Below are 54,612 nucleotides of genomic sequence, written 5' to 3'. Positions count from 1 at the left end.
TCTTCATCGGCGCACTGGCTGCGGCTGGAGCACTGGTTCTGAGCATTCTGCTGATGCTGCGTTTTCCGCCGTTGCTGATCGCCGTAGTCCTGGCGTGCTGGATCTTGAGCCGTCTGCTCAAACTGCTGCACACGCTCCGCTCAAATCCCCCCACGTCAGATTCCGCGTCGCAGCGGTGACCTCAACAACCTTCATAAGCGGCCTGCCAAGGCGTGGCCGCATTCACTCATAGGGAGAAGGACCCATGCTCAGACAGTGTTTGATCTGCGAGTCCAGAGCCGTCCTGACGCAGGAGGCAGCCATGGGTATCGCTCTGTTGGTCGGTCTAGCCAATGGCGCGTTACACGGAGCTCAAAATGCGCAGCCGGACGGGCAAGACCGTCTCGGATACAGCGCGCTGCTGAGCGGGCTGGCAGCCATCAGCCCAACCTACCCAACAGCGTTGCGGGCAGCTGAAGATGTGGCCAAGTATCACTTCGCGGGGTTCGACTGCATCTGCCTGCGATACGGGGCTCTGTTCAATGCAGATGCTGAGGAAGCGACCGAGCAAGCACATCGGCAGCCGTGAAATGGCGACTCACTCGCGGCCAAGCCGAACGACAAGACGCTCCACCACATCGACTACGAGTGCGCGGTCATCCGCATCCAACGCGGACAGCAATTCGTAGAGCCTGCGCGCCTGATCCTCAGGGCGTGAACTCCCCTCGGTCAACAAGTCGGCTGCATCGCAGTTAAAAATCGCTGCCAGCTCCACCAAACGCTCGACGTTGGGCATCACGATCCCCCGTTCAATGCGCGACACCGCTTCACTGCCAATCTCAAGCATCTCGGCGACCTGCTCCTGGCTCAGGCCGCAGCGAACGCGCTGTCTCGCAATCGCCTGGCCAACGCGTGTCGCCAACTGCTTCGAATCGATTTTTGGCATTCCGCCCTCCAAGTCAACTCAAATGGTCGAGCACCACCCTGTTGACATGAAGGACTTGACGAACCGAAACTCACCTTAAAAGGTTGATACGCAGCCTGAAATCCATTTCAGTTCCCCTGGTGATGAAGTGCAGATGACGAACAGTGCGTCAGCGTAAGTGCCAATACAAAAGGAAAACTCAAAATGAAGGAGATGCCCTCAACCACAACAACCGAGAATATGTGGTTCTACGAGGAAAATGGCCAACGCCTATAACAGTACCGCCAAGCCAAACAATAAGGCTGGGGTGCATCCCCCAAGCCATACATGGCACACCCATACAAGCACCATAAAAAACCCATATCAATAATTACGCACACACGAGCGCATCATGAAAAAATTAATAATACTTCTGTTGGCAGCAACTGCACTAGTAGGGTGCAAAACTGAAATAGACGACGCAGAGGTTGTCGTAAGAAACGGCCTAATTTATAAATACGGCGAGAAAGATCCTTTTAGCGGCGCTGTACTAAACATTCCATCAGACCAACGAGGCATTGATGGCTTATGCAACGTACAGATTAAAAAAGGGCGACTCAACGGAAAAAAAGAATGTTTCCAGGCGGATCAAAAAATATACGAGGTCGAATTCTTGGCAGGAAACAAGGACGGGAAAGAAATCATATTCGATGCAAACTCTGGAAAAGAGATATCCATTAAAACCTGGAAAGACAATCTCCTTAACGGACTTTCTCAGGAATACATTGCCGGAATAATGACAAGCCAAAAAGAATATAAAAATGGCAAACTCGACGGAAAGGAGCTTCGCTGGTCAGACGACGGTAAAACGATCCTAACCGAGCTTATCTGGAGCAACAACACCAAGCAAACCGGATTTGAAACAACGCCACAAGGTGAATATAAATACTTAAACGGCCAACTGCATGGTGAACAAATAACTTACAGCAAAACCAACAGTGGAAAACAATACATATACCTCGTCAAGAACTACACAAACGGCAAACTTGACGGCACATTTAAAGAATATACCACCCTCAGAAACACAGATACCCCTCAGCAGAAACTAGAAATTCTTTACAAGAATAACGACCCTGTCTCCGGCTGGTTCAATCTTTATAAAGTAGACGGAAGCCTTATTCAGAAAATCAATCTTGTTCGAGCACCGAATGATGAGGGAAAAGGCTTTTACGACGACTACCCAGGCACTCTAGTACCAGACGGTCTTGTTAAGAAATACGACAAATATCTTGATTCATTTAAAGGCGAAGAGTTCTGGATTGACGGAGTAAAAGTAAAGCAATATTTTCAGCACTACGAAAACGAGGAGCCAGACTTTCAAATACAAGACATCAACAACCAATTCACTGGATACAGCTCAGTATCCAGGGACCAGTATCTTGCCTACAAAACGGCCCAAACGTTCAGCCCCGCAAATAATCAATTAACAGCCTCCAACACACAGGCCCCCTCGGCTGAAAACTGCCTCGACGCTTGGATTAGCGCCTTCCGCGAAGAGATGGGGGAGGATGCGATGATCGTGGGTGAGCAGCTCGATGAGTGGAAAGACTGGTGTAACGAAGGGAAGCAACCGTAACAGGCATTCTTAAGCGGATATGCGCTCTACCATCCAATGAGGGCAGCCCAAAGCTGCCCTCATTGGTTAATGGCTTTTCTTTTCCCTACATGTTCAAAGCACTAGAGCCGACAACATCCGGATTTATGCCTGCCATCACCATATACCTTGGTCGCGGCCGTACAGAGATAACTCGCCCTGTAGAAGATTTTGCTAAAAGCGTCAGCATTATCAGGATTAAAGAAATGGCGCGACTCAGAACTCAAACGATAAGTAGCCTTCTTGGGCACCTCAACCAGGCCAAATACTTCATAATCCGGCACAACCTCAAGGTAATGGCCCAAGCCTCGCGCAAGCGTCACCCAGCGAAGAAACCTCTACGAAACGAAATGCAAGTCCGATAAAAACCAGCATGACTGAGGCTACCACAGTCAGTTTTAATCTCTCCGCAGTGCAATTCTATCTGCGATGTACCTGCAGGCACTTGGATGATCAAACAAACCAGACAGCTAGCCAACCCTTCTGACCAAAATCGACGAATGAATTACCACGTGCAACTCTAAATTTTACCTCTGAACGGCTCAACTAACTGATCTACATATCCGGTGGGGTAACGCCGATCACGCAGGCCGACATCATTGCTACCTGGTTGATTGACACTGTCGTAGAAGGTTTTGAAGAGCAGATCCCACACCAGCAGGAACTCACCGAAATTGACCTGGGCATCCTCGAAATCGCGCTTGTGATGCCAACGATGTGTTTCAGCTACGCCGATAATGCGCCGCAACCATCCTAGCGAGTAGTCCACATTGGAATGCTGGAAGGCCAAGTGCACTGTCAGTATCCCGAACCAAGTTGCCACCAATTCTGATGGAGTGCCCATCGCGAAAAGTACGAGCAATCCAGGGCCGGCCATGATTGCGGCATGAAGGGGATGCCGACGCTCCCCGTTCATCCAGTAGAGCCGCTCCGCACTGTGGTGAGGCTCGTGTAAATACCACAGCCAAGGGATGTGGTGACTGAGGCGGTGCATGGCATACAAACTCAGGTCTAAGATGGCTGCAACAATGAGCAGTTGTAACCAAAGAGGCAACTCGGTGGGGAACCCGCTCAGTTCAGCAGGCACTAGGTCCCCCAGGCGCGATAGTACGGTGGCAGTGAACTGGATGACCGACAAATTCACTACAAGGTGAATCAGGTCCGTCAGGGTATCGTCATGGTCGTCGAGCCAGTCCTGCCGATACGGCTGAAATCGCTCCAAGCCAGCTACGCAGCCGACTCCCAAGGCCGCTAATATGGCTGTACTCGGCCAGTAAGGAATGCCTTGGTAGAGCAGCCAGACCATACCGGCCGATACGCCACCGAAAATGGCTGGATAACTAAACCAGCGAAGTAAAAACCTCGAAGTGTTGCCCATTGTGAACCCTCCATGCAGTAGGTTTCACTCTGAACTATCCGGCCGCTACACGCTTGAACGAAGGAGCTGATCACTTGGGCTGCAGATATGCAAACCGCATCGGAGGAAGCATCTCAGTCGAAGTGAATATCAGCTTGTTAGTTTCACGTGACCGAGTGCGGAAGAGGGATCAAGCCCGAACAACGCTCGAAAAGAGCGTGAAAAATGGGCGGCATCGGCAAATCCAGCAGCATGGGCGGCGGCTGTCAGGTTATGGCCAATAGACACGAACCGTAGCGCTACAACCAGCCGATTCCATTTGCGATAGCTACGCAGCGGAAGACCAGTTTGCTCAACGAACCAATGAGAAAACCGAGTGGGCGACAGATGCACAAGCTCGGCCAGTCGTGCCCGATCATCGTGTCGCTCATCAAGCGCCTGAAGCACAGCCCGCATACGCGGATCAGCAGCCTGCGGCATTTTCAGACCCAACAACCGCCTGACCTCCTCACGAACCAGCTGAGCAGATACCTCCGGCGCTTCAAGTAGCTGCTCGATGGCAGACGTATTGCCGACAGGGATCGAGACCAACTGGGCGGCCGATATACAGCTCATGCCACGGGCCTCTTCCGACAGCGCATCAAGGTATATCGAAAGCACTTCAGTGCCTTCAATCTGATGCAGTGTGCCGGCCTTTATGCAGATGGCCGGTGCAGTAAGCGCCTGACTCGGCCTTCGCACCGTTACTTGACCGCTAAGGCCAATGGTCACTTGGTGCGCCATATGTCGATGCAGGTCATGGCTGCCAGCGTGCCCCAAGAAGATCCCCAGCCCTGGCGATACCCAGGCTTTTCCACGCCAGCAGACACCCTCGGGAATGGCCATTTAAGCGCCTCAGGCCTTTGTGTCGTGCTGATGTTCGATTTTGCGGAGTTCGGCCTGAAAAGCCTCATCGAGCAGGCTCGGCTTCTTGCGCCATGGCTGGCGGTCAGGTTTGCGCTGAGCGGCGTACAACACGACTTCACCGCCTGTGGTAGCAACAAAGCTTTGTGCTTGTCGCTCAAGTTCGGCTCTTAACTCGTCTTTGGTCATGACGACCCTATGATGGTTGCTGGGGAAATTCCATGTGGAAGGCGGTGATGCCATTGCCGGAGGTGCACCAGATCTTTCCTTTGTGGGACTCAACGATTGATCGAGTAATGGCCAAGCCAAGCCCGGCATTGCTCGGACTGCCTTCACGGCGAGCCGGGTCTACTCGATAGAAACGGTCGAACAGTTTATCCAGGTGCTCCGGTTTGATGGTTTCGCCTGGGTTCTCGACGATGAGCGTGATAGCACTTGCAGTCGACTTGATCATTACCGAGATCGTCTTCCCGGCAGGTGTATAGCGCAGTGCATTCGACAACAGATTCGAGATCGCCCGATCCAGCATCAGCTTGTCACCCAGCACGCGGCCTGAACCGGTCACAACCAACTGGATGCCATGCTCATCCGCTATTAGGTGGTAGTACTCAAATAGCTTGGTGACTACCTCGCTGAACTCAATGCGCGTCTGCTCGGGAATGATCAAGCCGTTGTCCGATTTAGCTAGGAACAGCATGTCATCGATCATGCGCGACATGCGTTTCAGATCTTCTAGATTCGAGTAGAGGTTCTCTTCATAGGCTTCGAGGTTGCGTTTTTGGGTGAGTACCACCTCGGTGTGCGTCATCAGGTTGCTGAGAGGTGTGCGTAACTCATGAGCGATATCGGCAGAGAAATTTGAGAGTCGAATAAATGCGTCGTCGAGCCTGGCAAGCATCGCATTAAACGAAGTAACCAGCTGCTGAAGCTCAAGGGGTACGGGCTCCAGTGGGATACGCTCTTTCAGTGACCTCGCCGACATTGACGTAGCAACCAGGGTCACCTGCCTCAGGGGTCTCAACCCACTACGCGCTACAACCCAACCCAACGCAGCGCTGACCAGTGCGCTAATGACCAAGCCAATCCAGAACCACCGCTGCAGCGTTTCAAAGAAATGAAGATGGTTAGTCACGTCAAGGATCAACAAGGCTGTTAGGAACGCGGGCTGATCAGGGGTCGATACCTGCGCAGTCATCCCTCTGTACATGTGCCCGCTCTGCTCCCACTCCCACATACCGTGATCAGAGTTGAGGCGGTACTTTTCGGGAACATTAAACGCTTGTGGCTCGGCAAAAAGTACAGTGCCGTCATTTGCAAGGATGACCGCCGCCAGATCGTTGTGAGCCCCTAACAGCGCTTTTAGCTGAGGCAACACTCCTTCAAGGTCTGCATCGCTCCGTGTATTACTCAGAATCTGCTGAGTCGATTCGAGTTTCTCAACCAGTGTCTGCTGGTCGAGCATCATGAAGTGATGTCGACTGAGCTCATTGAAGCTCAGGCCTGCCACTGTGAGGACTGCAATCACCGCAAGCATGAACATCAAACTCATGCGCGCGGTCAGTGACAGGTGCTTCATTCCGACTCCGGAGCATCAAGCATGTAACCCATACCGCGAGCGGTATGAATCAGTTTCAGCTCGAATTCATCGTCAATTTTCGCCCGTAAGCGCCGGACGGCTACTTCGATAACATTGGTATCGCTGTCGAAATTCATGTCCCAGACCTGGGAAGCGATCAACGATTTCGGAAGGACTTCGCCGCGCCGGCGCAGCAGTAGTTCGAGCAACGCGAACTCCTTCGCCGTCAGATCAATTCGCTTGCCACTGCGCACGGCACGTCGCTTCAGCAGATCAACTTCAAGGTCGGCTATTTTCATGGTGGTCTGCGTGGGCGAACTATTGCCGCGGCGGAGCAATGTCCTGACACGGGCTAACAACTCAGAAAAGGCGAATGGCTTGACCAGGTAGTCGTCCGCCCCCAGCTCTAGACCTTTCACACGATCCTCGACACCGTCACGCGCCGTCAGAAATAACACCGGAACCTCCTTCCCGGCCGCCCGAATCATTCGCAGCACTTCCCACCCATCCAGGCCCGGCATCATCACGTCCAAAATCAACAGGTCATAGGCTTCGCTCAGTGCATGCTGAAGCGCATCCGTTCCCGTCATAACGCGGTCGACATTGAATCCAGCCTCAGTGAGGCCCTGTTGCAGGTAAGTGCCTGTTTTTGGCTCGTCTTCAGCGACCAGAAGTTTCATGCGGGCTGTTCCCAAATTTTGAGTGGCCTGAGTGTGCAGTCAAATCCCCCTCCCAACCAGAAGCTTACGCAAATGTAATCCTAGCCTCAGCTCTCTGTCAGGGAGCCTTGTCTAGGGTGCAGGCATGAGCACTAGGTTGTGCTCTTGGCCCTCGAATGAATAACAACCAGAGGTGCCCAGCCACAGCGTCAACTGAGGAGACTGCCCTATGAAACTGCTTAAACCCTTATTTCTGGCTGGTTCGCTCCTGCTTTCTTCAGCCGTTCTGGCAGAGGGTGGGAGCGACCGCATCTTCGAGCGCATCGAGAGCATGCGCGACAAAGCCGAAGCGGTACTGATTCAGGCGGAAAAGGCTCCCGCCAGCGAGCGCCATGTGCACATGAAGGAGCACATGAAGATGCTCGACGAGATGATGAACCAGCTGCACAACGAGCATCCAGCTCCCGGCATGTCTACGGAAGAACATCTCGCATGGATGGAGCGTCACGACAAATTGGTTGATGACGTCCTCGCGCAGATGATGCGTGAGCACAAGCTGATGATGGCTGATAAAGAGTGCCACCCATAAAAATTCCCATCTTCAAGGCCTTCATGATTGCTCCTTTGGCCTAGCGGCACCTTGACGGTGCCGCATTTTTTTCAAGCTGACTAATTTGTAGTTTTGGGGTAAGCCCCCCGGCAGGATGCGGGGAATAGCATGAGGTTTCCAATCACCTCAGTGAGGTCTCATCATGAAACGTTCACGTCCACAACTGTTGGTCACAGCACTTCTCTTCGCAGCTGTAGCTCAAGCCTCTGCGCAAACTTCCAGCAGCGCACCCAGCATTGGCCAGCAGGCCCAAGCGACCCCCGCTACGCGTACCGTTTTCATCAAGATGGATGACATCAGCTACGGCCAGAAATCTATCGATGTGAAACCTGGCGAAACTGTCCGCTTCGTGTTGAAGAATGAAGGCGCGCTGATGCACGAATTCAATGTCGGTAAAGCCCTATCGCAACTGGAACATCAACGCGAAATGGCTGCCTTGTTCAAAGACGGCACACTGACGCCAACTGGCAAAGCAACGTCCATTGTCTGGCGTGAACGATCAGGCTTGGGGGACTCCAATCCACCGGGCATTCCTGAAGTCGTTGAAGCGATACATGATGATCCCAACGCCATCCTTGTTGAGCCCGGAACTACCAAGGAATTTGTCTGGACCTTCCACGACACGGCCAACCTCAACTTCGCCTGCACCCTCCCTGGACATTATCAGGCAGGGATGGTCGGTGAGTTCGTAATGCGTTGAATCAAAAGCCGGTGCCCCGACAAATGCCGGGCCGCACCTGGTTTTAGTGCGTCTTTCAGATATGTAATTTTCGCGTAAGCCAGTCGATAGCTCAGCCTAGTTAGCAGGCATTGGTGACACCCCAAAAATCGCTGTTCCTGAGGTTCATTATGAAAGCCAAACTCGCTTCTTTGTTTATTACCACAACCCTGATTTTTTCCGCCTCTGTAGCCATGGCTAGTCCGAGCCATAGTAAAAGCGATATCGGTCAGCCTGGGGGCTCCGCCAAAGCGGATCGAACCATCGAAATCAGGATGGGCGATATCTTTTTTGAGCCGAAGAGTATTGATATCAAAGCAGGCGAAACCGTCCGCTTCGTACTCAAGAATGAGGGCTCGCTGCTGCATGAGTTCAACTTGGGCATGGCAGCCGCACATGCAGCCCATCAAAAAGAAATGGCCGCAATGTTTCAGAACGGCACGCTTTCTCCAATGGGAGCACAGGACATGAGCAACATGGATCACGCCATGGGCGGGATGAAGATGGTCGGCATGAAACACGACGATCCAAACAGCGTCTTGATCGAACCGGGGGCCACTGAAGAACTGGTATGGACCTTTACCCAAGCAACGGGGCTTGAGTTCGCCTGCAACATCCCAGGCCATTATCAATCGGGAATGGTCGGCAAAGTGAACGTACGCTAATCATTGAGTTCGGATTGATATACGTCAATCGCTCGGGCGCAGTAGAGACTATTGTCATGTCTGCTCCACCAATACGGCCTCAACTCAAACGAGGATCGAGCCATGGACCACTCCCACCAGCCATGCTCTGAATTGCCATTCTGGAAAAGCAAAACTGGCATTGCGCTGATCATGCTGGCTGTCATCGGCGTTTTTTATGTGGCCCGCGAGCATTTTGGCCACATCTCCCAGGCACTGCCTTACTTGATTCTGCTGCTGTGCCCGCTGATGCACATGTTCGGCCACAACCACGGTGGGCATTCCCATCGCAGCGAGACCGATACTCCCAAGGACGACAACAGGAATTAAGCTCAATGCACACCACCCAGTGCCATCTCGACCATGAACATTCCAAGCATCAGGAACACCAGCATGGAAGTCAGCACGATCCGGTGTGCGGCATGGCCGTCAAGCCAGACAGCCAATTCACTGAAAGCCACGAAGGCCAGGCATACCTTTTGTGTAGCGCCAAATGCCAGGAGAAGTTTCGCGCAGCCCCTACCCGCTATGTGAGCCGTCCCCAGCATGATGGACATATACATCATGAAACACCGCTTACCGCACCTGGAGCCTCTGGATCTGCGGAGTACACCTGTCCGATGCATCCGGAAATACGTCAGCCACAACCTGGCAACTGCCCCATCTGCGGCATGACCCTGGAGGCAGTGATCCCGGAATTGGAGGAAGAGGAGAATTCAGAACTCAAGGATTTCTCCCGGCGCTTCTGGTGGACGCTCCCTCTCACGATCATCGTGACTGTCTTGGCTATGGCCGGCCACTCGTTAACGCTATTCCATGGCGCAACGCAGAACTGGGTGGAGCTTGCCTTGGCAACGCCTGTGACACTCTGGGGTGGCTGGGTATTCTTTGCCCGAGGCATCGACTCGATCCGTAATCGCAGCCCGAATATGTGGACACTGATTGGCCTGGGTACAGCGGCAGCCTATCTTTACAGCGTTGCCGCGACCCTGGCCCCACAGCTGTTCCCCCAAGCCTTCTTCCAGGACGGGCGCATTGGTGTCTACTTCGAGGCTGCGGCGGTAATCATCTCCCTGACGTTATTGGGCCAGATGCTCGAACTCAAGGCTCGCTCACAAACCTCAGCCGCTATCAAATCGCTCTTGGGCCTGGCACCCAAAACCGCGCGGCGCATCAAGCCTGACGGCCAGGAAGAAGATATTCCGTTGACCCATGTGCACCTGGGCGACCATCTGCGAGTACGCCCCGGCGAGAAAGTCCCAGTGGACGGTACTGTTCTCGAAGGCGAAAGCGCCGTCGATGAAGCCATGCTGACCGGCGAACCGCTACCGGTGACCAAGCGCGTTGGCGATACGCTGATTGGCGCGACCATGAATACCCACGGCAGCCTGGTCATGCAAGCGCAGAAGGTGGGTGCCGATACCATGCTGTCCCAGATCGTGCAGATGGTCGCCAGAGCACAACGCTCCAAGGCACCCATGCAGCGTATGGCCGATGCCGTAGCGGGTTACTTCGTGCTTGGCGTGATCGCCATCGCGATCCTCACGTTCTTCGGCTGGGGCTTGTTCGGCCCGGAGTCGGGCTGGGTATTTGGTCTGATCAACGCGGTTGCCGTACTGATCATCGCCTGTCCCTGTGCACTGGGCCTGGCGACCCCTATGTCGGTGATGGTTTCGACTGGCAAGGCTGCAACCAGTGGTGTCTTGTTCCGCGATGCCAGTGCCATCGAGAACCTGTGCAAGATCGATACGCTGATCGTCGACAAGACCGGCACGCTGACCGAGGGACGGCCTGTATTCCACAGCGCAGAAGGTGCCGGCCGATTCGAGCCGAACGAGGTGCTGCGATTGGCTGCAAGCCTTGATCAAGGCAGTGAGCATCCGCTGGCCCATGCGATCGTTGATTACGCCCGCGCTCAGGGTATTGAGTTGGCCAAGCCGGACTCTTTCGAGTCGGGCTCCGGCATCGGTGTGCGCGGCCAAGTGGAAGGTCGGCAGCTGCAATTGGGTAATACGGCATTGATGGCAGACGCCGGAGTAGATGCCGCCCCCCTGAGTAACCGGGCAGAGCAGCTCCGCCTGGAGGGCATCAGCATTGTCTTCTTGGCGGTGGATGGCGTTCTGGCAGGACTTCTGGCGGTCTCAGATCCGATCAAACCAACCTCCAAACAAGCAGTCACCAGGCTTCAAGAGGTCGATGTGAAAGTCATCATGGCCACTGGCGATGGGCTTACAACCGCAAGGGCTGTAGCCAGGGAGTTGGGTATCGAAGAAGTCCATGGCGAGGTTAAACCCCAGGACAAGGAAAAGTTGGTTGCCGATCTGCAGAGCTATGGTCGCCGAGTAGCCATGGCTGGCGATGGCATCAACGACGCTCCTGCGCTGGCTCGTGCCGATGTGGGTATCGCGATGGGAACCGGTACAGATGTGGCGATGAACAGTGCTCAGGTGACCTTGGTCAAAGGGGATCTGATGGGCATCTTACGGGCAAGAACATTGTCCGTGGCCACAGTAAAAAACATGCGGCAGAACCTAGCCTTTGCCTTCATCTATAACGCCATGGGAATTCCACTCGCAGCAGGGGTGCTTTACCCCCTGACTGGCCACTTGCTGTCACCCATGATTGCGGCATTGGCTATGAGCGTCAGTTCAGCATCGGTTGTATTCAACGCATTGAGGCTGCGGAAAATCCACATCGACTGAAATGAACATGAATCTAAAGCCAGTCGTCAGGTATTAGTAATTCCATCAACGTCCTAAAAACATCTGCCAGCGCTAAAAAACAAGCTTGACCTTACCATCGCGTCAAGGTCGATGCTCAGGTTACGGCATCTATACCGCCTAACCAACGAGGTGATTTATGTTCGCTCTACAGGTATCAGGAATGGGTTGTGGCAGTTGCGTCAGCAAAATCAAAAAGGCAATTCAGGCGGTAGATGAAACCGCAAAAGTGGAGATTGACCGTGCTGCCGGTAAGGTATCGGTAGACAGCCAAGAACCCGCGGAATCTATCCGCAAGGTGATTCAGGATCTGGGCTATACCGCGCAGGTCAGCCCGTAAGAGCCGACTGAGTTGTGATCGACTCCTTTGACACCCTCAATCCGAGCTTTTGCGAGCAATGAGGTCATGGCTTCAGGGCCATGACCTCATTTGAAACCCTTGATATCAGACCAGTACCACTGTCTGTGCCTCGATCAGAGTTTCCACTGCCGCATAGAGGTCAACGTCCGTTTGCTGAGTTTTGATCGAGACCACCAGGCTGTACCTTACGGTGTCGTCATATCGCTGCTGCTTAACAAGCGTTTTCCACCACCCCAGTGCGGGATAGATACCAAGCATTCCCCGTCCAGCCAGTTCGGCTGCCGTGCCCCGCCAGATGTCCGAGTGGAGGGAGCCTCGACTCAGTGTCTGGGTACCGAGCAACCAATTCGGATCGGAGCCGCCACCCTGGTAACGACCTTCCTCTTCATCCCGTGCACGCTTGTTGATGCGCTGGCGGAACTGGTCACGATCTTCGTTTGGGCGGCTGACATCGAAGCGTAAGCCATGCGACTCGTAGCGATAGCGCCCCTTGATACCGCGCTCGGCTATGCCGGGGTTTGGCTCTACGAAGTAGGAAAGTGTCACTCGCATTTCCACCTCGATGCTGCCTAGGTTGAGCAGTTCCTGCTGCGGCCAGGGAAGCAGATGAAGATGCATACCCCGCGCGGTGGGCGGCTTGGTGCCCTGCCTCATGAATGGCCTCAGATAGTCCTCGACAATCATGGTCAAGGAGTCCCCGGCACTCCACAGGGCACGAGTCAGATCGCGCCCTCACCGAGCGCAGTTCAAGCAGCGAGTACCAGCATCATCGGGGAAGCACCAACGCTGCTTGACTCTGGAGTTGGCTCCAAGGTTTATCCTGATCTTGTGACAGGGCGGCAGTCTCCAGACCGGTCCTGTGTCACCAACCTGAAAAGGAGCTTGAACATGACTGCCAAACGCAAAATCGAAGTGTTCAGCGCCGGTTGCCCGGCCTGTGATGAGGTGGTTGCCCTAGTGCAAGGGTTGGCCTGCCCGTCGTGCGCGGTCGATGTCCTCGACATGCGCAACATTGAGGTGGCAAAGCGCGCCAAGGCGCTCGGGGTACGCTCGGTGCCGGCCGTGGCGATCAATGGTAAACTGGCCGGCTGCTGCGCGGGACGTGGCGTAGACGAGGCCACGCTACGCGCAGCTGGCCTCGGCCAGCCGTAATCACTGCGCCGTGTTAACCATTGGCAAGTTAGCCCTAGCCGGCAATATCAGCGCGGACGCGCTGCGCTACTACGAACGCGAGGGGCTGATAGCCCCCACCTCGAAGACCGACAGCGGCTACCGCCTCTATGGCGAGGACGCGGTGCGCCGCGTCCGCTTCATTCAACACGCCCAAGCCTGTGGTTTCACCCTGGCGGAAATCCGCGAGCTGCTGCTCCTGCGCCAAAGCGACAGCGCCTGTTGCAACGATGTGCGGCAGCGCGCCATCGAGAAGAAGCTCCAGCTCGCCGCCAAGATTCGCGCCATGCAGACCATGTCTGCCGCACTCGACCGGCTGATCGTGGAATGCGCGGACGGGGCGCAGCCAGTCGATGAGTGTCCTATCCTGGCCGCCTTGGAACAGGTTGATGTCGACACGGAGCGCACACCATGAAGATCGAGCTGTTCTATGCCCCTGGCTGCGAGCGTTGCGCGCCAGTGAAGGCTGAGCTGCAGGCGGCCGCTGCCATGATTGGCGACGTCGAGTGGTACGAGGTCAACGTCCTCGATTCGCTCGACCGTGCCGTCGAACTGGGCGTGCTGACGCTGCCGACACTGGCGATTGACGGCGAGTTGGTCTTCGCTGCGCTGCCCACACCGGTTCAGTTGCGCCAGGCATTGCTGAAAAGGATTGGACATGATTGAGCTGACACCCGAGGCGCTGCGCCAGGCCGTCGAAGCCATGGGTTACGGTGCGGTCGGAATCGGTTTCCTGGCAGGCCTGGCGTTCAGCGTCAACCCTGTCGCCGTGGCCGCCATTCCGGTTGCACTCGCTTACGTCACGAAGGCGCGCGAACGGCGCGAGGCGCTGCGTCTGGGCGGTCTGTTTGTCGCTGGTATGCTCGCCACCCATCTCCTGCTCGGACTGATCGCCGGACTGGGTGGGCGCTGGGTCGCCGACTTGATGGGGCGCGGTTGGGGTTTGGTGCTCGGCCCGCTACTGATTGGGCTGGGTCTGATCTGGGGCGGCTGGGTCAAGCTGCCATTGCCTGCACTGGTAAGGCGCGCCAAAAGGCCAACGGGCGCATGGGGTGCCTTTGCGTTGGGGGTGCCGTTCTCGGTGGCGGTTTGTCCAGTGTGCACGCCGACCTTGCTCGCGCTGCTCGGGGTTGTCGCGGTACTGGGTTCCCCCTGGCTCGGAGCGGCTGTCTTGCTAGCTTTTGCGCTGGGCCGTGCGGTCCCGATCGTGCTGGGAGCCTGGGCGATCGGCTGGCTCGAAGCGCTGCGCGCATTGAACCGATTCCGCCGTGCGTTCGATCTGGTGGCAGCACTTACCTTGGTCGCGACTGGTTTGTACCTGCTGAATGCCTATTTCGTCGTGATTCCAGCCCTGGCCGCGTAAGAGAAGGACATGCAGATGATTACGAACACTGGAAACCGCTCGTTGGTCGCGGGCGTACTGGCTGCCATCGGCGCGTCGGTGTGCTGTGTCGGGCCGCTCGTGCTGTTGGCACTCGGTATCGGCGGCACGTGGGTGGGAAATCTGACAGTGATGGAGCCCTACCGTCCCTTTTTCATTGGTCTGACGCTGCTGTTCCTGGGACTGGCCTTTCGCAAGCTCTACCTGGTGCCGCAGGTCTGCGCGCCTGGAACAGCCTGTGCCGATCCGCGCACGCTCACGCGCCAGCGGCTCGTGTTCTGGATCGTCGCCGGGTTGCTGCTTGGCCTACTGGCCGTGCCGTGGTTTGCGCCGCTGTTCTATTGAAGGAGATTAACCATGCGCCAACTGCTGATCGCCGCATTCGTTGCCTTGCCCCTCGCGTCGCTGGCGGCTCCCCCGAAGACCGTCACGCTCGACGTGCAGAACATGACCTGCCCGGTCTGTCCGATCACGGTCAGGAAGTCGCTGGAGAAGGTATCCGGCGTGAGTGACGTCCAGGTCGATTTCAACCAGAAAACAGCCACCGTCACCTACGACCCCGATAAGGCCCAGCCCGAGGCATTGACCGAAGCGACCTCGAATGCGGGCTACCCGTCCACGGTACAGAAGTGACGCCACGATGAGCACCGTCATCCTCGAATCCGTGCTGACTTGCCCGCACTGCGGCTTTGCCAAATCGGAAACCATGCCCACGGACGCCTGCCAGTTCTATTACGAGTGCAGCAACTGCAAGGCGCTGCTGCGCCCCAACCCAGGGGATTGCTGCGTTTTCTGTTCGTTCGGCTCGGTGAAGTGCCCGCCGATCCAACAGCAGCGAGGCTGAAATCGAACTCACTTGGAACAGCGGACAGGCCGAGTACAGCCACGGCAGTTGTTACTGTCAGGTCGCGTTCGTCGTCGACGATCTGGGCCTGCATTTCAAACAGCTTTGCAACCTCGGTTTAAAGCCTGCACCCATCAAGAATTTAAAAGAGGAGACGAGCTGCTGGCCCGCTCCTTTTTTATTCAGGACCCCGACGGCTACAAAATCAAAGTTCTCCAGCGAGGCGGGCACTACCAGTAAAACCAAATACCAGCAGTCCTACGCCAGTAACGAAGGCGGCAAGGAACAGACCGAAATAACCGATAAGCTCTCACATCAGGCTAGGCGTTCAGACCGATCCAGCCATGGACGCCTACATAAATCCCCACACCGATTATCAGCAGACTGGAGAAGTAAGGAGCGCGACGCGCCACAACACCGAGCCAGGGCCAACGATTGGATACCTGGCGTGCGCCGATAGCGGCGGCAGCACCAACGGTAACAAGAGTTATGGCCAGACCGATGCTGAAACACAGCACCAGGACGGCCCCCAGCGCGACTTCCTTCACTTGTAGGCAGAGCAGCAGCACGGTGATCGCTGCCGGGCAGGGAATCAGTCCGCCAGTCAGACCGAACAGGATGATCTGGCCGGTGGTGACGTTGCGGTTGCTGAAGCGCTTGCGGATGTCGTTGGCATGCGCTCGTTCATGGGCATCCTGGTAGCCCTCCAGCGACAGTTCCAGTCCCTCCAGCTCGGAATGATCATGCTCATGACCGTGGCTGTGCTCGCGGAACTCCAGGTCATAGTCGTGGGAGTGACCGGCATGGCCGAGGCTCAGGCGCGCAGTGAATTCATGGGGCTCGGGAATCTCGTCCAGTGACTCCAGGTAGTCACCCCGGTCTACGAAGCGAAACTGCTGGGCCGGGCCATCATGGCGAGTCGTCAGCAGACTCACTTCAGCAGCCGGCCAGGCATGGCCACTCAAGGTCTTCAGTCGCCAGCGCGGTGGGACGTCTTCTTCGAAGATCGACAGCTCGATACGCCCGTGTCCGGTATCGATGCGCTGCGTTTCATCGTGGTGCTCGTGTTGATGCTCATCACCTTCCTCGAAGCGCCACATCTGCTCGCCACGCCAGGTGCGCCAGAGCATCCACAGGGCGATGGTGATAATGATGACGGCGGACGCGAGCTGGAAATACGGCTCGGTGGTTTCGGCATTCAGGTTTTGGCCCAGGTACATGCCGGCCATGGCTATCAGCCAGACCACGGCAGTGTGCGAAAGCGTTGCGGCAAGCCCCAGCAGAATGGCCTGCTTCACAGTGCCACGGATGGCCACGACAAATGCCGCCATCATGGTTTTCGAATGCCCAGGCTCCAGGCCGTGCAGGGCACCCAGCAGGATGGCGCTGGGGAAGTACAGCCAGGCCTGCGAGGCCCCCTGTTGCAGCAGTTCGGCGAAACTCGACATGGGAGGGGCCTAGAGGTACTTGGTGATTTGCTTGAAATCTTCGAGTGATGCGCGCTCGCCTATCGCAAGCGCTTCGACCGTGTGCTCCAGACAGTGGTCGATATGGTCTTGGATAAGCACACGCTTGGCCTGGCAGACGGCTTTTTCCACGGCATGCAGCTGCTGAGCGATGTCGACGCAGGCCCGACTGTCTTCGATCATGCTGACGATGCTGCGCAGGTGACCCTCCGCACGCTTCAACCTTTTGATGATATCGCTATGACTTTGGTGCTGATGGCCGTGTTCGTGATCGCTCATGCCTTGAGTCTCGTGCATCGATGAATTACGCTCGCATGCTATCCCCCTGGGGGGGATATGGCAAACCTGTCGCGCCGACAGAAAATTCAGCCGTTTAAACATTGAAAGAAGCACGACTTGCTCAGCAATCCCATCAGCACCAAGGTGATTTTTGTCCTTGCCCTCGCCATCCTGATGGCCTGGGCCGGGCATACCTCTGCGCTGTTTATGGGTTCGAGTCAGCCAGCCGGGAGTGGCAACGATGGCGCTCATTCGCATACCCATGGTGACGAGCCACTGGCCTGTGCGGCATACGGGGATCACTGCCACTCGCCGCTGACCGCCGACCATCTGCATGAAACACCGCACCTGACCACGCTGCTCAGCATCAGCACACAACCAGAGCGTGCGCAGCCGATACAAGCCCCGCGCTATTCCATTCCGCCCAGCCCGATCTTCCTGATCGAGCGGCCACCGCGCGCCATATTCGTGCTCTGACACAGGCCGCTATACGGCCCAAGCTCCCTTTAATTCAGGACTCAACCATGCATTCGCTATCTATGGGCACAATGGACGCATCTGTCGTGCGCTCGAATCGCTCGCTACTCCTGCTGATGTTGTTCACGGCGCTGCTGTTTCTCGGCATGCCTGACGCGCTTGCCCACGCTGTCGCCGAGGGCGACAAGGGTTTTATCCAGGAAAGCTCCGGGGTGATGGTGCTGCCGTTTATCTACATGGGCGCAAAGCACATGATCACCGGTTACGACCACCTGCTGTTCCTGTTCGGGGTGATCTTCTTTCTCTACCGCCTGAAGGATGTGGGGCTCTACGTCACCCTGTTCGCCGTGGGGCATAGCGTGACGCTGCTGCTCGGCGTACTGGCGGAAATCAACTTCAGCTCCTATGTGATCGACGCCATCATTGGTTTCTCGGTGGTGTACAAGGCGCTCGATAACCTGGGCGCATTCCAGCGCTGGTTCGGCCACCAGCCGAACACCAAAGCGGCCACGCTGATTTTCGGCCTGCTGCATGGCTTTGGTCTGGCGACCAAGATCCAGGAATACGAGATCTCGGCAGACGGCCTGATCACCAACCTAATCGCCTTTAATGTCGGCGTCGAAATCGGCCAACTCCTGGCCCTGAGCGCCATCCTGATTGTCATGGGCTACTGGCGACGCACCGCCAGCTTCTGGCGCCATGCCTACACCGCCAACGTCGCCATGATGAGCGCCGGTTTCCTCTTGATGGGTTACCAGCTCACCGGCCTGATCGTCTCTCAGTAAGGAATTTTCAGCATGTTCAATAGCAAACTTCCAACTCAAAGCGAATTGCCGACCAGCCGCCAACTGCTGCGCTCCACTGTGATCGCCGTGGGTGTTGCCGCAGCCTTGCTGGTCACCGTGGTGATGCCTTCGGAGTACGCCATCGACCCAACGGGCGTTGGCCGCGTACTCGGCCTGACCCAGATGGGTGAAATGAAGAAAACCCTGGCCGAAGAAGCGGCAGCGGATGCAGCGGTTCAGCCCGCTGCGGCTCCGGTCGTGCAAGCCCCCGTACCTACTCAGCCGGTAGTTCAAGAGCCTGTTGCAGCAGCACCTGTGGCCGAACCCGTAGCTGAGCCTGAGCCAGCCGTGAAGTCGGATGAAGTGACCGTCACGCTGAAGCCGGGCGAGGCCAGTGAAATCAAGCTGGAGATGCTGGACAAGGCCACGGTCAGCTACGAGTGGACGACCAATGGCGTACCGGTCAACCACGACACCCATGGCGAGCCTTACAACGGCCCCAAGGGCTACTACCACAGCTACAGCAAGGCCAAGCAGATCACGGGAGACAAAGGCGAGTTCACCGCCATCTTCGACGGCACCCATGGTTGGTTCTGGCGCAACCGCAGCAACAAAGACGTGACCATCACGCTGAAGACCAAGGGCGAGTACCTGAGCGTCAAACGCGTTATTTAAGGCTTTTGCCTCTTTCGTCAACTGGCGGAAGAGGCAACTCTCGGCCAATGACACCACGCCCCCGTACATCCACGGCACTATCTACCTAGGCTCTAGTAGCCCCTCACCGACCCACTGCTTCAGCCAGATGGCCGCTTGCATGGGAGCCTGCTCGCCATGCATTCCCACTAGGTCCTGGCACAGCGAAGCGAACGAGCCTCCATCAGTAAGTAAGCGCAAAGCAGAAGCTTCACCCGGCTCCAGAGTACGGTACTGGCATACCAACTCATGCCGCCAAACCAAGCAATCCAGAGGAGCGGACAGCGCAATGACAGCAGGAATATCGGCATCGGCCTTGGCTGCCACCCACATGCCCACCGTGTTGTGCTGCAGCTGCAACCAACGAACCGAGGGCGTGAGGCATACCCGCAGATTGACCCAGTCATCAGCTGAAAAACGACTCATCACATCCAGCGACAGTGGCTCTGTATCAGGTGCGTCGAAGGCCAGGGTAAAGGCCCATTCAAGCGTGGCGAGTTCTATCATCGGGGAGCGTTGCGGCTCGGCAATATAGCCGCGGATGAACTGCGGTAGCTTCTCGCCTAACCAGCGCAAACTGAAATGTCGCGATGGCCACGCGCTGATATAAGCGGTGGCCAACTGTGCAAATGACTCATCCCCCAGCCAGCGATGCAACGCTGGGAAGTCTTCCCGCATGACGCCAAGAAGCCTGGCGCGATAAGCGTTGTGGTAAATCATCAGGCCATCTGCGGCAGGCAGCGTATTGCTACCTTGAATCTGCTCCAACAGCTCAGGCGGGATAACGCTATCGCCGGTGGCCAGGTAACGCTCCAGCGCTTGCTGCTGAGCACTCAGACGCATGGTGCGGCAGCCCTTAGAGCATTGGCGGAGATAGAGCGCGCCTTGGACAGCTCCGCTAATAGCTCGTCAAAGGGCGGGAAATGGTCATCTCGCTCAATCAAGGTGGCAGTATCACCCAGATAGCTCAACGTTTTGCTGTACAGAGCCCAAACCGGATCGGCAATCGGCTGATCATGGGTATCAATGAGGTAGTGGCCGTAGTCGCTATGGCCGGCCAGGTGGATCTGGCGAACCCGCTCACGGGGCAACTCCATGATGAACTGCCAAGGATCGAACCCCTGGTTTTTCGAACTGACGTAGACGTTGTTTACATCGAGCAGTAGCTCGCAGCCGGTAAGGCGGCTCAGTTCGGCCAGAAACTGAGACTCGCTCATGCAGGACGTTTTCCACTGCACGTAGGCCGACACGTTCTCAAGCACCAAGGGCCGCTGCAATACATCCTGAACCAGCCGAACCCTTGATGCCACATGCAGCAGGCTCTCCTGGGTGAATGGCAGTGGAAGTAGATCATGCAACTGGTGAGCACTACCCCGGCTCCAACACAGATGGTCAGCTACCCAGCGGGGCTGAACTCGGTCGGCTAGATTTTTCAATTGGCGCAAGTAATCAGCGTCGATCTCATGAGGACCGCCAATCGACAGGGAAACCCCGTGCATGACCAGCGGATATTGCTCTTTGATCGCATCGAGGAAGTAGAGGGCTTTTCCCCCGCCGACCATGTAGTTCTCGGAAATGATCTCGAACCAGTCGACTGCGGGGCGTTGCTCCAGAATCTGCTGGTAGTACTCGCTACGCAAGCCCAGGCCAAAGCCCAGCATGTTGCTTTTACTCATTAGGACTCCGAGTCAAGGGAGTGACTTGCACTCCCTTGGATGGGCTTACTCGCTGGTTTTACCGCCGGCCTCATCGCATTTTTCTTGGGTCATCAAGTTGAAGCCCTGACCTTTACATTCTCCCTGGCCTTTGCAGGCGTTCTTGGCAGTCATGCAATCGTTTTGACCTTTGCAGCCATTCACACCAAAGCATTTTACTTCGGCAGTTTTTGCATCCTGAGCCGCTTGTGCAGGCAGGGTGGCAAATAGGCTGGCGGCAACGAGTGCCAATGCAGCACCGGTAGCAACGGTATTTTTGGTCGACATAGTGGCAATCTCTCTTGAGCGTTATGTGGAGGTCAGGACTATTTAGTGCCACTGACCCGAAGAAGCTTAGGCATCGCTGCCAGGCATGCCATAAAACGAATCCGCACAGGCTTCATTAGCGGGCATGAACAGACACTACAGAGCCCTGCAGAGTCTCCACAAGAAAGAAGTAGCAACCTGACAGAACTGTAATGTTCAGCTCAGGTTTATGACAGGGCACTCTGGTTAAGGTTACTTCGAGCCTGAAGCTCAATGCCTGATGGCGACCCACTCAGGGTCACTAGGCTAACTGAACTAAATCGAGGACTTTCCAGATGAAATCAATCAAAACCCTGTTCGTGGTTATCGCTCTTACCGCGTCTTCGTTGGCAATGGCAGAAGGCGGTGCTGACCGTACTTTTGCGCGCATGGAACAGGCCAGCAAGATCTCGATGGAAGCCTACCAACTGGCCCAACAACAGAAAAAAGAGTCGCCGGTAGCTGGTACTAAAGCCAAAACAGCCGATCACGCCAACTGCTAATTCGCGGTCAACCTGACAGAAATGTAATCACTTAGCCGGTTGAGATATGGCAATTTCTCAAGCTCGCTGTCGGAACGATTTGAAAAGCCACGACAGTGGGCAAGGCTGGTAGGGAAAACCTCCCAGGATGAAGCTGAAAATAACCCAATGTCATGGTTGTTCCGCCCTGACTCCTCTGACTGATTGGACATAACGGCATGCACTGCAAAACCTCAAGACGAACCTTCGTTAAAGGCCTGGCCGCTACCGGCATTCTCGGAGGCCTTGGCTTGTGGCGCACACCCGTTTGGGCGGTGACCAGTCCCGGACAACCCAACGTATTAACGGGCACTGATTTCGACCTATTCATTGGTGAAACGCCCGTGAATATAACCGGTACCGCCCGGACTGCGATGGCGATTAACGGGTCCATTCCAGGACCAATTTTGCGCTGGCGAGAAGGCGATACCGTCACGCTGCGCGTGAAAAACCGCCTAACCGAAGACACTTCGACCCACTGGCACGGCATCATTTTGCCCGCAAACATGGATGGTGTGCCTGGCTTGAGCTTCCACGGCATCGCGCCCGATGGCATGTACGAATACAAATTCAAGGTCAATCAGAATGGCACCTACTGGTACCACAGCCACTCTGGTTTGCAGGAGCAGATCGGCGTTTACGGTGCCCTGGTCATCGATGCCAAAGAGCCCGAGCCGTTCAGCTATGACCGTGACTACGTGGTAATGCTGACTGATTGGACTGATGAAGACCCAACCCGGTTATTGGCCAAGCTCAAGAAGCAGTCGGACTACTACAACCAGCACAAGCGCACCGTTGGCGACTTCATCAATGACGTGAGCGAGCAAGGTTGGTCGGCAGCGGTTGCCGACCGCAAGATGTGGGCCGAGATGAAGATGAGCCCCACCGATCTTGCCGACGTCAGCGCCTATACCTACACCTACCTGATGAATGGCCAAGCTCCAAATGGCAACTGGACAGGCATCTTCAAGCCGGGCGAAAAACTCCGTTTACGGTTCATCAACGGCTCGGCCATGACCTACTTCGATGTGCGTATTCCGGGTCTGAAGATGACGGTGGTTGCGGCCGATGGGCTGCACGTCAAGCCAGTCAGCGTCGATGAGCTCCGCATCGCCGTGGCAGAGACCTACGACGTGATTGTCGAGCTCGCGGACCAAGAGGCTTACACGATTTTCGCCCAGTCCATGGATCGCACCGGCTATGCCCGCGGCACTCTGGCGACGCGTGAAGGTTTGAGCGCGCCAGTACCAGAAACTGATCCTCGCCCCCTGATCGCCATGGGCGACATGGGTATGGATCACGGCAGCATGGCAGGTATGGACCACGGCAGCATGCAAGGTGGCATGGACGGCATGGATCACAGCACGATGGCCGGGATGCAAGGCGATATGGCGGGTATGGATCACAGCAAAATGGCCGGCATGGACCATTCAGGCATGGCTGGCATGGGTGGTATGGGTGCAGCAATGCAATCGCACCCAGCCTCTGAAACCAATAACCCGCTGGTCGACATGCAAACCATGACACCGACCCACAAACTGGACGATCCAGGTATTGGCCTACGCGCTAATGGTCGTCGTGTACTGACCTATTCCGACTTGAAAAGCACCTTCCCCGACCCGGATGGCCGCGAACCCAGCAGAACGATCGAGCTGCACCTTACCGGACACATGGAGAAGTTCTCCTGGTCCTTCGACGGCATCAAGTTCTCTGATGCCGAGCCTCTGCGCCTCAAGTACGGCGAGCGTGTCCGTATCACGCTGGTAAACGACACCATGATGACTCACCCCATCCACCTTCACGGCATGTGGAGTGATCTGGAGGATGCGAACGGCAAATTCATGGTTCGTAAACACACCATCGACATGCCGCCAGGTTCCAAGCGCAGTTATCGAGTGACTGCCGATGCATTGGGTCGCTGGGCTTACCACTGCCACCTACTACTCCACATGGAAATGGGCATGTTCCGTGAAGTTCGTGTGGATGAGTAAAGGAGATATCTGATGAGTACTTTTATGAAGCGGAAGGCCCTGGTTGGCAGCGCTACCGTGTTGAGCCTTTTGGCTGCCCTGCATGCTCCGGTGTTGTTGGCCGGCGAAGGTCACAGTGAGCACGAACAACATGCTACTGAGACACAGGCTCCTAAATCCGTACCGGACAAAAAGGCCGCACAAGCGAAGGAAAAGGCTGCTAGTCAGCAGATGGATCACGGGGACATGAACCATGGCGGCATGGACCACGAGAGCATGATGGATAAGCATGGCGGCACCGAAGCCGAAGCAGGTTCGAACCATGACCACTAGGTTTTTACGTCCGTCCCTAACAGCACTGGCAGTGTCGCTGAGCATGCTTGGCAGCGGGCTCACCTTCGCTGCGGAAGAAATGGATCACTCGGCAATGGGCCACGGCTCCATGCCGATGGACCATAGCAAAATGAACCACGGTTCTGCCAAAGAGCCGATGGAGGGCATGGATCATAGCCAGATGGGCCAGAGCCAGAGCCAAGAAAAGGCTCCGGCTATGGACCACAGCAAGATGGGTCACGGCGCTATGCAGGGGCAGATGGGCGGCATGGATCATTCAAAGATGAACCATGGTTCCGCTGAAGCCCCGAGAACTACCAGTCGCACGCCTATCCCGGTGCTGACAGATGCGGATCGTGAAGCAGCGTTCCCGCCTTTGCCAGGCCACAAGGTTCACGACAGCGCCATCAACAGCTTTTTCCTGCTCGACCAACTCGAATACCAGGATGCCGATGAAGGCAGCACCTTGGCTTGGGATGCGTCCGGCTGGATTGGCGGAGACATCAATCGTCTCTGGCTTCGCTCCGAAGGTGAGCGCACCAATGGCGTCACTGAGGATGCTGAATTGCAGGCCTTGTATGGGCGCTCGATTGGTCCTTGGTGGGATGTAGTCGCGGGTGTTCGCCAAGACTTCAAGCCAGAGTCGCCACAGACTTGGGCCGCATTCGGCATCCAGGGTATGGCGCTGTATGCCTTTGAGGCGGAGGCCACGGCCTTTGTCGGCGAGAACGGCCAGACGGCTGCGCGCTTAGAGGGCGAGTACGACATCCTGCTGACCAATCGCCTAATCCTTCAGCCGACCGCTGAAGTGAATTTCTACGGCAAGAACGATCCCGAGCGAGGCATCGGCTCCGGCCTGGCCAATGCCGAGGTCGGTCTGCGACTGCGTTACGAGATCATTCGCCAGTTCGCACCCTACATCGGCGTTTCCTGGAGTCGCTCCTTCGGCAACACGGCCGACTTGGTGCGAGATGAGGGTGAGGATGTTGAGGAGGCACGCTTCGTTGCCGGTATTCGGATGTGGTTTTGAGAGCCTGACATGAAAAGAGCAATTAAAACCTTAGTGGCAGCGGGTGTCGTCGGAAGCGCTGCATTAGTTGGCGGTGCCTACTTGGGCTTGGTCAACGTGGGTGCCGATGACCCTCACTTCCCGGCAGTACATGCTTTCCTGACAATGGCCAGAGACCGCTCTATCGAAGTGCGGTCCAAAGATATAGAAGTGCCCAACCTCAATGATGACGCGCTCATCAAAGCCGGGGCTGGCAACTACAACTCTATGTGCATCGGCTGTCATTTGGCACCGGGTGTTGCTGAAACAGAACTTAGCCAATCGCTGTATCCCGCTCCGCCGAACCTGACCAAGGTTGGCATCGATGGCAATCCAGCCGCTGCATTTTGGGTGATCAAGCACGGTATCAAGGCCACAGGCATGCCGGCCTGGGGTAAGAGCATGGGTGATCAGTACATCTGGGGCATGGTCGCGTTCCTCGATCAACTGCCGAAAATGGATGCCGGGCAGTATCAAGCCCTAGTTGCATCGAGCGGCGGTCACGATCATGGCGGCGGTGAGACCCAGATGCATAACCACGAAGGTCAACATGGAAGCGCCAAGGCGGATCATCACGCCGAGCCTGAGGCTGCGACAGATCATCATGCTTCTGATAGTTCAAAGGCGAACGCAGGTGCCGATCATCACGGTGATTCGTCGAGCAGTGCAGATCATCACGCAGCAGATATGACGCCATCAGGCAGCGGCGCAGACCACCATGCGACGGATGGCCAAACGGCGGAAGGTGCTGCTGGTCATCACGAAACAGAGCCAGCTCAAAAGGAGCAGACCCCGGCCGCTGCTCCCAACACTCACACCCATGCCGATGGCAAAGAGCACCTTCATGACAGCTAAATGTAAAGGAGCGCGGGTGGCGATGCTGGCCGCCTTGTTTATGACCTCGGCAGTTCAATCAGCAGATGCCCTGACAATCGACGTGCACCGTGATGCAAATTGTGGTTGCTGCAAGAAGTGGATCTCACACTTGGAAGCGAACGGCTTCAAAGTCATCGACCATGTCGAGGGCGATATGACCTCGGTGAAGCAACGACTCGGTGTTGCACCACGACTGGCGTCCTGCCACACCGCCGTGATCGACGGCAAATTCGTCGAAGGTCACGTACCAGCAGCGCAAATCATCGAACTATCCAAACGTGATGTTCTGGCTGGTATCGCCGTTCCCGGCATGCCGGCAGGCTCACCTGGTATGGAAGTTGGTGGTACGCAGCATGCCTATCAGGTTATCGGGTTGACCAAGGCGGGTACTGACCAAGTTATTGCCGACTACCCCGCGAAGTAACTCCCGCTAAAACCGAGCACTCACTCTTTAAAAGAGTGAGTGCTCGGAATCATCACTGCGCCCTCTTTCAAACCCAAATAAAGTACGACTGGCCAAGCAATTAGCCGCTGTATATCCATATGAAAATGGGTAATTGCGCTGAGTTGACCAATATTTCTCGCGCCTACGGGTGGCCGAATTTCCTCTTCTGCTGGGCATGGCACTAAGCTATTGTTCAGTCAGACCTACATCCGTGTGTTGCAAAGGGACTGACCAATGGAAGGATTACGACATGGCTAGATGCACAGCACCAACAAGAGGACATCGCTCAGCGAGCGCGGCAGCGGACTGCCCCGCATGTAGCAGCCGCTATAGCAGTTACAGGTCAAACTCATATTCGCCCTCATCCTACTCCTCGTCGGGTATCAGCGGAGGTAGCTTTGGCAACAATGGTGGTGGTGGCAGGTCCAGCAGCAGTTCAAGGCCGCGCTGGTCGAGAGCGGGGTCGTCCGTGTCGTACACGCCTACCCAGGTGCAGTCACTCACACCAATCCGCGAAACCGTTGAGGCGCGAGCAGCGGCGCAGCCTGATCTTCGTGACGTCTTCCTGTGCCACGCTTGGGACGACCGGCAGGGGCCGGCCAAAGAGCTGCACGAGTTGCTCGTGGCGGCTGGTGTCAAAGTTTGGTTCAGTGAGAAGGACCTTGGCCTCGGCGTTCCGATGATGCGCGCCATCGACAAGGGCTTAGCAAATTCGCGAATTGGACTTGTGCTGGTGACCCCTGCGCTGCTTGCCCGCCTCCCCAAAGAGAGCGTCGCCGACAAAGAGCTTTCGGCACTCCTGGCGGGTAATCAGCTCGTTCCCATCGTGCATAACACGACGTATGAAGCTCTCCGCAATGTCAGCCCCTTGCTCGCCTCCCGAAGTGGTCTGGACACTGAGGAAGACTCAATGGCAGTGGTCGCGGCAAAAATCGCCGAGCTGGTCGCTCTCTAGCGCTATTGCCCACAGATGTTCGCCATTCAGATGCGCTGTTCGGAAAAATGCGCTCCAACCTCTCGGTCAACCAGCTCCGCCTCCGGCAGACTAAGGTAATGTCCGCTTTTGCCCCTGTTCGCCCTCTGTGCAAGGCAGATTAGGGCGGGTATGAGCCCCTAGCTTCGACTTATGGTCGACCAAACTCTCTGCCATCGGTGGTCAAACCCAATACAAATGACCGCTCGGGTCGCGTGGAAGTGTATGGTCAAACGCGTTGCAATTGCGCCAAAAAAGGGCACCCGAGGGTGCCGAAGGCTACCTCCAAACCAAAGGAGCACTGAGGAGGCAGCAGCCGAGCAAGGCGAGTGCCCGCAGGCACTCGCCGACAACGCGTCAAAGCACTTCGAGCGGATATTCGACTATGAGGCGAACCTCATCCAGGTCCGACTCGAAATCGGTTGCACGGGTCGTTGCCTGGCGAATGCGGAAGGACATGTCTTTCAGTGATCCGGCTTGCACGACGTACTTGGCTTCGATGTCGCGCTCCCATCGCTTCTGATCGGTCAGCGGATTACCATCATCGTCGCGCCGCATGTAAACCTCGTTGGCGTTGGTGTAGTCAGCATCCCAGCCCTGCGCGTAGCGGGTCATGAAGCTCAGGCCGGGCACACCAAAAGGTTCCATGTCCAAGTCATAGCGCACCTGCCAGGACTTTTCCTTGGGCGAGTTGAAGTCGCTGTACTGGATGGAGTTATCCAGGTAGATCGAGTCGGACTGACGCAGGTAATCGAAATCGTCATCGCCGTTATTGCGCTGAATGCCAACCATGACGGTATGGGCACCAAATTGCACTCCAGCCTTACCGCTCCAGATGTTGTTATCGAAGCTGCCCAGATGTTGTTTTCCCTCATCGACAGCTTTGTAGTAATTAAGTCCACCGATCAAGGCAACATCGTCGGAAAGCGGATAGCTCAACGTGGTGCCAGCGTAGTACTGGTTCCAAGCATCTTTGAGACGGCTGGTATAGAGGCTGATGCCGACGTTGTCGTTGACCGAGTAATCACCACCAAAATAGGCAATCCAGGGGGCGTCGACGGAGCCCGCATAGAACGTTGCGAAGCCATCGCGCATGCTGCTTGAGTTGGGCTCGCTCATTGAATGCAGGCGGCCACCTTGCAGGGCCAAGCCGTCAATACTGTTGTTGGCCACGGTGATACCGCGGAAGCTTTCGGGCAGGAGTCGCGAGTCGCCGTATTGAACGACGGGGCTGACAGGGAAAACATCGCCAGCTTTGATAACTGTACCCATGAACCTGGCTTTAACCGCACCTCCCACCTTGGAGTAGTCATCCTCGGGTTGCCCTGCACTGTTGTAAGGCATCACATCAACGGAGCCACCTGCGCCGGATCGCCCATCACCAGAGTCGAGTTTCAGGCCCAGCATCGCAAACGCGTCGATACCAAAGCCAACGGTACCCTCGGTGAATCCAGACTCAAACTGCCCGATGATTCCATGGGCCCACTCTTCCGAGTAACCATTACCTGTGCCGCTCGACTGACCCTTACGAAAGTCGCGATTGAAATAGAGGTTACGATTCAGAATAGTGAGGCTGCTGCCCTCGACGAAGCCTTCGGCCTTTTCTTCGGCGGCAATTGCAGCCTGTCCGGTGCCGATACTCAGAGCTATCAGCGATAAGCAAAAAAGGGGGTTATTCATGTGACACTCCTAAATTATTTGGCAGTTTTATCTCGGTGAGATTTCTTGTAGTAGTTGCCGTAGCGCGCCAAGCATCGCCCGTGCGCGCTCACGCCATACTTCCACACGCCAAATAACGCCAGGGTGACTTGAAAATTACTTTTAAGTCAGTGACCTGTAAGCTCCTATGTAGCTCAGTTTTGATTCCGGCAGGCTGTACCCATTGCCCGATATTCAATAGTCTGCAAATCGCCGCTGGAGTCCTCATAGGTCATCTGAGCCGGCATTACCTCGCAACCAGAGCCTGTAGGACTCGTATGTACAACCTTCGCGATGTCCAGCTTCATGCCGTAGCGATAGTGAGTCACCTCGGGCGGAGTCTTGCCACGAGCAGCAGCGTATTCCTGCATCGCTCTTTCATTATCCTGAATCATTCGACCATAGACGCGGTCACCGCCGCCTTCGGCCATAACCAGGGACGATGCAGAAAGAATAGATACCGCCAAGACAGCTTTAAGAATGTTCACGTTTAATTCCTCTACTTAGGTTGTAGTGAAAATATAAACGCAGGCACCTGTCATCAAAGTGAAGCGAAAATTACATCTTCGTAATTGCAGTATTAGGGGGCTTTTTAGTAGCTCAAAAATATTAAATGACTCTCCTGCCACTGTATCGATTTGAGGCCCCTGCTCTCAGCCGCAATGCTGCGACCTCGGCCATCCTCGATGGTATGTGCATATTAGAAACCCAGAATTGGCGCTCAGTGACAGCAGCAGCCGGAACCACTGGTTGGGACCAGCAGAAATGCTTGGCGTGCGTAAATGAGCTGGGGAACCCGCCTCTCGCAGAGCGGCAATCAGCAGGGCGCTGCGGTGTCGCCTCTGACAGTGACTTGGTCAGAGGGTAGGTCAACAGTTACCTCGTTGACGCCCGCAATAGGCCGCAGCACTGCGTTGATATGTTTGACGCAGGAGCTGCAGCTCATGCCTTGGACTTTTAGTTCGATTCTGCTCATTGCGTAATCCCCTTTGGCTGTTTCAGGCGACAGTGCCAGCCGGCTAGGGCTAAGCAACACATGCTTAGCATTGGGGATATTCTCGACCTTGCCTCCGTCGCAAGGTCGAGCGTTATCTCTCAATCGGTCGAGCCCTGCTTATCATCCTCTACAGCACGCGTGAACAGCCTGCTGGCGCTGCAACAGTTGCTGTTTAAATTACGACTCCGCTGCACCCATGCGTATGACGTATACGAGTGCGAGCTCAGCATCGCTGAGAATTTCAGCAGGCACCGCGCCCTGCTAGCACCAAATCCACGCAGACGATCACCGAAGGACTTCCTACCGGCCTGTGCAAGGTCGCTAGGAAACCTGACGTTTCAGACACCTTCACCCTCGGCGGTGTTTCAATAGCCCCGTCCGCAGGCATCGAGCTCCTTCCGGCTTCAGGCGCAGGTGCTGACCATCCTTGACCAGGTACTTCATAGCCCTGTGGGTATGAGGCCGAATAGCCTGATCACTTCTCTGGATATGGCCGATGCCACACTTGTCGCCATATTGACCCTTGTCATGGTTGCAGCTGTGCGCATAACCCTGGCCACGCGTGATGTCCTCCCATAACGCCCCGATCTCAATCGCCTTCCAGACATCCCGGCAGACTAGGTTGCCATTGAAGAAGTAGGCCGCATGAATGTGGAAGCCCCTCCCATCATTGCGATCCCCCTGCTCCACCGAGTAGATGTAGCCGATAAGGTGCTCGAAGGTCGAATGACGACGATGCTTGGCGATCAAGGCGTCGAGATCATTAAGGACATGCTCGACTCGGAGCCTGGCTTGAGCTTCAGGGCGATAGTGAAAGTCAAGTCTGATTATCGTGGTGCGGGAGTAAAGACTCATTACAGCATCCGTGTACTCCACGATCTCCCTCTCCTGCTTACGGGCCTCAAACCGACGATCCCCACACCTACGCTGATACCTCTGCTTACGGGTCAATTGACGAATCCGTGCTGTCAGTACATTCATGCTGTGGTGGTGATCCAGGTAAGCCGTACCCAGTTCATTCGGACAGACAGGACCGTCAAGACGACGCTCAAGGCCTATGTCCTGACAAGCCGCCTTGAATGCTTGCAGCTGCTCGCTGTAGCTGTACTCCACCCGATCATCGAACAAGTCGACCATTTGTTTGATGTGGGTGAAGTAGCGGGAGAGTCTGGTCTCTTCGAGACGCTCATAGCCTGATCGGCTTTGCGTGATTCGGAATGCTGGTGTGTCGGACTTCTCGATGGCTTGTACCAGTGACTCAATCTGCAGGGCTATGTCAGATTGGGAGAGGTGGGTGTAGGTCTTACGATTGCTCATGGTGGGTACCTGGTTGGTTGATTCATACCAAGTACGTGATGTGTATTTTTTGACCGTTCTCCTTTTCCTCTGCTGGTAGTCCATGCCGAGTAGAATTAGCGTTGATTGCTATTGAATGGCCACAATAGATAGATGATAGCTATATCAATAGATGCAGTTCTGCCCACTGCCAACTATCCCGGCGAGACAAGACAATGGGGAACAACATCGCCTGGTCTGCCGAGAGATTTTTCGTATTTCGTCTTGGGAGAGTTAGCTGAGAACTGCCCCCCTCAAAGGAATAAGCGGCATGACCAGTCGAAGCTAGTCATGGCGAAGGTGACTAGTTCTATCTGGCAATGCTCAGGCATAGGAAGCAGCGATCTTCAGCTTCGAGCCCGGCTTGAGTACACCTCTGAGGTAATCACCAAGTAGAGTGTTGATGAAGTCGATGTGTTAAATGCCTATTGCCCTTCATGTGGCCTGAGCTCCGAGGACTCGTGATCACAAGAACTAAAACTCAGTAACCGGCTTCTTTCTGATGCCGAAAGGCCAGTATATAAACAGCGTCATCCGCACGCTCATGCCGGTAGAGTGCAACATAACCCGAATCACCGAACTCGATGATCAGCTCACGCAGCTCCGGCAGCTCTGGAAATGGGCGACCTACTTCCGGGCCTTCCTCTAACCGAGCGAACTGTCGCTCAATCGCCTGAGCGGCTCGCCGGGCTACCAGCGAGCCTTTCTCAGTAAGAAACTGACGACAGCGCTCCAATCCTTGCGCAGCACCTTCGGTGATAATCAATCGTGGCACTTGGGAAGCTCCGCCTCAGCCTCAGTACCCCAGGTATTGAGCCAGGCCCGAGTCTCTCGACCGGTCAAATGCCGACCAGTTTCCTGATACGCTGCCCACGACGCCAAAGCTTCCTGTTTGAAGCTCTCGCGGGCTTCCTCGCGCTCGACGTACTGCGCTATTGCTTCGCACATAATCCAGTGGGACGAACGTTGACGCAGTCCCGCCAGATGCTGAATGCGGCCTTTCAACTCGTCATCAATCTTGATAGAAGTGGCCATAGCCGAACCCTCGTTATCTAAAGGTATTACCTTTTAGTAAGATATCAGCGACCCAGCGCATCTGTCCATGCACCCAGAGAACGGATAATGTCACGCAGCGCTGGCATGGGGGGACAAGTGGGGGGACAGATAGCTTTATAAAAAATAAACTTAATAAAATCAATATATTATATATTCAAAAATGCCGCCCACAAGCCGGTTTTTTTTATGCCCGAAATAATCTAATTCCCTTGCCCATCAGTGCCACTAAACCCCTTCGCAATTCCGAGCTTTTTGGGCGGGTTATGGCTGATGGATTGAGCATTATCTGTCTGGTTGACCGACACAATTTGAATTTTCAAGGGTGCAAGCCCACATAAAAGTTGTACATAAATTAATTCCTGTATAAATATTTGAGAGCTGCGCATCGATTTTTGGCCGCTACGTCGAGGTCATGAGTATTCCAACCTCGTATCTCTGCGGATTTCTCCAGGATTGCTTAATGACTTCACTTCGCCGGCTATGCCTTGTTTTGGGCGACCAATTGTCTTTCGACCTTCCTTCGCTGCAGGGGCTCGACGTAGACCGCGACAGGGTGCTCATGGTTGAGGTTATGGAGGAAGCCCGCCACGTGCCTCACCACCCGCAGAAGATCGCCCTGATTTTTAGTGCCATGCGTCACTTCGCCGAAGCGCTAAAGCAGCGTGGAACTCAGGTGCACTACGTCACCCTCGATGACCCTCAGAACACAGGGTCTGTGCCGAGCGAATTACGACGATGGCAGTCGCTGATAAAACCAGATGAGCTGCACATAACCGACTGCGGCGATTGGCGTCTGGAGCAATCCTTACGCATTTGCGGCTTAGCCATCCACTGGCACAGCGATAGCCGCTTTCTCTGCACGCGTGCCGAATTCGCTGACTGGGCAGCCGAGAAAAAACAACTTCGCATGGAGTTTTTCTATCGAGAAATGCGCAGAAAAAGTGGGCTGTTACTCAATGGCGACGGCACCCCCGTAGGCGGCGCATGGAACTTCGATGCAGACAACCGCAAGCAGTTGCCCAAGGGAGCAAGACCGCCTTCACCCGCCCGCTTCACGCCAGACGTCATCACCGCAGATGTGCTTGCGCTGGTGGCTGAACACTTCTCAGGCCACTACGGGACGCTCGATACGTTCGACTACCCGGTAACTCACGCCGACGCTCAAGCCTTGTGGGAGTACTTCCTTGATTGGGGGCTGGCCGCGTTTGGCGACTATCAAGACGCCATGGCAACGGATGAGCCCTTTCTGTTCCATGCCCGCATAAGCGCTGCGCTCAATATCGGCCTACTGGATGTTCGAAAACTGTGCAGTGATGTGGAGGCGGCTTACTGGTCCGGTGGCATTGCGTTGAATGCCGCCGAAGGTTTTATCCGCCAGCTAATCGGTTGGCGCGAATACGTGCGCGGCGTCTACTGGCTGAAGATGCCGGACTACGCCACCGGCAACGCGTTAGGTAACACGCGCTCGCTTCCGGAGTTTTACTGGACCGGCGAGACGAAGATGAACTGCATGCATCAGGCCATTAGTCAGAGCCTGGAGCATGCCTATGCGCATCACATCCAAAGGCTGATGGTGACCGGTAATTTTGCCCTGCTAGCCGGTATCGCACCGCCGCAGATATGTGAGTGGTACCTGGCCATCTACATGGATGCATTCGACTGGGTGGAGCTGCCGAACACACTGGGCATGGTGATGCACGCCGATGGTGGATATTTAGGTTCTAAGCCGTATTGCGCCAGCGGCCAGTACATCAAACGCATGTCTGACTACTGCAAAGGCTGCGCCTACAAGGTCAGCGAAAGCACCACAGAAGATGCCTGCCCCTTTAACGCCCTCTACTGGCATTTTCTTATGCGCCACGACGAGCTTTTGCGTGGGAATCAACGTATGGGCATGGTCTATAAAAACTTAGACCGCATGGCTGACACTAAGCAGCGTGCGCTATGGCAGCGCGGGGAGATGTTGCTAGCTCGGCTGGACGCGGGTGGGTCACTTTGAAAAAGGGCAACCTGCCGGTCAAAACTTGCGTGACCTGTGAACGTCCATTTACTTGGCGAAAGAAGTGGGCCAGATGCTGGAATGACGTGCGCTATTGCTCTGAGCGCTGCCGGCGCAACAAGCCTATCAATCAGTAAGTTGTTTTCTAGAGCGCTTCAATTGGGTAGAACCCTTGGGTCCGTGGCCTGTAACCCGTTTGGACGATAAACAGGCTGGCCACAAGCCCTTGATCTTAGGCCTTGTCCATGAGCCTGGCAGGTTGTCGTTCGGCATTTTCCTGGGCGGCAGCAAAGCGGCTGACCGCTTCCACGGCGCCGCTGGCGCCATCGCGAATCTGCACGATCACGGCGCCGGCCTGATCGGCCAGTTCCACGCCGTGGTTGGCCACTTCCTGGGTCAGGTCCATGCTGGCCACTGCTTCCCGGGTCTCCTGCAGGATCTGCCCGATCAACTGGGCGATCTCGGCGGTGGAGCCACTGGTGCGGCCGGCCAGGCTGCGCACTTCATCGGCCACCACGGCAAAGCCGCGACCTTGCTCGCCGGCCCGTGCTGCTTCGATGGCGGCGTTCAGCGCCAGCAGGTTGGTCTGGTCGGCGATGCCGCGAATGGTGTTGACGATGGCGGTGATCTGTTCGGAACGCGCGCCCAACTGCGCCACCAGGAGTGCCGAGGCGCCGATGTTGTCGGCGATCTGGCGCATTTCGCGGGCGGTTTGCTGGATGACGTCGGTGCCGTGTTCCGCTGCCTTCTCGGTTTCGGCAGAGATATGGTAGGCACGCGCCGCGCTGTCGGCGTCTTGCTCCTGTTTCTCCACGCGCTCGGTGATATCGCGGGCAAATTTCACCACTTTGCACAGTTTGCCGTCGGCGTCGTACACGGGGTTGTAGGTGGCCTCCAGCCAGACCACGCGGCCGTGCTTGGCCAGGCGCTTGAATTGGCCGCCGCGGATTTCGCCACGGTTAAGCCCACGCCATAGCTCGGCGTATTCAGCGCTGTTCACCAACGCAGGTTCGCAGAACATTCGGTGCGGTTTGCCGATGATTTCGTTCAGACCGTAGCCCATGGCGTGCACGAAGTTGTCATTGGCGCCGAGGATGTTGCCCTCGAGGTCGAATTCGATAATCGCCATGGCCCGGTCCACAGCCTCCAGACGAGCACGGATGTCGCTATCGCGCATCACCTTGGCGGTGACGTCCATGGCGTACTTCATCACCTTGATCACCTTGCCGGTGCCATCGAGCACCGGGTTGTAACTGGCCTCAAGCCATACCTTGCGGCCGTGGGCGTCTACCCGCTGAAACGTGCCGGATACGAATTTGCCTGCCCGCAGGCTGGCCCACAGTTCGTTGTATTCGCGGCTATTGGCGTGGCTGGCGGTGCAGAAGTCGCGATGGGGTTTGCCGACCACCTGCTCGGCACGGTAGCCCAGGGTGTCGAGAAAGTTCTGGTTGGCCCGCTGCACGCGGCCTTCCAGGTTGAATTCGACCACGGCCATGGAGCGTTCCAGCGCGGCCATCATTCCTTTGAATCCTTCCACTTCGGCCGTCCTGGCTGCCAGCTCTAGCTTAAGACTCTTGGAAAACATGGTGTTACCTCGCTTGTGGAACCCTGACCCTGGCGCGATGGTGAAACGCGACAGAAAACATGGCCGACTGCCATCAAACGACACTACCAAAAAATTGTACAAGACCGATAGTGTTGTACAAGTATTTCTGCAACTTGTGATGAACGGTTATGGCAACCCTCCGCTGCGCAACCCGACCTGCCAACCAGCGGGCCCGCGAGCGGGGCAACTTTTTCCTAGGCAGCGACTACATAAATCATATTTTCGCTATTGGCGGCGGCTGAACAGAATGCGCCCATCGCTTCTCCGAATTCTCGCTCGTGCGTGAAACCGCCGTTAAGAAGGACGCCGCTGTGACCGTTGAAAAAACCAGTATCGACACCCTCGTGATTGGCGCAGGCCAGGCCGGTATCGCCATGAGCGAACACCTTTCCAACCTTGACGTACCGCACCTGGTGCTTGAGCGCAGCCGTGTTGCCGAGGCTTGGCGCTCGGGGCGCTGGGATTCGCTGGTGGCCAACGGCCCGGTGTGGCACGACCGCTTTCCCGGCCTGGAATTCGATGGCATGCAGCCCGATGACTTCGCCGGCAAAGAGCAGGTAGCCGACTACTTCGTGCGCTATGCGGAAAAATTCAAGGCGCCTATTCGCACCGGTGTCGAGGTGCAAAAAGTCACCCGCAACGCCGACCGCCCAGGCTTTACCGTGCAAACCTCGCAAGGCGTGTTCGAGGCCAACCGCGTGGTGGCCGCCACCGGCCCGTTCCAGAAGCCGGTGATTCCGCCGATTGCGCCGACGCTCAGTGGCATCAACCAGCTTCACTCGGCCGACTACCGCAACCCCGAGCAATTGCCGCAGGGCGCAGTGCTGGTGGTGGGTGCGGGGTCTTCGGGGGTGCAGATTGCCGATGAATTGCAGCGGGCCGGCAGGCAGGTGTATTTGTCCGTCGGCGCCCATGACCGCCCGCCGCGTTCCTACCGGAACCGTGATTTCTGCTGGTGGCTGGGCGTGCTTGGCGAGTGGGATGCGCCGGCCAGCAAGCCGGGCAAGGAGCACGTGACCATCGCCGTCAGCGGCGCCCGTGGCGGCCATACCGTGGATTTTCGTGCCCTGGCCAAACTGGGCATCACCCTGGTGGGCCTGACCGATTCGTTCGATGGCAATGTGGTGAAGTTCAAGGCCGACCTGGCGCAGAACCTCGCTGCCGGCGATCAGAACTACCTGTCATTGCTGGATGCGGCCGATGCCTATATCGCCCGCAACGGCCTGGACTTGCCGTTGGAACCGCAAGCACGTGTGTTTCTGCCAGAACCCGATTGCGTGGCGCACCCACTGCTGGAGCTGGACCTGGCGGCAGCGGGCGTGACGTCGATCATCTGGGCCACCGGCTATGCCGTGGACTACAGCTGGCTGCAGGTAAATGCCTTCGACGCCAACGGCAAACCCCAGCACCAGCGCGGGGTGTCCAGCGAACCGGGGGTGTATTTCCTTGGCCTGCCGTGGCTGCTGCGTCGGGGCTCGACCTTTATCTGGGGCGTGTGGCATGACGCCAAGATCATCGCCGACCATATCGCTACCCAGCGCAAATACCTGGCGTATCGCGACGCGGGCCAACGCAAGCACGGCAGTGAGGCCTGAAGCCTGGGTTGAGTGGATGCATCAGCGGTCACGGTGATCGGGGCTGCTGAGCAAACCGTGCAAGGCGGCCAGCAGCAACAACACAAAGCCCAGCAACAACGCCAGCTTGCCGCCCCCCTCGTAGGCGAACGCTGCCTCCTGGCATTTGCCGTTGAGCAATTCAACGCAGACGGCCAGGTTGTCATGCACCACCAGCAGCACCATCGCCAAGGCCACCAGCAATAAACCCGCCCACACCAGACATGCTTCTACCCGCCTCATCACTTACCTCCTGCTCGCCCCGCGAAATGCGGAAAAAAACCCACGGAACGACGTTACGCCGGCAGACCTTTCAGCGATTTACGACGTCTTTTACCGCGCGGTAGGCTGCGTCCCATATCTAGGGGAAGCGATGCCACGACGTTTGCAGTAGCATCGCCAGCCAGAAACGAGCAGCTGCGCAAGGGAGTAATGGCATGCAGGGAATGGTGGTGTGGGCTGCAATTGCAGGGGCGTTGCTAGTGGTGGCCGGCGTTATCTGGGGCTACAACCGCCTGGTGTTCAACCGCGTGCGGGTGGCCGCGGCCTGGAGTGATATCGACGTGCAGCTCAAGCGTCGCTCCAGCCTGATTCCGCAACTGGTCGACTGCCTGAAAGCCTATATGGCCCACGAAAGTGCCACCCTCACGGCGCTCACCGAGCAACGCAGCCGGGCGCAACGCGTCGAAGGCAGCGCGGCACCCGAACGCGGCGCTGCGGAAGGCCAGGTGTCGGCCACGCTCAAACAGGTAATGGCCCGCGCCGAAGCCTACCCCGACCTCAAAGCCGACGCCGTATTTCTGGACCTGCAGCGCACCTTGAGCGAGGTCGAAGACCAGATCCAGATGGCCCGCCGTTACTACAACGGCGCGGTACGCGAGCTGAATATTCTGGTGGAATCGGTGCCGACCAACCTGCTGGCCAAAGCCTTTGGTTTCAGCGGCGCGGCGTATTTTGCCCTCGACGACGCCGGCCAGGCCCAGTCGCCAACCATGGAGTTCTAAGCATGTCAGGAGGACTGTTGCGCGCCGCGCTGTTGTGCTGCGCTCTGCTGCCGGCGCTGACGCTGGCCGAGGAGCGAATCGACCACTTCGCTATCAGCCTCAAGGTTCAACCCGACGGTGAGCTGCTGATTACCGAGCGCATTCAGGTGACGGCCGAGGGCGACCAGATCCGCCACGGCATCTACCGCGACATTCCTACTACCTACAGCCTGCCCGGCGGGCTGCGCCGCCATACGCCGATTGACGTGCTCAGCGTGCAGCGCGACGGCAACCCGGAGCCGTACAAGAAGGAAAGCACCCAGTGGGGCGTGCGCTATTACCTGGGCTCACCGGAGGAATTCGTCGAACCAGGCCAGCATGTCTATGAACTGCAGTACCGCATGGATGCGCAGCTGCATTTCAGCGCAAGCAAAGACGAGCTGTATTGGAACCTGACCGGCAACCAGTGGCAGTTTCCGATCCATGCGGTCACCGCCCGCATCGAATTGCCTGACGGCGCGCGCATCGACCAGATGACCGGCTACACCGGCTATACCGGCCGGACTGACGGCCGCGCTTACACAGTAGTGAGCCAGCGCGACAACGTCGTGGAGCTTGCCACCACCGAACCCCTGGCCGCCGAAGAAGGCTTTACCGTGGCCCTCGATTGGCAGGCCGGCCTGGTTAAACGCCCCAACGCCTTGGTGCACGCGCTGCGCCTGGTGTGGGACAACCTGTCGGTGCTGGTCGCCGTGCTCGCCGTGCTGGGCCTGTTTGCCTACTACATGCACGGGTGGCGCAAGGTGGGCCGCGACCCGGCCAAGGGCGTGATCATTCCCCGCTACCAGGCACCCAAAGACGTCAGCCCGGCGCGTGCCGGCTATGTCTGGAATGAAGGCTTCGGTCAGCAATTCAGCGACCTGGAGGCGATGACCATCACGGTCACCGACCTCGCCCGGCGCAAGGCGCTGAGCATCGCCGACGCACCGAAGAGCACCGCGTTTATCCTCAGCAAAGGGGAGCTGGACGCCAGCGCCCAGCCCCACGAGCAGGCGCTGTACCAGGAGCTGTTTGCCAACGCCAAAAGCGAGATCCGGGTTGGCAACAAATACGTCAAAGCCCTGAGCGAAGCCCTGTCGGCCCACAGCCAAAAACTCAGCGAATGGGGTGACCGCCTGTTCAGCAAAAACCGTAAAACCTGGTATTTGGGGATACTCGGCGCCTTGCTGGCGTTTGTGGCCATGGGCTTGTTGGGCGACCCGGTGATGCTGTTCGCCTTGTTCCCGATTATTTTCGTCGCCGTGGGCATGGGCCTTATGGCGTTTGGCTGGCAAACCCTCACCGGCGGTGGGCCGTCCAATCTGGTGGGCATCGTGCCCATGCTGTTCGGCCTGCCGTTCGCCTTGGGCGGGCTAGGTACGGCGGTGGCCATGCTCTACAGCACCTCGCCCTATGTAGCGGCCAGCGTGGTGCTGATTGTGCTGATGGTCTGGCTGTTCCGGCGCTGGCTGGAAGCGCCGACCGTGGAAGGCCGCGCCACCCTCGACGCGCTGGAAGGCTACCGCGACTACCTGCAACTGGCCGAAAGCGACACCCTGGCTCGTGCCGCCGATGCGCCGGCCATGACCATTGCCCTGTACGAGCAGCACCTGCCCTACGCCATGGCCTTGGGCGTGGAACAGCAATGGACCGCGCGCCTGAGCGCGGCCATTGCCAGTGGTGTGGTGCAGTGGAGCGAGCCGACGTACCAGCCCGAGTGGTACCGCAACAGCAGCCGCTTCAGCACGCCGAGTGCAATGAGCGGCGCCTTGCTGGCAGCGACGGCCAGCGCCTCGACACCACCGCCAAGCCCCTCCTCCGGTTCCAGTTCGAGCTCGGGCAGTAGCAGTTCGTCCGGCGGTGGTTCGTCAGGCGGGGGCGGTGGTGGTGGGGGTGGCGGCGGTTGGTAACCGACGCTTGCAGAAGATTTTTTGATCCCCGCCATCCACAGATCAAGATCGAGCGAGCTAGAGCGAGGCAAGGCGAGGCAAAAACGGTTTTTGAAGCGCAGTTGGCTGTAGCCAATGAGCATTCAAAAGCCGTTTTTAACGCCGCATCGCCGACGCGCAGCCGATCGGTTAGTTACACGCGAAAACGCTGCACCAGGCTCTGCAGGTGACCACCTAAACGCGCCAGTTCAACGCTCGAAGCCGCTGTCTCTTCACTCGCTGCGGCCGTCTGCTCGGACACATCGCGCACGTTCAACACGCTGCGGTTGATCTCTTCGGCCACCGCGGTCTGCTCCTCGGCAGCCGTGGCGATCTGCTGGTTCATGGCCTGAATCGCCGACACGGTACGGGTAATGCTGCCCAGCGACTCACCGGCGCGGCGGGTCAGTTCCACGCTGCTGTCGGTCAGGTCGCGGCTGCTTTCCAGGGTGGTTGCCACTTGCTGGGTGCCGCTTTGCAGGCCGCTGATCAGCTCTTCGATTTCTTCGGTGGACTGCTGGGTGCGCTGCGCCAGGCTGCGCACCTCGTCGGCTACTACCGCAAAGCCACGGCCGGCTTCGCCGGCACGCGCGGCCTCAATGGCGGCGTTTAGCGCCAGCAGGTTGGTTTGCTGGGCCACGGATTTGATCACGTCCAGCACGCTGCCAATCTTGTCGCTTTCACGCTTGAGGTCGTTCATGGCGTTGGTGGAACTGCCCACCGCCACGGCCAGCCGCTCGATCTGCGCCACCGCCTCGCCCACCACCCGATCACCGTCGCGGGCTTGCAGGTCAGCGGCCTTGGCAGCTTCGGAGGCCTCTTCGGCGTTGCGCGCCACTTCCTGCACGGTAGCGGTCATTTCGTGCATGGCGGTGGCCACCTGATCGGTTTCCACTTTCTGGCTATTCACGCCGGCGCTGGTCTGCTCGGTGACGGCCGACAGCTGTTCGGCCGCGCTGGCAATCTGGGTGACGCCATCGCGAATGCCGCCGATCAAGTCGCGCAGGCCCAGGGTCATGTTCTGCATGCTGCTCTGCAGTTGGCCCAACTCGTCGCCGCGACGGGTTTCGATGTCGTGGCTCAGATCGCCCGAGGCGATGCGCTCAACCCGGCGCAGTACGGTTTTCAGCGGGCCGACAATCTGCCGGGTGATAAACAGGGCGGCGATCAGGCCCAGAACGATGGCCACCAGCGAGGCCACCAGCAAGATCACGCGGGCCTCGTTTTCTTCGGCATCGCGTTTGGCGTTCTGGCTGATGGTGAGCTTGGAGCAGGCATCGAAAATCTGTGCGATCTGGGTATCGAGCACGGCCTGCGCCGCACTGATCGTGGCCAGTGCACCGGCAAACTGGTCGACGGTGGCGCGGTAGCGGGTCAAGGCGTCGGCCACTTTCTGCAACCCCGCCGCCTGCTCGCTCGACAGCTTCTCACCCAGGGGTTTGAGATTGCTCAGGGCGTGATCGATAGCCGCCAGTGCCGGCTGCTGCAGCTCGGCTTTACCGCTGTAGGTGAAACCGCGCAGTTCAAAGCGTGCATTCTGGATCAGCGCCCCCTGGGCGATCAGCGCATCAACGGCCTGCTGATGCTGCTCTGCATTTTCCTCGGTGACCACTTCGCCACGCAGCGCCGTGCTGACATTACCCAACTCGGCCACCGCCGCATCGGCGTATTTGCCAAACTGGCTGCGCAGCCCTTCGCGGGTGGCAATGCCCTGTGTCATCTGATTGAACGCCTGACGGTACAGGGCGCTGGCATCACCGGCCTGCTTGAGCAGCGCCAGGTCGCTGGGCTGTTTCATTGTGTGGTTGCCGTTCTGGATACCGGCATCGAGCTTGTCGAGGTTTTCCAGCACCGTGGTGCTGTGGGCGCTATCGCTGGCCTGCATATAGCTCAGGCGAGCAATGCGCACATCGCGCGCCGTAGCGCTCAGTTTGGAAATGGCGGCCAGCTTGTCGCCGCGCTCCAGCACTGAACTCAGGCTCACCCAACCGGCGAAGGTGATGAACAGCGTCAACAACAGCACCAAACCAAAACCGAGGGCCAGTTTTGCGCCGACGCTGATATTGCTCAGCGCCTGAGTAAGCCATCCAAACATGGGGAGTGTTCTCCAAGGGAACTGCGAGGCAGATAGGGTCAGCTCTTGTCGGCTGAGCCGCAGGCAATATATCGACTTCCCCTACACAACCTTAAGCGCGATTTGACGACCTAATAGGCGGCGATAAGCAAGGTCCTCCTTGGCTGGTTCATTCGGCTCACGTAGGGCGAATACCGCCCCCGGCGGTATCCGCCGTCTCCCCACGGCAATTACCCACACGCCTCGATGCCCTACACAAAACCGGTCGATTATCGAACGGCGCATCATCCAGCCATTGACCGAATTAACTGGTTAGTACATTTTCTCCCCAAGCGTTTGCGGCTATCGCCAGCAAACCGACAATAACAATGGAGAATTGCCGCATGCCTCGTACCCTGCTGGTACTCAACGGCCCCAATCTGAATATGCTCGGCACCCGCGAGCCGGCCACTTACGGCCACGAAACCCTGGCCGATATCGCCGACCTCTGCCGCCGCACCGGCAGTGCGCTGGACCTTGAGGTGGAGTTTCAGCAAACCAACCACGAAGGCCAATTGATCGACTGGATTCACCAGAGCCGTGGCCGCTGCGCGGGCATTGTGATCAACCCCGGCGCCTGGACTCACACCTCGGTCGCCATCCGCGACGCGCTGGTCGCCAGCGAACTGCCGGTGATCGAAGTGCACCTGTCCAACGTGCACAAGCGCGAAGAATTCCGTCACCACTCGTACGTGTCCGGCGTTGCCGTGGCCGTGCTGGCCGGTTTTGGCAGCAACGGTTACCGCATGGCCGTCGAACACTTCGCCCATTTGTTGAAGGCCTGACCATGTCCAGTCCCCATAGCATCCTGGCCGGGCTGATCGGCTCCGGCATCCAGGCTTCACGCACCCCGGCGCTGCACGAACACGAAGGCGATGCCCAGGGCATGCGCTACCTGTACCGGCTTATTGATCTGGACACCTTGAAGCTCGGCCTTGACGACCTGGCCAGCCTGCTCAGCGCCACCGAGCGCAGCGGCTTCACCGGTTTGAACATCACCTTTCCTTGCAAGCAGGCGGTCATTCCGTTGCTTGATGAACTGTCGCCAGAGGCGCGCGGCATCGGCGCCGTCAACACCGTGGTGTTTAAAGACGGCAAACGCATCGGCCACAACACCGACTGCCTGGGCTTTGCCGAAGGCTTTCGCCGTGGCCTCAATGACGTGGCCCGTGAGCGCGTGGTGCAAATGGGCGCGGGCGGCGCCGGCGCGGCGGTGGCCCATGCCCTGCTGATTGAAGGCGTGCAGCAGCTCAGCATTTTCGATGTGGATGCCAGCCGTGCCCAGGCACTGGCCGACAACCTCAACCAGCACTTCCCCGGCAACCGCGCCCAGGCCGGCAGCGACCTTGCCGCCGCGATGGCCAACGCCGACGGCCTGGTCAACACCACGCCCATGGGCATGGCCAAGTTGCCCGGCATGCCGGTGCCCAAAGAACTGCTACGTGCCGCCCTGTGGGTAGCCGAGATTGTGTATTTCCCACTGGAAACCGAACTGCTGCGCGAAGCCCGTGCCCTGGGTTGCCGCACCCTGGACGGCGGCACCATGGCGGTGTTTCAGGCGGTGAAAGCGTTTGAGCTGTTCAGCGGTGTGGCTGCCGATGCGCAGCGTATGCAAGCGCACTTCAAAGGGATGACCGCGTAACCGATAACCGCTACTCCACAATAAAAATGGCGCCCGCGGCCTACCCTGCGGTCAGCCTTACGAGATCAACAACAATGACAAAAATTATCGATCTGTACTTCCGCTTGCTGAAATTGATCGTCGTGCTGTGCATGCTCGGCATGGTGGTGATGGTGTTTGGCAACGTGGTGATGCGTTACGCCTTCAACTCCGGCCTCACCGTTTCCGAAGAGCTGTCGCGCTGGTTGTTTGTGCTGATGGTGTTTCTCGGCTCACTGATTGCCATGCGCGAACGCGGCCACCTGGGCCTGGATCTGCTGATCAAGAAACTGCCCGCACGCGGACGCAACCTGTGCCTGGCCATCGGCCAACTGATGATGCTGTACATCGCCTGGCTGATCCTGAGCGGCAGTTGGCAGCAAGCGGTCATCAACCTGGACGTGGCGGCCCCCGCCTCCGGTTTGTCCATGGCCTGGTTCTACGGCATTGGCGTGGTCTTTGGCGTCACGGCCATCCCGATCATCATTGGCGAGCTGATTCTGGCCCTGCAGGGCCGCTTGCCGTTGGGCAAGGCGGAAATCGAGTCGGTGCACCTGCCCGCCAACGAGGGAAGCCGCCCATGACCCTTCTTCTATTCCTCGGCTCCCTGCTCGGCACCATGGCCCTGGGTATTCCGATTGCCTTCGCCTTGCTGCTGGTCAGCGTGGTGTTGATGTGGCAACTGGACCTCTTCGATGCCCAGATCATTGCCCAAAACCTGCTTAACGGCGCCGACAGTTTTCCCCTGCTGGCCGTGCCGTTTTTTATGTTGGCCGGCGAGATCATGAACGCTGGCGGCCTGTCGCGGCGCATCGTCAATATCGCCATGGCGCTGGTGGGCCATAAACGCGGCGGCCTGGGCTACGTGGCGATCATCGCCTCGTGCCTGCTGGCCTCGCTGTCGGGTTCGGCCGTGGCCGATGCCGCCGCCCTGGCGGCGTTACTGGTGCCGATGATGGTGCAGGCTGGCCACAACCGTGAGCGGGCAGCCGGGCTGATCGCCTCGGGCGGCATCCTGGCGCCGATCATTCCGCCGAGCATTGGCTTTATCGTGTTCGGGGTGGCCTCGGGCGTATCGATTTCCAAGCTGTTTCTGGCGGGTATCGTGCCCGGTCTGCTGCTCGGCCTTTCGTTGGCAGTGGCCTGGTGGTTTGTCTCGCGCAGTGAAAATATCGCCACTCCGCCAAAGGCCAGCCGCAGCGAAATCATCAAGACCCTGCTTGATGGCAGTTGGGCCTTGGGCCTGCCACTGATCATCGTGTTCGGCCTCAAATTCGGCATCTTTACCCCAACCGAAGCGGCCGTGGTCGCGGCGGTGTATGCGCTGTTTGTGTCGCTGTTTATCTACCGTGAACTCAAGCTCAGCCAGCTCTATGAAGTGGTGTTGTCAGCGGCCAAAACCACCTCGGTGGTCATGCTGCTGGTGGCAGCCGCCATGGTGTCGTCCTGGCTGATCACCATCGCCGACCTGCCCGGCCAACTCAGCGACGTGCTGGCGCCGTTCCTCGACTCACCCACCGCGCTGCTGCTGATGATCATGCTGCTGATTGTGCTGGTGGGCACGGTGATGGACATGACGCCTTCTATCCTGATCCTCACGCCCGTGCTGATGCCGGTGGTGATTCAGGCCGGCATCGACCCGGTGTATTTCGGCGTGCTGTTTCTGGTGAACACCTCTATTGGCCTTATCACCCCGCCGGTGGGCACCGTGCTCAACGTGGTGTGCGGGGTTTCCAAGCTGAGCCTGGAAGAGATCACCCGCGGTGTCTGGCCGTTCATGTTGGCGCAATTGATTGTGCTGGCCTTGTTGGTGCTGTTCCCGCAGCTGGTGCTGGTGCCCCTGAAGTTTTTCACCGGCTAAGCGCCGGCGTTCAAAAAGCAGTTTCGTGCTTCAAAACAACAACAATGGAGAACACCGACAATGAAAAAATGGCTGAAACCCTTACTGACCTCTGCCTGCGCGGCCGGCCTGCTGCTCAATGGCCTGGCCCATGCCGAAATCAAAGAGCACACCCTGCGCTTTGCCTTTCAGAATGTGAAAGAGCACCCGCAAGGTCAGGGCGCGCAAAAATTCGCCGACCTGGTGAAAGAAAAAAGCGGCGGCAAGATGACCGTGCGCCTGTTCCCCGGCGGCGTGCTGGGCGGTGACCTGCAAACGGTTTCTGCCCTGCAAGGCTCGACCCTGGACCTGACCGTACTCAACTCCGGCATTCTCGCCGCGCAGGTGCCCGAGTTCGCCCTGCTGGACTTCCCCTTCCTGTTCAACAACACCAAGGAGGCCCAGGCGGTGATCGACGGCCAAGTGGGGCAGGAGCTGGCCAAGCGCCTGGAAAGCAAAGGGCTGATAAACCTGGGTTACTGGGATCTCGGTTTCAGAAACCTGACCAACAGCAAAACGCCGGTCACCAAATGGGAAGACATGGCCGGCCTCAAGGTGCGGGTGATTCAGTCGCCTATTTACCTGGAAACCTTCAAGGCCCTGGGCGCCAACCCGGTGCCGATGCCATTCCCCGAGGTGTACACCGGCCTGGAACAGAAAACTGTGGACGGTCAGGAAAACCCCTTCACGGTGATCAAGGGCAGCAAATTCAACGAGGTGCAGAAGTACCTGAGCGTGACCCAGCACATCTACAACCCGCAGTCGTTTGTGATTGGCGCGAAAAGCTGGGGCAAGCTCAATAGTGATGAGCAAGCGGTGATCACTGAGGCGGCCAAGGAAGCCACGGCTTACCAACGGCAGATCACAGCCGCCGCTCAGGACGCTGCCTACTCTGAACTGTCGGTGGAAATGCAGGCCAACTCCATTTCGCCGGCCGAGATGGATCGCTTTCGCGACAAGGTAAAACCGGTGATCGCGCAGTTTTCCAAGGACCTGGACCCGGCGCTGGTCAAAGCGATGTACGAGTCAGTGGAAGCGGTGCGCGCGAGCAACTGATGCTTCGCAATTAAAAAACGGCCTGAGGGCCGTTTTTTTTTACGCGCATCGTTTCCAGGATCGCGGCTGAAGCCGCTCCTGCAGGGGGCTCGACGTCACACCGCGTTACTTGCGCAGATACGCCTGCACCGATTCGCAAATCATCGCTTTGTGCCGCGTTTTCACCTGCTCATCGGGTAGGTCGATCTGAAAGATCTCGCTAAATGTGTGGCGGTTGGAAACCCGGTAAAAACAGAACGAGCTGATCAGCAGATGCATGTCGATGGCTTGCAAGCCGGGGCGGAACAGCCCGGCGGCTTCGCCACGGCGCAGGGTTTCGTCCAGCAGGTTGAGCACGTTGTGGCTTAGTGAACGGATGGTGGGCGATTGTTTGACGTTGGCGCCGTTGTGGATGTTTTCGATGCACACGATGCGCACGAAATCCGAATTGCGGTCGTGGTGGTCGAAGGTGAATTCCACCAGCCGGCGAATGGCTTCAAACGGCTCCAGCTCCGCCAGGTGCAACTGGGCTTCGGTGCGGCGGATATCGCCGTAGAGCTTCTCCAGCACCTCAACGTAGAGCTGCTCTTTGCTGTTGAAGTAGTAGTAGATCATGCGCTTGGAGGTGTGGGTGCGCTCGGCGATGGCGTCCACGCGGGCACCCGACAGGCCCTGCTGAACGAATTCGGCGATGGCGGCCTGCAAGATATTCTCTCGGGTTTTTTCCGGATTGTTCTTGCGACTTTTGCGAGGTGCCTCCGGCAGCTCCTCGGGAAGTTCTTGGATAAGGGTCATACGAGGCTCACGGCCGGTTGGCAAGGTAGCGGCGATTATGGTCCTGGCCGGGGCTTGAAGAAAGCCTGGCGCCGAAGATTTCAGCGCCAGGTATCGCCCTTATAAACGGGCCTGACGAGCCGATCCGCTGCGTACTTTTGCCATGGCGGCAAGGCGTACTGCCACGTTGGCCGCGCCGTACCCTACATAGCCGTTCTTGCGCTGCAACAGCTCGAAGAAGAAGCGCCCTTCAAACGGCTCGGTGTACACGTGGAACAGCTCGCCGCCCTGGGCGTCGCGGTCGTACAGCACGTTGTAGTAGGCCAGTTCGCTAAGGAATTCGTCGTCAAAATCAAACCGCGCGGCCAGATCGTCGTAGTAGTTCAGGGGGATATCCAGCAGCGGCACGCCGGCGTCTTTGGCGCGGTTGATCTCGGCGAACAGGTCGTCGCAGGCAAAGGCGATATGGTGCACGCCGGAGCCCCGGTAACTGGACAGCGCATGGGAAATGGCGGTGTTGCGGTTTTCCGAGATATTCAGCGGCAAGCGCACCGAGCTGCAACGGCTGCGCAGGGCACGGCTTTTGACCAGCCCGTAGGGGTCGGGCAGCACCACTTCGTCGTCGGCTTCAAAGTCCAGCAGCGCCTTGTAGAACAGCACCCAGCTGTCGAGGCTGTCGGCCGGCAGGGCCATGGCCATATGGTCGATGCGCTGCAGGTTGCCGCTGGGGGTCGCGTTCGGATTAAGCACGAAATCAGTGTCGTACAGGCCGTTTTCGGCCTGGCCCACCAGGTAAATCAGGCTGCCATCGGGTGCACGCACCGACGGAATCTCGCGCTCATTGGGGCCAACCAGGCCCCGGTACGGCTGGCCTTTGAATTCACGGGCGCGCTCGAACGCGCTGTGGCTGTCCTTGACCCGCAGTGCCGTGGCACACAGCGACGGGCCATGGGCTTCGAAAAAACTGTGGGCAAACGAATACGGCTCGGCATTGAGCACGATATTGATATCGCCCTGACGCATCAGGCTGACGTCTTTGGAACGGTGCTGACCGGCGCGGGCAAAGCCCAGGCGCTCCAGCCAGCCGGCGAGCTTGGTGCCCTGCTCGCCGTCGACGGCGAACTCGACAAACTCCACGCCGTCGTAGCGGCTGGCAGCCGGTGGCGCGAATAGCATGTCGAGACTGGCGGGCGGCACCGGCGCAATGGTGCCCTCGGCGGTCTGACGTTCCAGCAGGTTGCGGGTTTTCTCTTCCAGGTACAGCAACGAGCGCAAACCGTCGGCGGCATTGGCACGCGGCGGAGCGGCGCGGAAGCCGTCGTTGAAGATTTCCAGCGACAGCGGCCCGGTGTAGCCGCTGCGAATGATCGGCGCGAGAAAGCCGGCGAGGTCGAACTCACCCTGCCCCGGGAAGCAACGGAAATGCCGGCTCCACTCCAGCACGTCCATGGCCAGAATCGGCGCGTCGGCCATTTGCACGAAGAAGATCTTGTCGCCGGGGATATCGGCGATGGCGGCCGGGTCGCCCTTGAGCGACAGGGTGTGGAAGCTGTCCAGTAGCACGCCGACGGCACTGTGGTCGGCCTGACGGACGATGTCCCACACCTGCTGGTAGGTGTTCACATGCCGGCCCCAGGCCAGGGCTTCGTAACCAATGCGCAGGCCACGGGCACCAGCGCGCTCGCCAAGCAGGCGCAGGTCGTCGACCAGAATCTGGGTGTCGCCCAACGAGTCGGCAGCGACGTTGCTGCACACCAGCACCAGGTCGGTGCCCAGTTCCTGCATCAGGTCGAATTTGCGCTCGGCCCGGTCGAGGTTGCGCGCCAGGCGGTCGCGGCGGCAGCCTTCAAAATCGCGAAAGGGCTGAAACAGGGTGATCGCAATACCGAGGTCGGCGCACATCTGGCGGATTTCCCGCGGGCTGCCGGCGTAGTAGAGCAAGTCGTTTTCGAAGATTTCCACCCCGTCGAAACCGGCGGCAGCAATGGCTTCAAGCTTTTCCGGCAGGGTACCGCTCAAAGAAACGGTGGCGATTGAACGCTGCATGCTTCAGCTCCTGTTTTTGTTGGCGCGCACCTTGTTGCAAGGCGACGAATCGGGGCATGGGCGGCGCTGACTACAAATAAGCAGGCACACCATGCGAATCAGGGTGCATGGAGTATTCGCCATCGGCTTTAATGCGAAAAGAATTTTGTACGAACTGGTTAGTTTTGTGTTCGATTATCGACCAATTGGCCGTTTATCGAATTGACGATTTTTTCGCCAGTGGCCAACATCGGCCTCACATTGCAGTCGCTTCTTCGGTCCCCTTGCCGTGCATGCCGTTATCAAAGGGCCGATATCCAGCGATTGTGGTTTAAAAAAAGCCCAAGGCTTTGGACCATAACAATTTCAAAAAACAGGTACACCCTCATGCTCACTACCACGCCTAACGCCAGCCCTTCGTCTACTCAGCCAGCGCTCAGACCGGCCTTGCGCCCCTGATACGCCCTTAGCCGCAGACACCGCCTGCACCCGCCTGCCCCGCCGACCTCCGGCGAATGGTCCGCACGCAAGCCGCCTGCCTCGAGTCGACTGCTTTACTCCAGAAGCAGGACTGCCCAGCAGTCTTAGAACGGATGGCCACACCCATGATTCAGTCCCAAAGCACTCCCGTAACGGCGCAAACCGTTTCGCCCCACGCCGGCATCGGCGACAAGATTCGCGGCGCCATGGCCGTGGGCAAAACCCGCTGGGCCATGCTTGCCCTGGTGTTTTTCGCCACTACCCTGAACTACATCGACCGCGCCGCCCTCGGGGTGATGCAACCGGTACTCGCCGAGAAGATGAGTTGGACGGCGATGGACTACGCCAACATCAACTTCTGGTTCCAGGTCGGCTATGCCATCGGCTTCCTGCTGCAAGGTCGCTTTATCGACCGCGTCGGCGTCAAGCGCGCATTCTTCTTGGCCGTGCTGCTCTGGAGCCTGGCCACCGGCGCCCATGGCCTGGCCACTTCGGCGGTCGGCTTTATGGTTTGCCGTTTTATCCTCGGTCTCACGGAAGCGGCCAACTACCCGGCCTGTGTAAAAACCGCGCGCATCTGGTTCCCGGCCGGCGAGCGCGCCGTGGCCACCGGCATCTTCAACGCTGGCACCAACGTCGGCGCCATGCTGACGCCTGCCCTGCTGCCTTTGATTCTGGTGGCCTGGGGCTGGCAGGCGGTGTTCCTGTGCATGTCCGCACTGGGCGCCATATGGCTGGTGTTCTGGGGCCTGAAATACTTCAACCCCGAAGACCACCCGAGCGTTAAGCAAAGCGAGCTCGACTACATCCAGCACAACGAAGAACCGGCCCAGGCCCGCGTACCGCTACGCGAGATTCTGCGCATGCGTGGCACCTGGGCGTTTGCCATTGCCTTCTCGATGACCGCTCCAGTGTTCTGGTTCTACCTGTACTGGCTGCCGCCGTTTCTGAACCAGCAATACAACTTGGGCATCAGCGTGTCGCAGATGGGTATTCCGTTGATTCTGATCTGGCTGACCGCCGACTTCGGCAGCATTGGCGGCGGCGTGTTGTCGTCGTGGCTGATTGGCCGTGGCATGAACCCGATCAAGGCGCGGCTGCTGTCGATGCTGGTCTGCGCCTGCGCCATCATCGCCGTGATCTTCGCAGCCCATGCCAGCGGCCTGTGGATTGCCGTACTGGCCATCGCCCTGGGCGTGGGTGCGCACCAGGCCTGGACCGCCAATATCTGGAGCCTGGTCATGGACTACACGCCCAAGCACATGATGAGCACAGTGTTTGGTTTTGGCGGCATGTGCGCCGCCATTGGCGGGATGTTTATGACCCAGATCGTGGGCTACGTGCTGACCGTTACCAACAACAACTACGCCGTGTTGTTTACGTTGATTCCGACCATGTATTTCCTGGCGCTGACCTGGCTTTACTTTATGGCGCCTAGAAAAGTGCCTGAGGTGAAGTAACGTCTGTGCAGTAAAAGAAGCCCTTCGGGGCTTTTTTTACGGGTACAAGAAACTACATATCGCGCCGTCCTATATCTTGCAGCTTGCGTGTAACCGACACCAAGCACCGATAACTGCGGGAGAAAGGCATGACCGAAAAACCTATTGGCCTGACTGCCACTCCCAATGGCTATGGTGATTGGCTAACCGAACTCAAACGACGTATCCACAACGCCCAGCAACGCGCCTCTCTGGCTGTAAATCGCGAACTTGTTTTGCTCTATTGGCAGATCGGGCGCGACATACTTTTGCGCCAGACTGATCAAGGCTGGGGAACGAAGGTCATTGACCGCTTGGCCCAGGACCTTCGCTCCGCCTTCCCGGAAATGAAGGGCTTCTCACCACGCAACCTCAAGTACATGCGCGCGTTCGCCCAAGCCTGGCCCGATACCGAATTTGTGCAAGAGGTGCTTGCACAATTGCCTTGGTACCACCAGCTGGCGCTGCTCGACAAACTCAGCAGCCCTGAAATCCGCCGGTGGTACGCTGCCAAGGCCTTGGAAAATGACTGGTCGCGCAACGTCTTGGTGATGCAGATAGAGAGCCGGTTATATGAGCGCAGCGGAAAAGCGGTCAGCAATTTCGCTAATCACTTGCCCAAACCACAGTCCGACCTTGCTCGCGAAACCTTAAAAGACCCTTACCGCTTTGATTTTTTGGGCCTTACCGCACAAGCGCAGGAGCATGAGATTGAAGTCGCGCTGGTCAAGCATGTCACCGAGTTCTTACTGGAGCTGGGCGCAGGCTTTGCTTTTGTCGGCCAGCAAATAGCCCTGGAAGTAGGAGGCGACGAGTTCTTCATCGACCTGTTGTTCTATCACCTCAATCTGCGCTGCTACGTGGTGATCGAATTGAAGGCCGGAAAATTCAAGCCCGAGCACTTGGGTCAGTTGGGCTTTTACCTCACAGCGGTGGATGCGCAGTTCAAACACCAGCAGGATGGCCCGACGATCGGCTTACTGCTGTGCAAAAGTAAAAACAAGGTCGTGGCCGAATACGCGCTACGTGATAACGCAAAGCCCATCGGAGTGGCCGAATACCAGTTGGTGGCGTCGCTGCCTGAAGAATTTAAAACCAGCCTCCCCAGTATCGAACAGATTGAACGTGTGCTCGCGGAGGAAGGCGAACCACTGTAGGACAGACAGTGAACCCCCTCCCTCAGCGTCAGCTTTCACGTTCTACCCGCGCTTCTGCAACCACGCCGCCGCCAACCCGCTCAGGCAGATAACGGCAATGCCCAGCATGGCGCTGGCCGACGGTGTATGGGCAAACACCACAAAGCCCAGCAGACCGGCAAATACGATCTGGCAGTAACCAAACGGCGCCAGTAGGGCCGGGGCGGCGAAGCGGAAGGCTTGGGTGAGCATCAGGTGAGCGGTCATGCCACAGGTGCCCAGAGCAATCATCAGCACCGCATGCCCCCAGGTCGGTACTTGCCAGAAGAACGGCACCAACAGGCTCACCAGCAGGGTGTTGCATAAACCGGCGAAGAAGTTGCTGGTGGTGGGGGTGTCTACCGTGGCGAGGATGCGCGTAAGAATCTGGTACACGCCAAAGCACAGCGCCGAACCGAAGGGCAGCAACACTGCCGGTGTAAACAATTCGCCGCCCGGATGGACGATCACCAGCACCCCGGAAAACCCCACCAGCACGGCGGCCCACTGGCCTTTGGTGACGCGCTCGCCTAAGAGTGGCACCGACAGCGCGGTTACCAGCAGCGGCGCGAGAAAGTTCACCGCCGTGGCTTCGGCCAGCGGGATATAGCGAATACCCGTGGTGAACAACAGGCTGGTGCCCAGCAAACACACGGCCCGCAGTACCTGCAAACCGGGGCGTTTACTGCGCAGCACCCGCAGCCCCGACTGCGGCAGAAAAATACCTGCCATCAACAAGGTGTGCACCACATACCGCGCCCACACCACCATCACCACCGGGTAAAAACCGGAGAGGTATTTGGACAAGGCGTCGTGGCTGGCAAACAGAAACGTCGCCAGCAAAATCAGCAAAATGCCGCGAAACGGCTGCTGGGCAGTGGACAGCGGGGAGCTTGGCAAACTCATACGGCTCTCAAAAATACGTGCACTGACAATCAAAAAGAAGCTTACAGGCCGTTGAACTATAGCGGCTGGCTGAAGCCCGGAACGAATGTACTATCCGGTTAATTAGCGTTCGATAACCGAACAATACGACTATTATCGAATTGAACCGTTTAGTTACAACTTCCACTATGCCTCTCACATTGAACGCCGCCTGGCGGCGCTTGCGATGACCAACAACTACAAAAAAGGTCTACTCCGATGCTGCATAACGCTTACACCAAGGGCTCACTGCGCCCTGCTCACGCCCCAGCTCTGATCGCCCTGGCCGTTGCCGGTTTCACCTCAGTCACCCATGCCGAAGGGTTTCTGGATGACACCAAGGCCACGCTGAACCTGCGCAACGCCTATTTCAACCGCAACTTCACCAACCCGGACAACGGCCAGGGCAAGGCTGAAGAGTGGACGCAAA

64 protein-coding genes and 1 pseudogene (1 of these 65 only partly in view) are annotated in these 54,612 nt (G+C 57.6%); 39 read left to right on the top strand and 26 right to left on the bottom strand.

Going from position 1 to position 54,612, the window contains the following annotated elements; translation table 11 throughout:
• Both PKE98_RS24175 and PKE98_RS24170 read left to right on the top strand, forming a co-directional pair.
• On the top strand, positions 1-179 hold the 3' portion of the coding sequence (locus PKE98_RS24175) for a hypothetical protein (protein ID WP_271197987.1). The gene continues 34 nt to the left of window position 1, outside the view; only the last 179 of its 213 coding nucleotides appear in the window; the start codon falls outside the window, past its left edge; it ends in the stop codon at positions 177-179.
• Between the two features lie 122 nt (positions 180-301).
• Positions 302-568 (top strand): hypothetical protein, encoded by a 267-nt coding sequence (locus PKE98_RS24170; protein ID WP_271197986.1) that lies wholly within the window; start codon positions 302-304, stop codon positions 566-568.
• A gap of 9 nt (positions 569-577) precedes the next feature.
• Here the strand turns inward: PKE98_RS24170 and PKE98_RS24165 are convergent, their stop codons facing one another.
• Positions 578-925, bottom strand: coding sequence for a helix-turn-helix domain-containing protein (locus PKE98_RS24165; protein ID WP_271197985.1), 348 nt, complete (start codon positions 923-925; stop codon positions 578-580).
• Positions 926-1,295: 370 nt separating this feature from the next.
• On the opposite strand from PKE98_RS24165, the gene PKE98_RS24160 reads away from it, so the two are divergent.
• Positions 1,296-2,519 carry a toxin-antitoxin system YwqK family antitoxin gene (locus PKE98_RS24160; protein WP_271197984.1) on the top strand — a complete coding sequence of 408 codons (1,224 nt, stop codon included), beginning with the start codon at positions 1,296-1,298 and terminating at the stop codon, positions 2,517-2,519.
• Positions 2,520-2,620: 101 nt separating this feature from the next.
• Here PKE98_RS24160 and PKE98_RS27360 read toward each other — a convergent pair whose 3' ends face one another.
• The 6 genes from PKE98_RS27360 to PKE98_RS24135 form a co-directional block, all read right to left on the bottom strand.
• Positions 2,621-2,788 carry a hypothetical protein gene (locus PKE98_RS27360; protein ID WP_507763570.1) on the bottom strand — a complete coding sequence of 56 codons (168 nt, stop codon included), beginning with the start codon at positions 2,786-2,788 and terminating at the stop codon, positions 2,621-2,623.
• 269 nt (positions 2,789-3,057) lie between these two features.
• Positions 3,058-3,915 (bottom strand): sterol desaturase family protein, encoded by an 858-nt coding sequence (locus PKE98_RS24155; RefSeq protein ID WP_271197983.1) that lies wholly within the window; start codon positions 3,913-3,915, stop codon positions 3,058-3,060.
• A 129-nt stretch (positions 3,916-4,044) separates the two neighbouring features.
• Complete coding sequence (locus PKE98_RS24150; protein WP_271197982.1) at positions 4,045-4,779, bottom strand: helix-turn-helix domain-containing protein; 735 nt, start codon at positions 4,777-4,779, stop codon at positions 4,045-4,047.
• 9 nt (positions 4,780-4,788) lie between these two features.
• Entirely contained in the window at positions 4,789-4,986 is a 198-nt protein-coding gene (locus PKE98_RS24145) for a hypothetical protein (protein ID WP_271197981.1), read from the bottom strand.
• Positions 4,987-4,993: 7 nt separating this feature from the next.
• Positions 4,994-6,373 (bottom strand): heavy metal sensor histidine kinase, encoded by a 1,380-nt coding sequence (locus PKE98_RS24140; protein ID WP_271197980.1) that lies wholly within the window; start codon positions 6,371-6,373, stop codon positions 4,994-4,996.
• Complete coding sequence (locus tag PKE98_RS24135) at positions 6,370-7,053, bottom strand: heavy metal response regulator transcription factor (protein WP_271197978.1); 684 nt, start codon at positions 7,051-7,053, stop codon at positions 6,370-6,372. The genes PKE98_RS24140 and PKE98_RS24135 overlap by 4 nt, the downstream gene beginning before the upstream one ends.
• A gap of 208 nt (positions 7,054-7,261) precedes the next feature.
• On the opposite strand from PKE98_RS24135, the gene PKE98_RS24130 reads away from it, so the two are divergent.
• The 6 genes from PKE98_RS24130 (at position 7,262) to PKE98_RS24105 (ending at position 12,103) form a co-directional block, all read left to right on the top strand.
• The gene (locus tag PKE98_RS24130; RefSeq protein WP_271197977.1) at positions 7,262-7,621 is read left to right on the top strand and encodes a co-regulatory protein PtrA N-terminal domain-containing protein; all 360 of its coding nucleotides are present in this window, start codon (positions 7,262-7,264) and stop codon (positions 7,619-7,621) included.
• Positions 7,622-7,784: 163 nt separating this feature from the next.
• Complete coding sequence (locus PKE98_RS24125) at positions 7,785-8,342, top strand: cupredoxin domain-containing protein (protein WP_271197976.1); 558 nt, start codon at positions 7,785-7,787, stop codon at positions 8,340-8,342.
• A 149-nt stretch (positions 8,343-8,491) separates the two neighbouring features.
• Entirely contained in the window at positions 8,492-9,025 is a 534-nt protein-coding gene (locus tag PKE98_RS24120; protein ID WP_271197975.1) for a cupredoxin domain-containing protein, read from the top strand.
• 102 nt (positions 9,026-9,127) lie between these two features.
• Positions 9,128-9,373, top strand: coding sequence for a DUF2933 domain-containing protein (locus tag PKE98_RS24115; RefSeq protein WP_271197973.1), 246 nt, complete (start codon positions 9,128-9,130; stop codon positions 9,371-9,373).
• 5 nt (positions 9,374-9,378) lie between these two features.
• Positions 9,379-11,745 (top strand): heavy metal translocating P-type ATPase, encoded by a 2,367-nt coding sequence (locus tag PKE98_RS24110; protein WP_271197972.1) that lies wholly within the window; start codon positions 9,379-9,381, stop codon positions 11,743-11,745.
• A 157-nt stretch (positions 11,746-11,902) separates the two neighbouring features.
• On the top strand, positions 11,903-12,103 hold the full coding sequence (locus tag PKE98_RS24105; protein WP_271197971.1) for a heavy-metal-associated domain-containing protein: 201 nt from the start codon (positions 11,903-11,905) through the stop codon (positions 12,101-12,103).
• A 105-nt stretch (positions 12,104-12,208) separates the two neighbouring features.
• Here PKE98_RS24105 and PKE98_RS24100 read toward each other — a convergent pair whose 3' ends face one another.
• On the bottom strand, positions 12,209-12,808 hold the full coding sequence (locus PKE98_RS24100) for a hypothetical protein (RefSeq protein WP_271197970.1): 600 nt from the start codon (positions 12,806-12,808) through the stop codon (positions 12,209-12,211).
• Between the two features lie 204 nt (positions 12,809-13,012).
• On the opposite strand from PKE98_RS24100, the gene PKE98_RS24095 reads away from it, so the two are divergent.
• Genes PKE98_RS24095 through PKE98_RS24065 form a run of 7 tightly spaced genes read left to right on the top strand, consistent with a single transcriptional unit; the run spans position 13,013 to position 15,519 of the window.
• On the top strand, positions 13,013-13,276 hold the full coding sequence (locus PKE98_RS24095; RefSeq protein ID WP_271197969.1) for a thioredoxin family protein: 264 nt from the start codon (positions 13,013-13,015) through the stop codon (positions 13,274-13,276).
• Between the two features lie 10 nt (positions 13,277-13,286).
• Positions 13,287-13,709, top strand: a complete 423-nt coding sequence (locus tag PKE98_RS24090) for a heavy metal-responsive transcriptional regulator (protein ID WP_271197968.1) — start codon at positions 13,287-13,289, stop codon at positions 13,707-13,709.
• Entirely contained in the window at positions 13,706-13,960 is a 255-nt protein-coding gene (locus tag PKE98_RS24085) for a thioredoxin family protein (RefSeq protein WP_271197967.1), read from the top strand. The genes PKE98_RS24090 and PKE98_RS24085 overlap by 4 nt, the downstream gene beginning before the upstream one ends.
• Positions 13,953-14,657, top strand: a complete 705-nt coding sequence (locus tag PKE98_RS24080; protein ID WP_271197966.1) for a cytochrome c biogenesis CcdA family protein — start codon at positions 13,953-13,955, stop codon at positions 14,655-14,657. The genes PKE98_RS24085 and PKE98_RS24080 overlap by 8 nt, the downstream gene beginning before the upstream one ends.
• Positions 14,658-14,666: 9 nt before the next feature.
• Positions 14,667-15,020, top strand: coding sequence for a mercuric transporter MerT family protein (locus PKE98_RS24075; protein ID WP_271197965.1), 354 nt, complete (start codon positions 14,667-14,669; stop codon positions 15,018-15,020).
• A 12-nt stretch (positions 15,021-15,032) separates the two neighbouring features.
• Entirely contained in the window at positions 15,033-15,308 is a 276-nt protein-coding gene (gene merP, locus PKE98_RS24070) for a mercury resistance system periplasmic binding protein MerP (RefSeq protein WP_271197964.1), read from the top strand.
• A gap of 7 nt (positions 15,309-15,315) precedes the next feature.
• A complete protein-coding gene (locus PKE98_RS24065) occupies positions 15,316-15,519 on the top strand; it encodes a GDCCVxC domain-containing (seleno)protein (protein WP_271197963.1) in 204 nt (67 codons plus the stop codon).
• Between the two features lie 320 nt (positions 15,520-15,839).
• Here the strand turns inward: PKE98_RS24065 and PKE98_RS24060 are convergent, their stop codons facing one another.
• Positions 15,840-16,967: a nickel/cobalt efflux protein RcnA gene (locus tag PKE98_RS24060; RefSeq protein WP_271197962.1), complete on the bottom strand. Its 1,128-nt coding sequence runs from the start codon at positions 16,965-16,967 to the stop codon at positions 15,840-15,842.
• A gap of 9 nt (positions 16,968-16,976) precedes the next feature.
• Entirely contained in the window at positions 16,977-17,264 is a 288-nt protein-coding gene (gene mreA, locus PKE98_RS24055) for a metal-sensing transcriptional repressor MreA (protein ID WP_271197961.1), read from the bottom strand.
• A gap of 117 nt (positions 17,265-17,381) precedes the next feature.
• Between mreA and PKE98_RS24050 the strand changes: the two genes are divergently transcribed.
• The 3 genes from PKE98_RS24050 to PKE98_RS24040 are packed head-to-tail and all read left to right on the top strand — an operon-like array spanning position 17,382 to position 19,201.
• On the top strand, positions 17,382-17,741 hold the full coding sequence (locus PKE98_RS24050) for a hypothetical protein (RefSeq protein WP_271197960.1): 360 nt from the start codon (positions 17,382-17,384) through the stop codon (positions 17,739-17,741).
• Between the two features lie 47 nt (positions 17,742-17,788).
• Complete coding sequence (locus tag PKE98_RS24045; protein WP_271197959.1) at positions 17,789-18,526, top strand: HupE/UreJ family protein; 738 nt, start codon at positions 17,789-17,791, stop codon at positions 18,524-18,526.
• A 12-nt stretch (positions 18,527-18,538) separates the two neighbouring features.
• On the top strand, positions 18,539-19,201 hold the full coding sequence (locus PKE98_RS24040) for a transmembrane anchor protein (protein ID WP_271197957.1): 663 nt from the start codon (positions 18,539-18,541) through the stop codon (positions 19,199-19,201).
• An 81-nt stretch (positions 19,202-19,282) separates the two neighbouring features.
• Here PKE98_RS24040 and PKE98_RS24035 read toward each other — a convergent pair whose 3' ends face one another.
• The 3 genes from PKE98_RS24035 to bufA2 are packed head-to-tail and all read right to left on the bottom strand — an operon-like array spanning position 19,283 to position 21,201.
• Complete coding sequence (locus tag PKE98_RS24035; RefSeq protein WP_271197956.1) at positions 19,283-20,062, bottom strand: HvfC/BufC N-terminal domain-containing protein; 780 nt, start codon at positions 20,060-20,062, stop codon at positions 19,283-19,285.
• Positions 20,053-20,895: an MNIO family bufferin maturase gene (gene bufB / locus PKE98_RS24030; RefSeq protein WP_271197955.1), complete on the bottom strand. Its 843-nt coding sequence runs from the start codon at positions 20,893-20,895 to the stop codon at positions 20,053-20,055. Before bufB ends, PKE98_RS24035 begins: the two co-directional genes overlap by 10 nt.
• Positions 20,896-20,940: 45 nt before the next feature.
• Positions 20,941-21,201, bottom strand: coding sequence for a BufA2 family periplasmic bufferin-type metallophore (gene bufA2 / locus PKE98_RS24025; protein ID WP_090503982.1), 261 nt, complete (start codon positions 21,199-21,201; stop codon positions 20,941-20,943).
• 314 nt (positions 21,202-21,515) lie between these two features.
• Here bufA2 and PKE98_RS24020 point away from each other — a divergent pair, with 314 nt between their 5' ends.
• The 7 genes from PKE98_RS24020 to PKE98_RS23990 all read left to right on the top strand — a co-directional run bounded on the left by PKE98_RS24020 (position 21,516) and on the right by PKE98_RS23990 (position 27,367).
• Positions 21,516-21,722, top strand: a complete 207-nt coding sequence (locus tag PKE98_RS24020) for a co-regulatory protein PtrA N-terminal domain-containing protein (RefSeq protein WP_090503979.1) — start codon at positions 21,516-21,518, stop codon at positions 21,720-21,722.
• Between the two features lie 197 nt (positions 21,723-21,919).
• Complete coding sequence (locus tag PKE98_RS24015; RefSeq protein WP_271197954.1) at positions 21,920-23,731, top strand: copper resistance system multicopper oxidase; 1,812 nt, start codon at positions 21,920-21,922, stop codon at positions 23,729-23,731.
• 12 nt (positions 23,732-23,743) lie between these two features.
• On the top strand, positions 23,744-24,043 hold the full coding sequence (locus PKE98_RS24010) for a hypothetical protein (protein WP_271197953.1): 300 nt from the start codon (positions 23,744-23,746) through the stop codon (positions 24,041-24,043).
• A 79-nt stretch (positions 24,044-24,122) separates the two neighbouring features.
• Positions 24,123-25,073, top strand: a complete 951-nt coding sequence (locus PKE98_RS24005) for a copper resistance protein B (protein WP_373877911.1) — start codon at positions 24,123-24,125, stop codon at positions 25,071-25,073.
• A 9-nt stretch (positions 25,074-25,082) separates the two neighbouring features.
• The gene (locus tag PKE98_RS24000; RefSeq protein ID WP_271197951.1) at positions 25,083-25,946 is read left to right on the top strand and encodes a c-type cytochrome; all 864 of its coding nucleotides are present in this window, start codon (positions 25,083-25,085) and stop codon (positions 25,944-25,946) included.
• Complete coding sequence (locus tag PKE98_RS23995; protein WP_271197950.1) at positions 25,936-26,391, top strand: DUF411 domain-containing protein; 456 nt, start codon at positions 25,936-25,938, stop codon at positions 26,389-26,391. The genes PKE98_RS24000 and PKE98_RS23995 overlap by 11 nt, the downstream gene beginning before the upstream one ends.
• Positions 26,392-26,881: 490 nt before the next feature.
• Complete coding sequence (locus PKE98_RS23990; RefSeq protein WP_244527327.1) at positions 26,882-27,367, top strand: toll/interleukin-1 receptor domain-containing protein; 486 nt, start codon at positions 26,882-26,884, stop codon at positions 27,365-27,367.
• A 375-nt stretch (positions 27,368-27,742) separates the two neighbouring features.
• Here PKE98_RS23990 and PKE98_RS23985 read toward each other — a convergent pair whose 3' ends face one another.
• The 6 genes from PKE98_RS23985 to PKE98_RS23960 all read right to left on the bottom strand — a co-directional run bounded on the left by PKE98_RS23985 (position 27,743) and on the right by PKE98_RS23960 (position 32,450).
• Positions 27,743-29,065 (bottom strand): OprD family porin, encoded by a 1,323-nt coding sequence (locus tag PKE98_RS23985; protein WP_271197949.1) that lies wholly within the window; start codon positions 29,063-29,065, stop codon positions 27,743-27,745.
• Between the two features lie 173 nt (positions 29,066-29,238).
• Positions 29,239-29,571, bottom strand: a complete 333-nt coding sequence (locus tag PKE98_RS23980) for a DUF2790 domain-containing protein (RefSeq protein ID WP_090250716.1) — start codon at positions 29,569-29,571, stop codon at positions 29,239-29,241.
• Positions 29,572-29,900: 329 nt separating this feature from the next.
• Positions 29,901-30,029 (bottom strand): heavy-metal-associated domain-containing protein, encoded by a 129-nt coding sequence (locus PKE98_RS23975; RefSeq protein WP_271197992.1) that lies wholly within the window; start codon positions 30,027-30,029, stop codon positions 29,901-29,903.
• Positions 30,030-30,428: 399 nt separating this feature from the next.
• The gene (locus PKE98_RS23970; RefSeq protein WP_271197948.1) at positions 30,429-31,397 is read right to left on the bottom strand and encodes an inovirus-type Gp2 protein; all 969 of its coding nucleotides are present in this window, start codon (positions 31,395-31,397) and stop codon (positions 30,429-30,431) included.
• Between the two features lie 499 nt (positions 31,398-31,896).
• Positions 31,897-32,190: a type II toxin-antitoxin system RelE/ParE family toxin gene (locus tag PKE98_RS23965; RefSeq protein WP_445009283.1), complete on the bottom strand. Its 294-nt coding sequence runs from the start codon at positions 32,188-32,190 to the stop codon at positions 31,897-31,899.
• Positions 32,178-32,450 carry a CopG family ribbon-helix-helix protein gene (locus PKE98_RS23960; protein ID WP_271197947.1) on the bottom strand — a complete coding sequence of 91 codons (273 nt, stop codon included), beginning with the start codon at positions 32,448-32,450 and terminating at the stop codon, positions 32,178-32,180. The genes PKE98_RS23965 and PKE98_RS23960 overlap by 13 nt, the downstream gene beginning before the upstream one ends.
• Before the next feature lie 481 nt (positions 32,451-32,931).
• Between PKE98_RS23960 and PKE98_RS23955 the strand changes: the two genes are divergently transcribed.
• Both PKE98_RS23955 and PKE98_RS23950 read left to right on the top strand, forming a co-directional pair.
• Entirely contained in the window at positions 32,932-34,470 is a 1,539-nt protein-coding gene (locus tag PKE98_RS23955; RefSeq protein WP_271197946.1) for a cryptochrome/photolyase family protein, read from the top strand.
• Positions 34,467-34,607, top strand: coding sequence for a DUF2256 domain-containing protein (locus tag PKE98_RS23950; RefSeq protein ID WP_271197944.1), 141 nt, complete (start codon positions 34,467-34,469; stop codon positions 34,605-34,607). Before PKE98_RS23955 ends, PKE98_RS23950 begins: the two co-directional genes overlap by 4 nt.
• A gap of 95 nt (positions 34,608-34,702) precedes the next feature.
• On the opposite strand, the gene PKE98_RS23945 is transcribed toward PKE98_RS23950, so the two are convergent.
• Complete coding sequence (locus PKE98_RS23945; protein ID WP_271197943.1) at positions 34,703-36,055, bottom strand: methyl-accepting chemotaxis protein; 1,353 nt, start codon at positions 36,053-36,055, stop codon at positions 34,703-34,705.
• Between the two features lie 299 nt (positions 36,056-36,354).
• Between PKE98_RS23945 and PKE98_RS23940 the strand changes: the two genes are divergently transcribed.
• The gene (locus PKE98_RS23940; RefSeq protein WP_271197942.1) at positions 36,355-37,671 is read left to right on the top strand and encodes a flavin-containing monooxygenase; all 1,317 of its coding nucleotides are present in this window, start codon (positions 36,355-36,357) and stop codon (positions 37,669-37,671) included.
• A gap of 21 nt (positions 37,672-37,692) precedes the next feature.
• Here PKE98_RS23940 and PKE98_RS23935 read toward each other — a convergent pair whose 3' ends face one another.
• Positions 37,693-37,932 (bottom strand): hypothetical protein, encoded by a 240-nt coding sequence (locus tag PKE98_RS23935; protein WP_271197941.1) that lies wholly within the window; start codon positions 37,930-37,932, stop codon positions 37,693-37,695.
• 194 nt (positions 37,933-38,126) lie between these two features.
• On the opposite strand from PKE98_RS23935, the gene PKE98_RS23930 reads away from it, so the two are divergent.
• On the top strand, positions 38,127-38,693 hold the full coding sequence (locus tag PKE98_RS23930; protein WP_271197939.1) for a LemA family protein: 567 nt from the start codon (positions 38,127-38,129) through the stop codon (positions 38,691-38,693).
• Between the two features lie 2 nt (positions 38,694-38,695).
• Positions 38,696-40,621, top strand: a complete 1,926-nt coding sequence (locus PKE98_RS23925) for a DUF2207 domain-containing protein (protein WP_271197938.1) — start codon at positions 38,696-38,698, stop codon at positions 40,619-40,621.
• Between the two features lie 172 nt (positions 40,622-40,793).
• Here PKE98_RS23925 and PKE98_RS27265 read toward each other — a convergent pair whose 3' ends face one another.
• Together PKE98_RS27265 and PKE98_RS27260 are read right to left on the bottom strand one after the other, a co-directional pair.
• Positions 40,794-41,657 carry a methyl-accepting chemotaxis protein gene (locus PKE98_RS27265; protein ID WP_373877910.1) on the bottom strand — a complete coding sequence of 288 codons (864 nt, stop codon included), beginning with the start codon at positions 41,655-41,657 and terminating at the stop codon, positions 40,794-40,796.
• A pseudogene (locus tag PKE98_RS27260) lies at positions 41,652-42,734 on the bottom strand (methyl-accepting chemotaxis protein); the annotation flags it as partial. The pseudogene PKE98_RS27260 and the gene PKE98_RS27265, both read right to left, overlap by 6 nt.
• Positions 42,735-43,096: 362 nt before the next feature.
• On the opposite strand from PKE98_RS27260, the gene aroQ reads away from it, so the two are divergent.
• The 5 genes from aroQ to PKE98_RS23895 all read left to right on the top strand — a co-directional run bounded on the left by aroQ (position 43,097) and on the right by PKE98_RS23895 (position 47,347).
• Entirely contained in the window at positions 43,097-43,537 is a 441-nt protein-coding gene (aroQ, locus tag PKE98_RS23915) for a type II 3-dehydroquinate dehydratase (protein WP_271197936.1), read from the top strand.
• Between the two features lie 2 nt (positions 43,538-43,539).
• Entirely contained in the window at positions 43,540-44,394 is an 855-nt protein-coding gene (locus PKE98_RS23910; protein ID WP_271197935.1) for a shikimate dehydrogenase, read from the top strand.
• A 74-nt stretch (positions 44,395-44,468) separates the two neighbouring features.
• Complete coding sequence (locus PKE98_RS23905) at positions 44,469-44,996, top strand: TRAP transporter small permease (protein ID WP_271197933.1); 528 nt, start codon at positions 44,469-44,471, stop codon at positions 44,994-44,996.
• Entirely contained in the window at positions 44,993-46,273 is a 1,281-nt protein-coding gene (locus PKE98_RS23900) for a TRAP transporter large permease subunit (RefSeq protein WP_271197932.1), read from the top strand. Before PKE98_RS23905 ends, PKE98_RS23900 begins: the two co-directional genes overlap by 4 nt.
• 60 nt (positions 46,274-46,333) lie before the next feature.
• A complete protein-coding gene (locus PKE98_RS23895) occupies positions 46,334-47,347 on the top strand; it encodes a TRAP transporter substrate-binding protein (protein ID WP_271197931.1) in 1,014 nt (337 codons plus the stop codon).
• A 105-nt stretch (positions 47,348-47,452) separates the two neighbouring features.
• Here the strand turns inward: PKE98_RS23895 and PKE98_RS23890 are convergent, their stop codons facing one another.
• Both PKE98_RS23890 and quiC read right to left on the bottom strand, forming a co-directional pair.
• Entirely contained in the window at positions 47,453-48,121 is a 669-nt protein-coding gene (locus tag PKE98_RS23890) for a TetR/AcrR family transcriptional regulator (RefSeq protein ID WP_271197930.1), read from the bottom strand.
• Positions 48,122-48,220: 99 nt separating this feature from the next.
• On the bottom strand, positions 48,221-50,146 hold the full coding sequence (gene quiC, locus PKE98_RS23885) for a 3-dehydroshikimate dehydratase QuiC (protein WP_271197929.1): 1,926 nt from the start codon (positions 50,144-50,146) through the stop codon (positions 48,221-48,223).
• A gap of 584 nt (positions 50,147-50,730) precedes the next feature.
• Here quiC and PKE98_RS23880 point away from each other — a divergent pair.
• Entirely contained in the window at positions 50,731-52,065 is a 1,335-nt protein-coding gene (locus PKE98_RS23880; protein WP_271197928.1) for an MFS transporter, read from the top strand.
• A 128-nt stretch (positions 52,066-52,193) separates the two neighbouring features.
• Positions 52,194-53,240: a PDDEXK nuclease domain-containing protein gene (locus PKE98_RS23875; protein WP_271197927.1), complete on the top strand. Its 1,047-nt coding sequence runs from the start codon at positions 52,194-52,196 to the stop codon at positions 53,238-53,240.
• Positions 53,241-53,282: 42 nt separating this feature from the next.
• On the opposite strand, the gene PKE98_RS23870 is transcribed toward PKE98_RS23875, so the two are convergent.
• Positions 53,283-54,164, bottom strand: a complete 882-nt coding sequence (locus PKE98_RS23870) for a DMT family transporter (RefSeq protein WP_271197926.1) — start codon at positions 54,162-54,164, stop codon at positions 53,283-53,285.
• 237 nt (positions 54,165-54,401) lie between these two features.
• On the opposite strand from PKE98_RS23870, the gene PKE98_RS23865 reads away from it, so the two are divergent.
• Positions 54,402-54,612: OprD family outer membrane porin (locus PKE98_RS23865; protein WP_271197925.1), on the top strand; the 211-nt coding region annotated here is incomplete at its 3' end.

The sequence above is a fragment of the Pseudomonas turukhanskensis genome, assembly GCF_027922365.1.
Classification (GTDB): Bacteria; Pseudomonadota; Gammaproteobacteria; order Pseudomonadales; family Pseudomonadaceae; genus Aquipseudomonas; species Aquipseudomonas turukhanskensis.
Note: the sequence above shows the minus strand (reverse complement) of the source record. Positions and strands in the feature narration are given on the sequence as shown.

Coding starts and splice junctions, on each gene's coding strand:
- PKE98_RS24170 (WP_271197986.1), top strand. CDS start 302: ATGGGTATCGCTCTGTTGGTCGGTCTAGCCAATGGCGCGTTACACGGA.
- PKE98_RS24165 (WP_271197985.1), bottom strand. CDS start 925: ATGCCAAAAATCGATTCGAAGCAGTTGGCGACACGCGTTGGCCAGGCG.
- PKE98_RS24160 (WP_271197984.1), top strand. CDS start 1,296: ATGAAAAAATTAATAATACTTCTGTTGGCAGCAACTGCACTAGTAGGG.
- PKE98_RS24155 (WP_271197983.1), bottom strand. CDS start 3,915: ATGGGCAACACTTCGAGGTTTTTACTTCGCTGGTTTAGTTATCCAGCC.
- PKE98_RS24150 (WP_271197982.1), bottom strand. CDS start 4,779: ATGGCCATTCCCGAGGGTGTCTGCTGGCGTGGAAAAGCCTGGGTATCG.
- PKE98_RS24145 (WP_271197981.1), bottom strand. CDS start 4,986: ATGACCAAAGACGAGTTAAGAGCCGAACTTGAGCGACAAGCACAAAGC.
- PKE98_RS24140 (WP_271197980.1), bottom strand. CDS start 6,373: ATGAAGCACCTGTCACTGACCGCGCGCATGAGTTTGATGTTCATGCTT.
- PKE98_RS24135 (WP_271197978.1), bottom strand. CDS start 7,053: ATGAAACTTCTGGTCGCTGAAGACGAGCCAAAAACAGGCACTTACCTG.
- PKE98_RS24130 (WP_271197977.1), top strand. CDS start 7,262: ATGAAACTGCTTAAACCCTTATTTCTGGCTGGTTCGCTCCTGCTTTCT.
- PKE98_RS24125 (WP_271197976.1), top strand. CDS start 7,785: ATGAAACGTTCACGTCCACAACTGTTGGTCACAGCACTTCTCTTCGCA.
- PKE98_RS24120 (WP_271197975.1), top strand. CDS start 8,492: ATGAAAGCCAAACTCGCTTCTTTGTTTATTACCACAACCCTGATTTTT.
- PKE98_RS24115 (WP_271197973.1), top strand. CDS start 9,128: ATGGACCACTCCCACCAGCCATGCTCTGAATTGCCATTCTGGAAAAGC.
- PKE98_RS24110 (WP_271197972.1), top strand. CDS start 9,379: ATGCACACCACCCAGTGCCATCTCGACCATGAACATTCCAAGCATCAG.
- PKE98_RS24105 (WP_271197971.1), top strand. CDS start 11,903: ATGTTCGCTCTACAGGTATCAGGAATGGGTTGTGGCAGTTGCGTCAGC.
- PKE98_RS24100 (WP_271197970.1), bottom strand. CDS start 12,808: ATGATTGTCGAGGACTATCTGAGGCCATTCATGAGGCAGGGCACCAAG.
- PKE98_RS24095 (WP_271197969.1), top strand. CDS start 13,013: ATGACTGCCAAACGCAAAATCGAAGTGTTCAGCGCCGGTTGCCCGGCC.
- PKE98_RS24085 (WP_271197967.1), top strand. CDS start 13,706: ATGAAGATCGAGCTGTTCTATGCCCCTGGCTGCGAGCGTTGCGCGCCA.
- PKE98_RS24080 (WP_271197966.1), top strand. CDS start 13,953: ATGATTGAGCTGACACCCGAGGCGCTGCGCCAGGCCGTCGAAGCCATG.
- PKE98_RS24075 (WP_271197965.1), top strand. CDS start 14,667: ATGCAGATGATTACGAACACTGGAAACCGCTCGTTGGTCGCGGGCGTA.
- merP (WP_271197964.1), top strand. CDS start 15,033: ATGCGCCAACTGCTGATCGCCGCATTCGTTGCCTTGCCCCTCGCGTCG.
- PKE98_RS24065 (WP_271197963.1), top strand. CDS start 15,316: ATGAGCACCGTCATCCTCGAATCCGTGCTGACTTGCCCGCACTGCGGC.
- PKE98_RS24060 (WP_271197962.1), bottom strand. CDS start 16,967: ATGTCGAGTTTCGCCGAACTGCTGCAACAGGGGGCCTCGCAGGCCTGG.
- mreA (WP_271197961.1), bottom strand. CDS start 17,264: ATGAGCGATCACGAACACGGCCATCAGCACCAAAGTCATAGCGATATC.
- PKE98_RS24045 (WP_271197959.1), top strand. CDS start 17,789: ATGCATTCGCTATCTATGGGCACAATGGACGCATCTGTCGTGCGCTCG.
- PKE98_RS24040 (WP_271197957.1), top strand. CDS start 18,539: ATGTTCAATAGCAAACTTCCAACTCAAAGCGAATTGCCGACCAGCCGC.
- PKE98_RS24035 (WP_271197956.1), bottom strand. CDS start 20,062: ATGCGTCTGAGTGCTCAGCAGCAAGCGCTGGAGCGTTACCTGGCCACC.
- bufB (WP_271197955.1), bottom strand. CDS start 20,895: ATGAGTAAAAGCAACATGCTGGGCTTTGGCCTGGGCTTGCGTAGCGAG.
- bufA2 (WP_090503982.1), bottom strand. CDS start 21,201: ATGTCGACCAAAAATACCGTTGCTACCGGTGCTGCATTGGCACTCGTT.
- PKE98_RS24020 (WP_090503979.1), top strand. CDS start 21,516: ATGAAATCAATCAAAACCCTGTTCGTGGTTATCGCTCTTACCGCGTCT.
- PKE98_RS24015 (WP_271197954.1), top strand. CDS start 21,920: ATGCACTGCAAAACCTCAAGACGAACCTTCGTTAAAGGCCTGGCCGCT.
- PKE98_RS24010 (WP_271197953.1), top strand. CDS start 23,744: ATGAGTACTTTTATGAAGCGGAAGGCCCTGGTTGGCAGCGCTACCGTG.
- PKE98_RS24005 (WP_373877911.1), top strand. CDS start 24,123: ATGGATCACTCGGCAATGGGCCACGGCTCCATGCCGATGGACCATAGC.
- PKE98_RS24000 (WP_271197951.1), top strand. CDS start 25,083: ATGAAAAGAGCAATTAAAACCTTAGTGGCAGCGGGTGTCGTCGGAAGC.
- PKE98_RS23995 (WP_271197950.1), top strand. CDS start 25,936: ATGACAGCTAAATGTAAAGGAGCGCGGGTGGCGATGCTGGCCGCCTTG.
- PKE98_RS23985 (WP_271197949.1), bottom strand. CDS start 29,065: ATGAATAACCCCCTTTTTTGCTTATCGCTGATAGCTCTGAGTATCGGC.
- PKE98_RS23975 (WP_271197992.1), bottom strand. CDS start 30,029: ATGAGCTGCAGCTCCTGCGTCAAACATATCAACGCAGTGCTGCGGCCT.
- PKE98_RS23970 (WP_271197948.1), bottom strand. CDS start 31,397: ATGAGCAATCGTAAGACCTACACCCACCTCTCCCAATCTGACATAGCC.
- PKE98_RS23960 (WP_271197947.1), bottom strand. CDS start 32,450: ATGGCCACTTCTATCAAGATTGATGACGAGTTGAAAGGCCGCATTCAG.
- PKE98_RS23955 (WP_271197946.1), top strand. CDS start 32,932: ATGACTTCACTTCGCCGGCTATGCCTTGTTTTGGGCGACCAATTGTCT.
- PKE98_RS23945 (WP_271197943.1), bottom strand. CDS start 36,055: ATGTTTTCCAAGAGTCTTAAGCTAGAGCTGGCAGCCAGGACGGCCGAA.
- PKE98_RS23935 (WP_271197941.1), bottom strand. CDS start 37,932: ATGAGGCGGGTAGAAGCATGTCTGGTGTGGGCGGGTTTATTGCTGGTG.
- PKE98_RS23930 (WP_271197939.1), top strand. CDS start 38,127: ATGCAGGGAATGGTGGTGTGGGCTGCAATTGCAGGGGCGTTGCTAGTG.
- PKE98_RS23925 (WP_271197938.1), top strand. CDS start 38,696: ATGTCAGGAGGACTGTTGCGCGCCGCGCTGTTGTGCTGCGCTCTGCTG.
- PKE98_RS27265 (WP_373877910.1), bottom strand. CDS start 41,657: ATGACCCTGGGCCTGCGCGACTTGATCGGCGGCATTCGCGATGGCGTC.
- aroQ (WP_271197936.1), top strand. CDS start 43,097: ATGCCTCGTACCCTGCTGGTACTCAACGGCCCCAATCTGAATATGCTC.
- PKE98_RS23910 (WP_271197935.1), top strand. CDS start 43,540: ATGTCCAGTCCCCATAGCATCCTGGCCGGGCTGATCGGCTCCGGCATC.
- PKE98_RS23905 (WP_271197933.1), top strand. CDS start 44,469: ATGACAAAAATTATCGATCTGTACTTCCGCTTGCTGAAATTGATCGTC.
- PKE98_RS23900 (WP_271197932.1), top strand. CDS start 44,993: ATGACCCTTCTTCTATTCCTCGGCTCCCTGCTCGGCACCATGGCCCTG.
- PKE98_RS23895 (WP_271197931.1), top strand. CDS start 46,334: ATGAAAAAATGGCTGAAACCCTTACTGACCTCTGCCTGCGCGGCCGGC.
- PKE98_RS23890 (WP_271197930.1), bottom strand. CDS start 48,121: ATGACCCTTATCCAAGAACTTCCCGAGGAGCTGCCGGAGGCACCTCGC.
- quiC (WP_271197929.1), bottom strand. CDS start 50,146: ATGCAGCGTTCAATCGCCACCGTTTCTTTGAGCGGTACCCTGCCGGAA.
- PKE98_RS23880 (WP_271197928.1), top strand. CDS start 50,731: ATGATTCAGTCCCAAAGCACTCCCGTAACGGCGCAAACCGTTTCGCCC.
- PKE98_RS23875 (WP_271197927.1), top strand. CDS start 52,194: ATGACCGAAAAACCTATTGGCCTGACTGCCACTCCCAATGGCTATGGT.
- PKE98_RS23870 (WP_271197926.1), bottom strand. CDS start 54,164: ATGAGTTTGCCAAGCTCCCCGCTGTCCACTGCCCAGCAGCCGTTTCGC.